This is a genomic window from Collinsella sp. AM31-2AC, assembly GCF_003469285.1.
Taxonomy (GTDB): Bacteria; Actinomycetota; Coriobacteriia; order Coriobacteriales; family Coriobacteriaceae; genus Collinsella; species Collinsella aerofaciens_AT.
Genome location: NZ_QSJB01000003.1, coordinates 1 through 57,506, shown reverse-complemented (window position 1 = coordinate 57,506; position 57,506 = coordinate 1). Strand labels below are relative to the sequence as shown.

General features: G+C 60.0%; 52 protein-coding genes, 1 pseudogene and 1 riboswitch (1 of these 54 running past the window's edge). Of the genes and pseudogenes, 11 read left to right on the top strand and 42 right to left on the bottom strand.

Annotated features, from left to right (window positions below; all coding sequences use genetic code 11):
• Together DW796_RS01965 and DW796_RS10715 are read left to right on the top strand one after the other, a co-directional pair.
• Positions 1-141, top strand: the 3' end of a protein-coding gene (locus DW796_RS01965) for a hypothetical protein (protein ID WP_118094091.1). 213 nt of this gene lie to the left of the window's left edge; the window shows 141 of its 354 coding nt (coding positions 214-354); its start codon lies beyond the left edge, outside the window; the stop codon is at positions 139-141.
• Between the two features lie 196 nt (positions 142-337).
• Positions 338-460: pseudogene (locus DW796_RS10715) on the top strand (helix-turn-helix transcriptional regulator); the annotation flags it as partial.
• A gap of 414 nt (positions 461-874) precedes the next feature.
• On the opposite strand, the gene DW796_RS01955 reads toward DW796_RS10715, so the two are convergent.
• Positions 875-2,197, bottom strand: coding sequence for a serine dehydratase subunit alpha family protein (locus tag DW796_RS01955; RefSeq protein ID WP_118094090.1), 1,323 nt, complete (start codon positions 2,195-2,197; stop codon positions 875-877).
• Between the two features lie 269 nt (positions 2,198-2,466).
• On the opposite strand from DW796_RS01955, the gene rpiB reads away from it, so the two are divergent.
• Positions 2,467-2,934, top strand: a complete 468-nt coding sequence (gene rpiB, locus DW796_RS01950) for a ribose 5-phosphate isomerase B (protein WP_035138007.1) — start codon at positions 2,467-2,469, stop codon at positions 2,932-2,934.
• A gap of 180 nt (positions 2,935-3,114) precedes the next feature.
• Here rpiB and ndk read toward each other — a convergent pair whose 3' ends face one another.
• The 4 genes from ndk to DW796_RS01935 form a co-directional block, all read right to left on the bottom strand.
• Positions 3,115-3,519 carry a nucleoside-diphosphate kinase gene (gene ndk, locus DW796_RS01945; protein ID WP_055251725.1) on the bottom strand — a complete coding sequence of 135 codons (405 nt, stop codon included), beginning with the start codon at positions 3,517-3,519 and terminating at the stop codon, positions 3,115-3,117.
• Between the two features lie 377 nt (positions 3,520-3,896).
• Positions 3,897-5,327: an argininosuccinate lyase gene (gene argH, locus DW796_RS01940; RefSeq protein WP_118094089.1), complete on the bottom strand. Its 1,431-nt coding sequence runs from the start codon at positions 5,325-5,327 to the stop codon at positions 3,897-3,899.
• A 118-nt stretch (positions 5,328-5,445) separates the two neighbouring features.
• Complete coding sequence (locus tag DW796_RS10400) at positions 5,446-5,616, bottom strand: hypothetical protein (protein WP_156058436.1); 171 nt, start codon at positions 5,614-5,616, stop codon at positions 5,446-5,448.
• Between the two features lie 233 nt (positions 5,617-5,849).
• Positions 5,850-7,076, bottom strand: coding sequence for an argininosuccinate synthase (locus DW796_RS01935; protein ID WP_118094088.1), 1,227 nt, complete (start codon positions 7,074-7,076; stop codon positions 5,850-5,852).
• A gap of 554 nt (positions 7,077-7,630) precedes the next feature.
• Here DW796_RS01935 and DW796_RS01930 point away from each other — a divergent pair.
• Positions 7,631-8,458, top strand: coding sequence for a Cof-type HAD-IIB family hydrolase (locus DW796_RS01930; protein WP_117637539.1), 828 nt, complete (start codon positions 7,631-7,633; stop codon positions 8,456-8,458).
• A 343-nt stretch (positions 8,459-8,801) separates the two neighbouring features.
• Here DW796_RS01930 and polA read toward each other — a convergent pair whose 3' ends face one another.
• A complete protein-coding gene (gene polA / locus DW796_RS01925) occupies positions 8,802-11,546 on the bottom strand; it encodes a DNA polymerase I (RefSeq protein WP_118094087.1) in 2,745 nt (914 codons plus the stop codon).
• A 166-nt stretch (positions 11,547-11,712) separates the two neighbouring features.
• Here polA and DW796_RS01920 point away from each other — a divergent pair, with 166 nt between their 5' ends.
• Together DW796_RS01920 and DW796_RS01915 are read left to right on the top strand one after the other, a co-directional pair.
• Positions 11,713-13,110 carry an aminopeptidase gene (locus tag DW796_RS01920; RefSeq protein ID WP_118094086.1) on the top strand — a complete coding sequence of 466 codons (1,398 nt, stop codon included), beginning with the start codon at positions 11,713-11,715 and terminating at the stop codon, positions 13,108-13,110.
• A gap of 103 nt (positions 13,111-13,213) precedes the next feature.
• Positions 13,214-14,023, top strand: coding sequence for a YaaA family protein (locus DW796_RS01915; RefSeq protein WP_117817063.1), 810 nt, complete (start codon positions 13,214-13,216; stop codon positions 14,021-14,023).
• A gap of 40 nt (positions 14,024-14,063) precedes the next feature.
• Here DW796_RS01915 and DW796_RS01910 read toward each other — a convergent pair whose 3' ends face one another.
• Positions 14,064-14,579, bottom strand: a complete 516-nt coding sequence (locus DW796_RS01910; protein ID WP_118065216.1) for a hypothetical protein — start codon at positions 14,577-14,579, stop codon at positions 14,064-14,066.
• Positions 14,580-14,642: 63 nt separating this feature from the next.
• A riboswitch (TPP riboswitch) is annotated at positions 14,643-14,758 on the top strand.
• On the opposite strand from DW796_RS01910, the gene thiC reads away from it, so the two are divergent.
• Positions 14,751-16,085 carry a phosphomethylpyrimidine synthase ThiC gene (gene thiC, locus DW796_RS01905; RefSeq protein WP_118094085.1) on the top strand — a complete coding sequence of 445 codons (1,335 nt, stop codon included), beginning with the start codon at positions 14,751-14,753 and terminating at the stop codon, positions 16,083-16,085. (Overlaps the previous riboswitch by 8 nt.)
• Before the next feature lie 179 nt (positions 16,086-16,264).
• A complete protein-coding gene (gene thiD, locus DW796_RS01900) occupies positions 16,265-17,095 on the top strand; it encodes a bifunctional hydroxymethylpyrimidine kinase/phosphomethylpyrimidine kinase (protein WP_118094084.1) in 831 nt (276 codons plus the stop codon).
• Positions 17,096-17,240: 145 nt separating this feature from the next.
• Here the strand turns inward: thiD and DW796_RS01895 are convergent, their stop codons facing one another.
• The 5 genes from DW796_RS01895 to DW796_RS01875 all read right to left on the bottom strand — a co-directional run bounded on the left by DW796_RS01895 (position 17,241) and on the right by DW796_RS01875 (position 21,057).
• A complete protein-coding gene (locus DW796_RS01895; RefSeq protein WP_118094083.1) occupies positions 17,241-17,852 on the bottom strand; it encodes a pentapeptide repeat-containing protein in 612 nt (203 codons plus the stop codon).
• 79 nt (positions 17,853-17,931) lie between these two features.
• Positions 17,932-18,591 carry an SGNH/GDSL hydrolase family protein gene (locus DW796_RS01890; protein ID WP_117584214.1) on the bottom strand — a complete coding sequence of 220 codons (660 nt, stop codon included), beginning with the start codon at positions 18,589-18,591 and terminating at the stop codon, positions 17,932-17,934.
• Between the two features lie 78 nt (positions 18,592-18,669).
• Entirely contained in the window at positions 18,670-19,803 is a 1,134-nt protein-coding gene (locus DW796_RS01885) for a TIGR02452 family protein (protein ID WP_118094082.1), read from the bottom strand.
• A 137-nt stretch (positions 19,804-19,940) separates the two neighbouring features.
• Entirely contained in the window at positions 19,941-20,636 is a 696-nt protein-coding gene (locus DW796_RS01880; protein ID WP_117794775.1) for a Bax inhibitor-1 family protein, read from the bottom strand.
• Positions 20,637-20,718: 82 nt separating this feature from the next.
• On the bottom strand, positions 20,719-21,057 hold the full coding sequence (locus tag DW796_RS01875) for a hypothetical protein (RefSeq protein ID WP_147351590.1): 339 nt from the start codon (positions 21,055-21,057) through the stop codon (positions 20,719-20,721).
• A 249-nt stretch (positions 21,058-21,306) separates the two neighbouring features.
• On the opposite strand from DW796_RS01875, the gene DW796_RS01870 reads away from it, so the two are divergent.
• The 3 genes from DW796_RS01870 to DW796_RS01860 all read left to right on the top strand — a co-directional run bounded on the left by DW796_RS01870 (position 21,307) and on the right by DW796_RS01860 (position 23,858).
• A complete protein-coding gene (locus DW796_RS01870; RefSeq protein ID WP_117734962.1) occupies positions 21,307-22,356 on the top strand; it encodes an inorganic phosphate transporter in 1,050 nt (349 codons plus the stop codon).
• A 67-nt stretch (positions 22,357-22,423) separates the two neighbouring features.
• Positions 22,424-23,047, top strand: a complete 624-nt coding sequence (locus DW796_RS01865) for a DUF47 domain-containing protein (RefSeq protein WP_117734961.1) — start codon at positions 22,424-22,426, stop codon at positions 23,045-23,047.
• A gap of 217 nt (positions 23,048-23,264) precedes the next feature.
• Positions 23,265-23,858, top strand: a complete 594-nt coding sequence (locus tag DW796_RS01860; RefSeq protein ID WP_338134614.1) for a nitroreductase family protein — start codon at positions 23,265-23,267, stop codon at positions 23,856-23,858.
• A 165-nt stretch (positions 23,859-24,023) separates the two neighbouring features.
• On the opposite strand, the gene DW796_RS01855 is transcribed toward DW796_RS01860, so the two are convergent.
• The 30 genes from DW796_RS01855 to arcA form a co-directional block, all read right to left on the bottom strand.
• Entirely contained in the window at positions 24,024-24,698 is a 675-nt protein-coding gene (locus tag DW796_RS01855) for a DivIVA domain-containing protein (RefSeq protein ID WP_006234242.1), read from the bottom strand.
• Positions 24,699-24,759: 61 nt separating this feature from the next.
• Complete coding sequence (locus DW796_RS01850; RefSeq protein ID WP_227790178.1) at positions 24,760-25,005, bottom strand: YggT family protein; 246 nt, start codon at positions 25,003-25,005, stop codon at positions 24,760-24,762.
• 57 nt (positions 25,006-25,062) lie between these two features.
• On the bottom strand, positions 25,063-25,785 hold the full coding sequence (locus DW796_RS01845; RefSeq protein ID WP_089571591.1) for a cell division protein SepF: 723 nt from the start codon (positions 25,783-25,785) through the stop codon (positions 25,063-25,065).
• Positions 25,786-25,845: 60 nt separating this feature from the next.
• The gene (locus DW796_RS01840) at positions 25,846-26,583 is read right to left on the bottom strand and encodes a YggS family pyridoxal phosphate-dependent enzyme (RefSeq protein WP_117584221.1); all 738 of its coding nucleotides are present in this window, start codon (positions 26,581-26,583) and stop codon (positions 25,846-25,848) included.
• A gap of 119 nt (positions 26,584-26,702) precedes the next feature.
• Entirely contained in the window at positions 26,703-27,560 is an 858-nt protein-coding gene (locus DW796_RS01835) for a PhoU domain-containing protein (protein WP_117584222.1), read from the bottom strand.
• Between the two features lie 92 nt (positions 27,561-27,652).
• Positions 27,653-28,456: a phosphate ABC transporter ATP-binding protein PstB gene (pstB, locus tag DW796_RS01830; RefSeq protein ID WP_089571588.1), complete on the bottom strand. Its 804-nt coding sequence runs from the start codon at positions 28,454-28,456 to the stop codon at positions 27,653-27,655.
• Between the two features lie 12 nt (positions 28,457-28,468).
• Complete coding sequence (gene pstA / locus DW796_RS01825; RefSeq protein ID WP_055251684.1) at positions 28,469-29,374, bottom strand: phosphate ABC transporter permease PstA; 906 nt, start codon at positions 29,372-29,374, stop codon at positions 28,469-28,471.
• Positions 29,375-29,377: 3 nt separating this feature from the next.
• Positions 29,378-30,304: a phosphate ABC transporter permease subunit PstC gene (gene pstC / locus DW796_RS01820; protein WP_117584223.1), complete on the bottom strand. Its 927-nt coding sequence runs from the start codon at positions 30,302-30,304 to the stop codon at positions 29,378-29,380.
• A gap of 1 nt (position 30,305) precedes the next feature.
• On the bottom strand, positions 30,306-31,142 hold the full coding sequence (locus tag DW796_RS01815) for a phosphate ABC transporter substrate-binding protein (RefSeq protein WP_099431531.1): 837 nt from the start codon (positions 31,140-31,142) through the stop codon (positions 30,306-30,308).
• Positions 31,139-31,939: a polyphenol oxidase family protein gene (locus DW796_RS01810; protein WP_117584224.1), complete on the bottom strand. Its 801-nt coding sequence runs from the start codon at positions 31,937-31,939 to the stop codon at positions 31,139-31,141. Before DW796_RS01810 ends, DW796_RS01815 begins: the two co-directional genes overlap by 4 nt.
• 210 nt (positions 31,940-32,149) lie before the next feature.
• A complete protein-coding gene (gene ftsZ, locus DW796_RS01805; protein ID WP_055251674.1) occupies positions 32,150-33,304 on the bottom strand; it encodes a cell division protein FtsZ in 1,155 nt (384 codons plus the stop codon).
• A 199-nt stretch (positions 33,305-33,503) separates the two neighbouring features.
• Positions 33,504-34,292: a cell division protein FtsQ/DivIB gene (locus DW796_RS01800; RefSeq protein WP_231501570.1), complete on the bottom strand. Its 789-nt coding sequence runs from the start codon at positions 34,290-34,292 to the stop codon at positions 33,504-33,506.
• 424 nt (positions 34,293-34,716) lie between these two features.
• Positions 34,717-35,628 carry a UDP-N-acetylmuramate dehydrogenase gene (gene murB, locus DW796_RS01795; RefSeq protein ID WP_118094081.1) on the bottom strand — a complete coding sequence of 304 codons (912 nt, stop codon included), beginning with the start codon at positions 35,626-35,628 and terminating at the stop codon, positions 34,717-34,719.
• Between the two features lie 5 nt (positions 35,629-35,633).
• Positions 35,634-37,052, bottom strand: a complete 1,419-nt coding sequence (gene murC / locus DW796_RS01790; RefSeq protein ID WP_117584226.1) for a UDP-N-acetylmuramate--L-alanine ligase — start codon at positions 37,050-37,052, stop codon at positions 35,634-35,636.
• A gap of 97 nt (positions 37,053-37,149) precedes the next feature.
• Positions 37,150-38,265, bottom strand: coding sequence for an undecaprenyldiphospho-muramoylpentapeptide beta-N-acetylglucosaminyltransferase (gene murG, locus DW796_RS01785; RefSeq protein WP_117584227.1), 1,116 nt, complete (start codon positions 38,263-38,265; stop codon positions 37,150-37,152).
• Positions 38,255-39,748, bottom strand: a complete 1,494-nt coding sequence (gene ftsW / locus DW796_RS01780; protein ID WP_055251664.1) for a putative lipid II flippase FtsW — start codon at positions 39,746-39,748, stop codon at positions 38,255-38,257. The genes murG and ftsW overlap by 11 nt, the downstream gene beginning before the upstream one ends.
• A gap of 36 nt (positions 39,749-39,784) precedes the next feature.
• Complete coding sequence (gene murD / locus DW796_RS01775) at positions 39,785-41,191, bottom strand: UDP-N-acetylmuramoyl-L-alanine--D-glutamate ligase (RefSeq protein ID WP_089571580.1); 1,407 nt, start codon at positions 41,189-41,191, stop codon at positions 39,785-39,787.
• A 9-nt stretch (positions 41,192-41,200) separates the two neighbouring features.
• Complete coding sequence (gene mraY, locus DW796_RS01770) at positions 41,201-42,220, bottom strand: phospho-N-acetylmuramoyl-pentapeptide-transferase (protein WP_006234262.1); 1,020 nt, start codon at positions 42,218-42,220, stop codon at positions 41,201-41,203.
• Positions 42,221-42,223: 3 nt separating this feature from the next.
• Positions 42,224-43,648: a UDP-N-acetylmuramoyl-tripeptide--D-alanyl-D-alanine ligase gene (gene murF, locus DW796_RS01765; protein ID WP_118094080.1), complete on the bottom strand. Its 1,425-nt coding sequence runs from the start codon at positions 43,646-43,648 to the stop codon at positions 42,224-42,226.
• Between the two features lie 128 nt (positions 43,649-43,776).
• Entirely contained in the window at positions 43,777-45,399 is a 1,623-nt protein-coding gene (locus DW796_RS01760) for a penicillin-binding protein 2 (protein WP_117584229.1), read from the bottom strand.
• Positions 45,400-45,659: 260 nt separating this feature from the next.
• Positions 45,660-46,130, bottom strand: a complete 471-nt coding sequence (locus DW796_RS01755) for a hypothetical protein (protein ID WP_117584230.1) — start codon at positions 46,128-46,130, stop codon at positions 45,660-45,662.
• Between the two features lie 90 nt (positions 46,131-46,220).
• Positions 46,221-47,186 carry a 16S rRNA (cytosine(1402)-N(4))-methyltransferase RsmH gene (gene rsmH / locus DW796_RS01750; protein ID WP_117584231.1) on the bottom strand — a complete coding sequence of 322 codons (966 nt, stop codon included), beginning with the start codon at positions 47,184-47,186 and terminating at the stop codon, positions 46,221-46,223.
• Positions 47,187-47,206: 20 nt separating this feature from the next.
• Entirely contained in the window at positions 47,207-47,641 is a 435-nt protein-coding gene (locus DW796_RS01745; protein WP_035137949.1) for a division/cell wall cluster transcriptional repressor MraZ, read from the bottom strand.
• A 462-nt stretch (positions 47,642-48,103) separates the two neighbouring features.
• Positions 48,104-49,045, bottom strand: coding sequence for a site-specific tyrosine recombinase XerD (gene xerD / locus DW796_RS01740; protein ID WP_187362349.1), 942 nt, complete (start codon positions 49,043-49,045; stop codon positions 48,104-48,106).
• A 2-nt stretch (positions 49,046-49,047) separates the two neighbouring features.
• Positions 49,048-50,709: a CTP synthase gene (locus DW796_RS01735; RefSeq protein ID WP_118094078.1), complete on the bottom strand. Its 1,662-nt coding sequence runs from the start codon at positions 50,707-50,709 to the stop codon at positions 49,048-49,050.
• A 178-nt stretch (positions 50,710-50,887) separates the two neighbouring features.
• Positions 50,888-51,226, bottom strand: coding sequence for a hypothetical protein (locus DW796_RS01730; protein ID WP_118094077.1), 339 nt, complete (start codon positions 51,224-51,226; stop codon positions 50,888-50,890).
• Positions 51,227-51,475: 249 nt separating this feature from the next.
• Complete coding sequence (locus tag DW796_RS01725) at positions 51,476-52,957, bottom strand: DUF1846 domain-containing protein (protein ID WP_006234276.1); 1,482 nt, start codon at positions 52,955-52,957, stop codon at positions 51,476-51,478.
• 556 nt (positions 52,958-53,513) lie between these two features.
• Positions 53,514-55,001 (bottom strand): YfcC family protein, encoded by a 1,488-nt coding sequence (locus DW796_RS01720; protein ID WP_369832164.1) that lies wholly within the window; start codon positions 54,999-55,001, stop codon positions 53,514-53,516.
• A gap of 138 nt (positions 55,002-55,139) precedes the next feature.
• Entirely contained in the window at positions 55,140-56,135 is a 996-nt protein-coding gene (gene argF, locus DW796_RS01715; RefSeq protein ID WP_089571573.1) for an ornithine carbamoyltransferase, read from the bottom strand.
• A gap of 105 nt (positions 56,136-56,240) precedes the next feature.
• Entirely contained in the window at positions 56,241-57,482 is a 1,242-nt protein-coding gene (gene arcA, locus DW796_RS01710) for an arginine deiminase (protein WP_099431519.1), read from the bottom strand.
• Positions 57,483-57,506: the final 24 nt, after the last annotated feature.

The following is a 57,506-nucleotide window of genomic DNA, read 5'->3' as shown; positions in this document are numbered from 1 at the left end:
CTCGGAATCGGACCCGCGCTCCTGTTTCCCCTCGCGGTCGAGGGCAGCCAGGACCTTGCGTTCCATGGGGTTGCCTATACCGCAATCGGCTACGCCGCCATGGGCCTGCGCACCTGGACGACTGCTCGACAACATCGCTAAGCCATCGCCCCGCAAGCCTCCACAAGCCAGATCTCCCCGCGGCGATGGCACGCATCGCAGCAACAATCATGCAGGTAAACCCCATGCAAAACAATTTTTGCAGCGCCCGGCAAGCCTTGCCGCATATGATGTACAACAGATTCGATAGCGCACCCGATGTGTTCGCGGGACGCTCCTTCACGACCGGGAGGTGACGATGGACATCAGCAACCAGATAAAGACGAGGCGCGAGGCGATGGGGCTCTCCCAAGAACAGCTCGCCGAGAAACTCTACGTGTCGCGTCAGACGATCTCGAACTGGGAGCGGGACAAGACGTATCCGGACGTCCAGAGCCTGCTCATGCTGAGCATCCTATTCGGCACCTCCATAGACACGCTCGTGAAGGGAGACGTGACCGTTATGGAAGAGGCAGTCGAAAGAGATCGCAAGCGCATGGGAACGCGGATGCTATGGCTGGCCGTGCTGATGCTCGCGTTGCTGGCGGTGGCGTTCGCACTGATACTGTCGCCGGCGTTTAACTGGATGGAGGGCACCTGGGGCGCCGGCGTCGCCGCGGCTGCGGCGTTCCTGCCGGCGATAGCGGCGCTTGTTGTCGCAACCGTCCTCGAGCGCATCAAGCGCGAGAACGACCTGGTGACATACCGCGAGATCCTCGCTGTCCGCAATGCAGACAGGTGCTTTACAGCCACAAGCGCGATAGTTTCAACAACAAGATGCAGTGCCCCAGAGCCCCTAGCAGTCGACGACGGTTTTGCCGATCATGATGTTGAGGATCTCGACGTCGGTGTCCTTCATACCCACACGGCCCACGTAGCCCATGCTGGCAATCGTCTGCTCGACGGTATCCTGGATCAAACCCTCGCCGGCACGGAAGCCACGCCCCCGCATGGCCATGTCATGTCCCAGAATCGCCGCATCGACGGCAGCCGAAATCTTGGCGGCACAACTCGCCTTGGCGCCGTCGCACACGATGCCGCCCACGTTACCGAGCGTATTCGAGACCGTCGCGCCAATCTGCTCGCGCGTGCCACCGCACAGCCAGGTAATCGCAGCGCCGGCGCCGCACGCGGCGCAAATAGCGCCGCAAAACGCCGAAAGCGCACCAATATAGCTCTTGATATGCACGGCGATAAGATCGGACAGCATCACGGCGCGCACCAGACGCTCGTGGTCGCAACGCAGGTACTCGGCATACTCCATGACGGGCAGCGCGCAGGTAATGCCCTGGTTGCCCGAGCCGCACACAATGGCGACCGGCAGCGCGCAGCCGTTCATACGGGCATCGGAGCCGGCGGCCGCACGCGCACGCGCACGGCAGGCGACGTCATCGGCACGAGCGCCCAGCAGCGTACGGCCCACCTCGGCGCCCCAAGCGTGCGCGAGGCCCTCGGCACTGATCGCGCCGTTCAGCTCAATCTGACGCTCGACGGCCGCGCGGGCATCCTCAATGTCGCCGGCCTCGATAAAGTCGATGATGGACTCGATCGACATGGGTGTGTCGGCCTTATCCGCCGCCCGCTCGGCCACCACGCGCTCGGCGCAGGCGGCACACTCCCCCGCCGACTTGCCGCATACCGGAATACCGTCGAGCGTATGGCACGTGACATTGGTGTGGTGATCGGTAATCTCGACGACCGCGGTATGGCCACCAGCCGTCGCAGTCACCTTGATGTAGAGGTTGGGCACACCCTCGACAAGCGACACATCGCAGTAGCCAGCGTCGGCGAGGAGCTCGGCCACACGAGCGCGGTCTTCATCGTTAACGCTCTCGAGCACCTCGAGCGCGCTCTTAGCGTCGCCGCCCACGGCACCCAGCACGGCCGCGGCTTCAATACCGTGCATACCGCCCGAGTTGGGCACGGTCACGCTCTTAACGTTCTTGATAATGTTGCCCGAGCAGGCAACATCCATATGATCGGGTTCGCAACCGAGCGTCTGGCTCGCCAGCGCCGCTGCATAGGCAACGGCAATGGGCTCGGTGCAGCCGAGTGCACAGACAAGCTCGCGGTTCAAAACATCGCAAAATGCGGCATCACGGATGGAATCGGTAGGCATAGGTATCTCCTGCTTGCATAACGGGCTGGACTCTCAAAAAAGTTGGCTCCTTTATTTGATAACAATGCATCAAAAACCGCAACCACGGTTCCGGCGGACGGCGCTCAAGCACAAATTGGCGGCATTATTCATGAGAGGCCGGCCTTGTTGCCTGCTAAAGCGTTTGACCAAAAAACGCCCGAGTGTTTACGCAAAAGTCGCGCTATCATGCAGTCGAACGCGGTAAAACCTTTAGCAATTCCGCCGCACGGACCAGAGAGGAACCACTCATGAAGATTGGTATCGGTAACGACCACGCCGCCGTCGAGCTCAAGAACATCATTTCCGAGCACCTGAAGGAGCGCGGATGCGAGGTCGTGAACTTTGGCACCGACACCTCCGAGAGCTTTGATTACCCCATCGCCGGCTACAAGGTGGGCAAGGCAGTTGCCAACGGCGACGTCGACCTGGGCATCCTGATCTGCGGCACCGGCGTCGGAATCAGCCTGGCCGCCAACAAGGTCGAGGGCGTTCGTGCCGTCGTGTGCTCCGAGCCCTTCAGCGCCAAGCTCTCGCGCATGCACAACAACACCAACGTGCTCGCCTTTGGCGCCCGCGTCGTGGGCTCCGAGCTCGCCAAGATGATCGTCGACGAGTGGCTCGACGCCGAGTTTGAGGGCGGCCGTCACGAGCGTCGCGTTAACCTCCTCAACGAGATCGACCACACGCGCGGCCTTAAGATCGTCGACGAGGCCTAAAGATTCACAAAGCCATACGACGCTAACGCCAGCCCCCGCCCGGAAGAAACATCCGGACGGGGGCTCTTTAGTAGATTTGTGGGGGTTTACCAAAAGTCTACTGGAATAAAAAGGGCGCCGCGGATGAAGTTCCGCGGCGCCCAAGCCACACGCTAACAGCTTTAAGGAGTCAAAGCTGGTTTAGCCAAAAAAGCGCTTGATCTCGATCTCGGCGTTCTCCAGGCAGTCGGAGCCGTGGATCACGTTGGCGTTGACATCGACAGCAAAGTCGCCGCGAATGGTGCCGGGGGCAGCATCAAGCGGGTTGGTGGCGCCCATAAGGGTGCGCATCTTGGAGACAGCGGAGAGGCCGGAAACGACCATCTTGACGACCGGACCGCTCGTCATAAAGTCGCAGAGACCGCCAAAGAAGGGCTTGTCGGCCAGATGGGCGTAGTGCTCCTCGACGGTAGCGCGCTCGAGCGTGGTCATCTCCATGCGCTCGATAACAAGGCCGCTGCGCTCAATGCGAGCAACGATCTCGCCGATCTTGCGATCGCGCACGGCGTCGGGCTTAATCATGATGAAGGTCTTCTCGATAGCCATAAGGTAGCCTTTCAAGTAGGTTCGCGCGTGCCCAAGTCCCATTCCGGCACCCGCCTGGACTGCATCGTAACAGAGTTCTAGCTGCAGTTAAACAAAAAGCCGTTTATTGAAGCGTTATTATTTATTAAAGCGCTCCATATGTGTCACTTCTGTTTCGAAGCCCGACTAGAGTACCATCCGTCCCACTTTCAACTGCAACGAACAGAACGGGCGGTCGATTGTCGCCCGTGAACGCACCCCCTTCACAACCTGCGCAAATGTCCTACAGAAGTTCTCGACAAGCTCCTTCCTTCTCTATAACAAAACGGGTGCCCACCATAGCGGGCACCCGTAAAGGCAAAATATGATGAACACACCAGACAGACGCATCCAATAAGCTAATTAGCTCCGTAGCCCATCTCGACGACCTTGGATAACGAGCCAAACACACCCTCATCGGCCGCGAGCTGCGCCTCGGCGCTTCCCAACTGCACGGCAACGGCAGCAGGGGCGGTACCACCCTCGGTCGTGCGCGCGGCGACAATCGACGGGATGTCGAGTGCCTCGGTAATGTCGCGCTCAAAGAGCGGACTTGCCTCCTGAAACACCTCAAACGGCAGGTCCTCAAGATTGCAGCCGCGCTTCTCACACATCAGGACAAGATGACCCACCACGGCATGTGCCTCGCGGAACGGCAGGCCGCGCTTTGCCAGGTAATCGGCAACATCAGTGGCTGCCAAGTGGCCCACACCACACTCGCGCGCCATGGCATCCTCGTTGACGGTCCAGGTCGAAATCATTCCGGCCATAACGGACAGGCACTGCATGAGCGTGTGAGCGGTATCGAGCGCGCCCTCCTTGTCCTCCTGCAAGTCCTTGTTATAAGCGAGCGGCAGGCCCTTCATGGTCACCAGCAGCTGCACCAGGTTGCCGTACACGCGACCGCTCTTACCGCGGATAAGCTCGGCAAAGTCGGGATTCTTCTTCTGCGGCATGATGGACGAGCCGGTGGAGTAGGAGTCTGAAAGCGTGATAAAGCCAAATTCGGAGCTCGACCACAGCACGATCTCCTCGGAAAGACGCGACAGGTGCATCGCCATGACGGATCCGGCGTAATGCAGATCGAGCAGGAAATCACGGTCGGAAACCGCATCGAGCGAGTTGGGAATCACGCCCGCAAAGCCAAGTTCGGCAGCCGTCATCTGGCGATCGAGCGGATAGCTCGTACCGGCAAGCGCGGCAGCACCCAGCGGGCAGTTGTCGGCGGCATCAAAGGCGGCCTTCAGGCGCGTAAAGTCGCGCGCGAACATCCAGGAATACGCCAGCAGATGATGCGAGAGCAGCACGGGCTGAGCGTGCTGCATATGCGTGTAGCCCGGAAGAATCACCTTGTCGTACTTCTTGGCCGCATCCACCAGCACATGGCGCAGCTCAAGATTGGCCTCCATGAGCTCCTTGGCCAGCGCCTTGACGCCCAGGCGCGTATCGGTCGCCACCTGGTCGTTGCGCGAACGCCCAGTATGCAAGCGTTTGCCAGCCTCGCCGATACGACGCGTCAGCTCGCTTTCGATGGACATATGAATGTCCTCGTCGTTGATATCAAAGGTGAAGTTGCCGGCATCGATATCCTGTTCGATTCCGGTCAGGCCCTCGGCAATCGCCTGCTCGTCCTCGGCGCTGATAATGCCCTGGGCCGCCAGCATCTTGGCATGTGCCTTAGATCCGGCGATATCCTGCTTATAGAGATGTTTGTCAACCGGCAACGACGCGCCAAACTCCTGCGTGACCTCGGCCACGCCTGCCTCAAAACGACCGCCCCAAAGAGCCATGGAACCGTCCCCTTTCATCAAATCCCAAAACAAGCGCCCAAAGCAATGCGCCCTGTCGCTAAAGCGATTTCTCAACCGCTAGTTTTGTATATTCCCCACCATGTGCGAGGCCATATAGCTAATTTGCAAAGAAGTGACGCGCCATGCACTTGGCGCCCAACGTCTCCCTCCGAATGTTGCCCTGCGAACCATCGATCCAGGCCTTTAGGCTCATAGGAACGTCCTCGACCTTTGCAGCATCGAACTCGGGCGCGAGGGCAAGTAAAGCATGCGCGATAGCATTGAACATAATGGATACTCCCCATATATATAGGCGCAGGGCCGTCAAATTGATAGGAGGAGCCCCGCCGGACAACCCCGGCGGGGCTCGGACTCAGCCGCAGACGCGGCATCATATATGCGGGCGGAACGTAGGGGCCACCGATGTTAAGAAGTGTCAGCAAGCATAACGAAAGGTAGGGACCCCATGCGCCCGTTATGTATCACGCGGATGGGCCGCGCGGATACCAAAGGAAGGAGGCGCTAGGCCTGGGCGGCAGCAGAGCTGGGGCCCTGGACCTTAGCCCACGTCTTGAGCGACAGCGTATCGATCTCGATAAAGCCGGCGCTGGCCTTCTCGTCAAACGTAGTGTCGCGGTCGTAGGTAGCCAGACCGTAGTCATACAGGCTAAACGGGCTCTTGCGGCCGACGACATGGCAGTTGCCCTTAAAGAACTTCAGACGGACGGTGCCGGTCACGAACTTCTGGGTGTCGGCCATAAAGGCATCGAGCGCGTTTTTGAGCGGGCTGTACCACTGGCCGTTGTACACGGCGGTGGCCCAATCCTGCTCGAGCTTAATCTTGGTCTTGAGCAGGTCGCCCTCGATGCAGATGTCCTCGAGCGCCTTGTGGGCGGTGATGAGCGTCAGGGCGCCAGGAACCTCGTAGCACTCGCGACTCTTGAGGCCCACCAGACGATCCTCGACCAGGTCGAGACGGCCAAAGCCGTTGTCACCCGAAATCTTGTTGAGGGCGATGACGATCTCGGAGAGTTTCATCTTCTTGCCATCGACGGCGACGGGCTTGCCCGCCTCAAACTCAATCTCGGTGCAGGTCGGGGTGTCCGGCGTGTCCTCGGGGTTCTTGGTCATAACCCAGGCGTCGTCGAGCGGCTCGTTCCAGGGATCCTCCAGGTGACCGCACTCGATGGCGCGACCCCACAGGTTGTCGTCGATGGAATAGGGGTTGTCGTTGGCGCCCTCGGGAACCGGCACGTTGTGGGCGTGAGCATAGGCAACCTCATCGGGACGGCACTTCAGATCCCACTCGCGAACCGGGGCGATAACCTTAAGCTCGGGGTCGAGGGCCTTGACGGCAGCCTCAAAACGAACCTGGTCGTTACCCTTGCCGGTGCAGCCGTGGGCGACGTAGGTCGCGCCAAACTCGTGAGCGACCTCGACAAGCTTCTTGGCGAGCAGCGGGCGAGACAGCGCGGAGAGCAGCGGGTACTTGTTCTCGTACATGGAGTTTGCGGCGATGGCCTTAGTCAGGAACTCATCGGAGAACTCGTCGCGCAGGTCGAGCACCTGGCAATCGAGAACGCCCAGGTCAAGCGCCTTCTGCTTCTTGGCATCCAAGCCGGTCTCCTCCTGGCCCACGTTGCCGCAGACGCAAACGACATCGAGATTCTTCTCGTCCTGGAGCCACTTGACACATACGGATGTATCAAGACCACCGGAATATGCGAGAACGACTTTTTCCTTGCTCATGGCTGTTTCCTTTCGCCCTTGGTAGCTAGTTAGAACATCGGTCAGTTGCAAGTCATTTCGAGGTCAAAAAACCGTGCAATATCAGGTTAAATAGCAAAAAGCAGCACAGCATGCTCTAGAAACATGCGTTTATATCGTGCTAAAACCCAACGACCTCAAAATGACTCTGTTGGGGCATTTCACCCCATACGAACAGAGACGATTGTTATCGTCGTCGGGAAATTGCGCGCTGGCGTCGGATGGCATTATCTGCAGTGGTGATGATCTTTACGAACTGCATCTGCCTCTCCTTTCACCTATCGCCGGGCGCAATTCTAATATCGTAAACGGTACCTTTTCTTCGGTAAGCGGTTGTATTTCCGTCTCCGTTTTCGATGGTCGCTATATTACGCTAAAGTGCCCGCAGCACAAGCGACAAATTCAAATTTCTGAAAAGTTTTTTCATTACTTTGTGAAGCGTGGTGCAAATACGCTCCGTTCCTGCGACAATACGCTCAGTTACTGGTTGATGGTTATAACGTCTGAAACAATTTCGAAACGAAAGGCGCGCTTTTATGCAAACTTACGAATCGGACACCAATATCGGAAGCATTAAGATTCTCGCCGTCGACATGGACAAGACGCTGCTCACCGACAAGCGCGTGTTGCCGCAGGGTCTTGATGAGCGCCTGGACAAGCTCGCCGACGCAGGCATCGTATTCTGCCCCGCCAGCGGACGGCCTGCCCCCAAGCTCGAGGAAATGTTCGAGAGCATTAAGAACCGCCTTGCTTTTTGTCCCGACAACGGAGCCTGCGTCATCTATCGCGGCAGCTATATCTATAAGAGCAACATCGATGTGGCGCTGTATCAGCAGGTGCTCGCCCGTGCCTCGGAGGACCCGCGTGCCGTTCCCGTCTTGTGCTGCTACGACGAGTTCTATGTGCTCGCCCGCGACCATCAGTACCACGACGAGATCAGCGTGTACTACAACACGATCAACTACGTCGATAGCTTTGAGGGCCTTGATATCGAGTCCAACAAGATTTCGATCTTCTTCCCCGCCTACGATGCCGAGCCTGCGTTTCGCGAGAACTACAGCCCCGAGTTCTCGGACAAGCTCTACGTCACCAACGCCGGGCGCGAGTGGATAGACTTTATGAACCTGGGCGTCGACAAGGGGTCGGGCGTCGCGCACCTGTGCGAGCAGCTGGGCATTGATATCGCTGATGCCGCCGCCGTGGGTGATACGTACAACGACATCCCCATGCTGGAGCGCGTCGGGCATAGCTTTATCGTGGATAATGCCGAGGAGCACATGAACGCGCACGCCAAATGGCGCATTCCGAGCAACAACGACGGGGGCGTACTGACGCTCATCGACGCCATCCTGGCGGCTCGGTAGCCGTCCCATCGGGCCTGACCGGGCGGCACGGGATAACTTTTCGCTCGGTCAGGTCCTGCGCAAGACGAAAGCCACATTAAGTGGCTTTCTTTGCGTGCGGAATCTACGAAAAGTTAACCCGTGCCGCCCGGCCAGGCCCTAGGTTTACTTTCCTGCCGCCAAGATGGCGTCTTGAGTGTCTAGATACTTAGCTGAAATGATTTGAGCAGAGGGGAGCTCCTTGTTGGGAGGGGCTCCCCTCTGTTTTGGTTACTGTGGGACAAATTAATCAGTAGTGTTTGTCCCAAATCTTAAGTATGTGGGGGCTTGCGTCTTGGGCGAGCTTGCCTTATGGAGTGCTTCCCTATTTCGCGTCGGCCCAGGTTATGCCGGTACTGGCTTCGGCGATCAACGGTACGCGGAGGTCCACTACGTGCTCCATGACGTCGCGGACCATGGCGGTGAGGCGCTCGACTTCGTCGACGGGGCACTCAAAGTCCAGTTCGTCGTGCACTTGCAGGATCATGTGAGCGGCAAAGCCCTCTTCTTCCAGGCGGCTGCTTACGCGGGCCATTGCGATCTTGATGATGTCGGCCGCGGTTCCCTGCATGGGGTGGTTCATGGCCGTGCGCTCGCCAAAACCGCGGAGCTGCGGATTTTTGGCCTTGAGCTCCGGAATATGACGACGGCGGCCGTACATGGTCTCGGCGTAGCCCGTCTGCTTGGCACGTGCCACCACGTTGTCGAGGAACGTGCGCACGCCCGGATAGGCCTCGTAGTAGCGGTCGATCATGTCGCGCGCCTCGGCCATCGAGATGTGCAGCGACTGCGACAGACCGTAGGCCTGCTGACCGTACACGATGCCAAAGTTCACGGCCTTGGCGCGGCTGCGCAGGTCGGGTGTCACCTCGGACACCGGCACGCCAAACACGCGCGCGGCCGTCTCGGCATGGAAGTCCTCGCCCTCGTTAAAGGCGCGCACCAGGTGCTCATCGCCCGAGAGATGCGCCAGCAGACGCAGCTCGATCTGCGAGTAGTCCACCGCCAAAAAGACGCTTCCCGCGCCTGCCGAAAACGCCGTCTTGACGGTACGGCCCAGCTCCGAGCGCGTCGGGATGTTCTGCAGGTTCGGGTCGCTCGAGGACAGACGCCCCGTTGCCGTGATGGTCTGGTTGTACGTGGTGTGCACGCGGCCGTCACCGCGGCGCAGTGGGCCCAGCGTGTCCAGATAGGTGGACTTGATCTTGGACTTCTCACGCCAATCCAAGATCAGACGCACGATTTCGTGGTCACGGGCAAGGTCGCTCAGCACCTTGGCGTTGGTCGAATAGTAACCGCGCTTGGTCTTTTTGAGGCCCTTGGTCGGAAGCCCCATAACGTCAAACAGCACGTGCGAGAGCTGCATGGGGCTGCCGATGTTAAAGGTCTCGTCACCTGCCAGGTCGCGAATGCTGCGCTCGACCTCGGCAATCTGGGTCGCCAGGCCCTCGGACAGACTATGCAGACGGTCGGGGTCTACAAGCATGCCTGCGCGCTCCATCTTGGCAAGCACCGGCACGAGCGGCATCTCGATGCCGTCGAACACGTTGGCAGCGTTCTCGCGGGCCATGCGGTCGCGCAGCGGTGCGACCAGCGCCAGCATCAAGGCCGCCGTGCGAGCGGCGGGCGCAGGAGCATCCTCGCCGGCACCCTCTGCACCGTGCGCCGCAGGCAGCGCCATCTGCAGATAGGTATCGGCCAGATACGCCTCGTCAAACTCGGAGCGGTCGGAATCCAACAGGTAGGCCGCGACCACGGTGTCGAAGATGCGCGTGGAATCGACTGCCAGCGGATCCATAAGCTCGGGCTCGGAAGAATCGATGGGCGAAAGCTCATGCAGTAGAGCCTTCGTATCCGGGCTCGCCACGCGGCCCTCCATAAACAGGCGCGCAAGCACACCGGCAATCACGCCGTGGGCGAAATTGAAGCCATCGACCACGGCAGTGGTACCGCCGTCGCCCTCCTCAAGCGCAAGCAGTCCCTTGGACGTCGCCAGCCACAGCGTGCGCGTCAGGCCAAAAAGCGCGCCCTCCTCCTTGTCATCGTCCACCACGGCGGCAATCCACTCGCCTGCATCAATCACGCGGGAGACCTCAGCCGCAACGGCACCAAGCGCGCCAGCATCGCCGGCGGCTGCGCGCAAAACGGCGGGAATCTCAAACGTGCTGGCAGCTGCCCCGCCCTCGCCGCCGATCAGCGCCAAGAAACGGTTCTGCATGGCGGTGATACCAAGCGTGCCCAGCGCCGCGGAAACCTCATCGGCGGAAAACGCCGGGAAGGACGTCGCCTCAAAATCGAGCTCAACGGGTGCATCGGTGCGGATGGTCGCCACCTTACGGCTCAGCAGCGCGTCGTCGATGTGTGCGCGCAGGTTTTCTCCCATCTTGCCCTTGACCTCGTCAGCATGCGCGATGACCTCGTCAAGGCTGCCGTACTGCGCGATGAGCGCACTCGCCTTTTTGGGGCCGATGCCCGGTACGCCGGGAATGTTGTCCGACGTATCGCCCTTCAGACCGTAAAAATCGGGCACGAGCGCCGGCGTGATGCCGTGATACAGGTCGTCCACGCTCTCGGGCGTCATGATCGCCACGTCGGACAGGCCCTTGCGAGTCGAGACCACGTTGACGTGCTCGGTCACGAGCTGATACATGTCGCGGTCGCCGGTCACCAGCAGCATGTCGCAGCCGGCCTCCTCGCCCAGGCGCGCCATGGTTCCCAGGATATCGTCGCCTTCCCAGCCCTCGGACTGCAAAATGGGCACGTTGAGCGCGGCGAGCAGCTCCTTGATCATGGGGAACTGCGCGTGCAGGTCGGGGTCCATGGGCGGGCGCTGCGCCTTGTACTGCGGCAGCATCTCCATACGCACGCGCGGCTTGCCCTTGTCAAACGCCACGACAACGCCGTCGGGATTAAAGGCATCGATCATCTTGAGGAACATGTTCAGAAAACCAAAGATCGCGTTGGTGGGGCGACCGTCCGGCGCGTTCATGGTCGGCGGCACGGCGTGGAAGGCGCGATGCATGAGCGAGTTGCCGTCGATGACGGCAAAGGTACGGCGCTTTTCAGACATATTGAATACCTCGCTTTGGGCTGGGCACGGTTTGCTCACACCAGTTTACACGCTCCCCGCCCCGCGGCCACCGCACATCAGGCTTCCCTGCCGCCGCGGGCCCGCGCGTGATACGATGGCTCACGGTACATCAACCAGCACGATCGATCCGAAAGGAGCCTGCGTCATGGAGCGTCCCTGCGCATGGAAAAAGTACACGCCACAGCAGATCGAGGAGCTCGAGGAGCTTTGCCGCGGCTATAAGCAGTTTTTGAGTGAGAACAAGACCGAGCGCCTGTGCGTCAAGGCCGGTATCAAGATGGCCGAGGAGGCGGGCTACGTCAATCTGGAGACCGTGATCGCCGAGGGCCGCGCGCTCAAGGCCGGCGACAAGGTGTACGCCGCCAACCACGGCAAGGACCTCATGCTCGTCAACCTGGGCACCGCCCCGCTCGAGCAGGGCTTTAACATCCTGGGCGCCCACGTGGACTCGCCGCGCCTGGACCTCAAGCAGAACCCCGCCTTCGAGGCCGGCGACATGGCTTATCTCGACACGCACTACTATGGCGGCGTCAAGAGCTACCACTGGGTCGCTTCCCCGCTCGCACTCGTAGGCGTCATCTGCAAAAAGGATGGCACCACCGTCGACATCAACATCGGTGACAAGGCCGACGACCCGGTCTTTACCATCTCCGACCTGCTGATCCACCTCTCGAGCGAGCAGATGGCCAAGCCCGCCAAGGACGCCGTCGACGCCGAGATCCTCGACGTGATCGTGGGCGGCCGTCCCGTCAAGTTTGACGAGGACGACAAGGACGCCCCCAAGGAGCCCGTCAAGCAGATGTTCCTGGATATCCTCAAGGAGCAGTACGACGTCGAGGAGGAGGACTTCCTCTCCGCCGAGATCGAGGTCGTGCCCGCCGGCCCCGCCCGTGACATGGGCCTCGACCGCTCCATGATTCTGGGCTATGGCCACGACGACCGTGTCTGCGCCTATCCGTCCATGCTCGCCCAGATCAACGTCGCCAACGTGGAGCGCACGAGCATCACACTCATCGTCGACAAGGAGGAGATCGGTTCCGTGGGTGCCACCGGCATGACGAGCCGCTTCTTCGAGAACACCGTCGCCGAGATCATGACGCTCGCCGGCGAGGATAGCCCGCTGGCCCTGCGCCGCGCGCTCGCCCGCAGCCGCATGCTCTCCTCCGACGTGTCCGCCGGCTTCGACCCGGGCTACGCCGGCAAGTTCGAAACCAAGAACGCAGCCTTTATGGGTCGCGGCCTGTGCTTTAACAAGTACACGGGCAGCCGCGGCAAGGGCGGCTCTAACGACGCCGACGCCGAGTATGTGGCCCTCATCCGCGACATCATGGACGAGGCCGGCGTGGACTTCCAGACCTGCGAGCTCGGTCGCGTCAACGCGGGCGGCGGCGGCACCATCGCATACATCATGGCTAAGTACGGCATGAACGTCATCGACTCTGGCGTTGCCGTCCTGTCCATGCACGCCCTGTGGGAGGTCGCTAACAAGGCCGATATCTACGAGGCCTATCGCGGCTACAAGGCCTTCATCGAGCGCGCGTAACCAACCCTTCATCAGTTGCGGTGAAATACAGACTAAACTGGCCCATAAACGGCCAAAACAGACCGTATTCCACCGCAACTTCCTTTTTGGCAGAGGAGAGTCCATGCTGCAGGTCGTCATTTCGCCCGCCAAGCAGATGTGCGCGGCCCAAGATGCTTTTGAAGTCCTGGGCATTCCACCCTTTGCGCGCGAGACGGCTCGCCTCCACCGCGCACTGCTAGATATCGAGCGGAATGAAGGCAGCGACAGCCTGCAGGCGCTATGGAACGTGAGTGACAAACTGCTGGGGCCTTGCCTCAACACCCTGCATGAGTTCGGGCCCATCCTGAAAAACGGCGATCTCGACAATCCCGCACTCGCCTGTCACCTCTCCCCTGCCGTCATGTCCTACCACGGCATTCAATACCAGAGCATGGCGCCCGAGGTGATGGATTCCGCGCAGCTCGCATGGCTGCAAAGCCACCTGTGGATCCTCTCTGGCCTCTACGGGTGCGTTCGCCCCTTTCATGCCGTCGAACCGTATCGGCTGGAGATGGGCGCGAAGCTCGCCGTTGACGATGCCCGAGACCTCTATGCGTTTTGGAGCGACAAGCTCGCGCGGGCTATCGCCCCGGCAGGCTCAAACACCACGATCGTCAACCTCGCCAGCGTAGAGTACGCCAAAGCCGTTCTGCCCCATCTCGCGGGCGACGCCACGGTCGTCACGTGCCTCTTTGGCGAAGGCATCCGCAACGGCAAGCCCATCCAGCGCTCGACCGCCAGCAAAAAGGCACGTGGTTCCATGGTGCGCTGGATGGCAGAAAACAAGCTCGAGGATGTAAGCGGGCTCACCGCGTTTGACGTTGGTTATCGTCACTTTCCCGAGCTTTCAAATAAGAACACTTTGGTCTTCCTGAACGAACAGACCTTGTAGGACCACCGCTACTTTTGAATGTGCTGCCTAGGCACGGCGTCTATTCCGCCAAGCCGTCGGCTTTGGCAACTTCGTTTGTCGAGCCATTTTGGTAGGTAATCTTAACGTGCTCTACCTCGGACACCGCAACACCCGATGGGGGCTCCAAGCGCCATTCCGTCAGCGCGATATCCATAGTCGTAGGCACGTCGCCCTGATTCTTGAGCTTCACCGTCAGCGTTTTGAGCGCCGCATCATACGTCACGCGTTCGATTTCTTCGCCCGGAATAGACCCGCCGCTCAACTGCAGCTGCACAAACTCGTCGCGCGGATACCAATAGTCGCCCGGCGCGGCAACGGTATTGCCGCCCGTAACCTTCACTGTCATGATCGGCAGGGCATCGTCGGCCTCGAACTCCCATGCAGCGCCGCCGTGACCGCCAAACGTCCAGATACAAAAGGCAATCACCAGCACGGCAAGCACCGCAAAACCAATCGCGACAAGGCCATGGTGCGCACGGCTTTCCTCGGCCGATACATCCCATTGCGTCTCTCGATATAGATGCTTGTCTTCCATGTTCGCCTCCCCACAGGCACGCTCGTTAGGCCAATCGTACCCATTCGAGCTATACTTGAGCCCATTACATAAACGGGGAGCTTGCAGGACAAGACGGCAGGCTGAGACTGGGCGCGCCCGCCCTGACCCGCAAACCTGATATGGGTAATGCCAACGAAGGGAGCCGTGCCAATGAGCACACAGACCGAGCCCAAGCTCGTCACGCAAATCGACTTCGCCCGCGCCGGGCAGATCACGCCGCAGATGAAGGAAGTCGCCGAGCGCGAGCATCGCGACCCCGAGTACATCCGCGAGCGCGTGGCCGACGGCCGCATCGCCATTCCCGCCAACATCGTGCACATCAAAAAAGGCATGCGCGCCTTTGGCGTCGGCGAGGGCCTGTCTACTAAGGTCAACGTCAACCTGGGCATCTCGGGCGATAAAGCCGATGCCGCCGAGGAATGGAAGAAGGTCAAGATCGCCGAGGACTTTGGCGCCGACGCCATCATGGACCTTTCCAACTCGGGCAAGACGCGCCAGTTCCGCCAGCAGCTCATCGACGAGACGCCGCTCATGGTGGGCACCGTCCCCATGTACGACGCCATCGGCTACATGGAAAAGCCGCTGGTCAAGCTTACCAAGGATGACCTGTTCGAGGTCGTGCGCGCGCACGCCGAGGACGGCGTGGACTTTATGACCATCCACTGCGGCATCAACAAGTCGGTCACCAAGACCTTTAAGGAGACCGGCCGCTTGATGAACATCGTGAGCCGCGGCGGCTCGCTGCTGTTTGGCTGGATGGAGGTCACCGGCAACGAAAACCCCTTCTACGAGTACTTTGACGAGCTGCTCGAGATCTGCCACGAGTACGACGTGACGATTTCGCTCGGCGACTCCTGCCGCCCGGGCTGCCTCTACGACTCCAACGACGCCACCGAGACCGCTGAGATGATCGAGCTGGGCAAGCTGTGCAAGCGCGCTTGGGCTGCCGGCGTCCAGGTCATGGTCGAGGGTCCGGGTCACATGGCGCTCGACGAGATCGCCGCCAACATGAAACTGCAGAAGCGCCTGTGCCACAATGCCCCGTTCTATGTGCTCGGGCCGCTGGTGACCGATATCGGCGTGGGTTACGACCACATCACCGCTGCCATCGGCGGCGCCATCTCCGCCAGCTCCGGTGCCGACTTCCTGTGCTACGTGACGCCGGCCGAGCACCTGTGCCTGCCCAACGCCCAGGACGTGCTCGATGGCCTCATGGCCACCAAGATCGCCGCACACGCCGCCGACATCGCCAAGAAGGTACCCCACGCCCGCGACATGGACGACAAGATGGGCCAGGCACGCCGCAAGCTCGACTGGGACTCCATGTGGAAGTGCGCGCTCGACCCGGTCACCGGCAAGAAGCGCTACGAGGAATCCCCCGCCGCCACCGAGGGCACTTGCACCATGTGTGGCAAGATGTGCGCCGTCCGCACCGTCAACAAGGTGTTCGAGGGTACGACGATCGATCTCGGCATGGAGGACTAACTCGTCACCGGAGCCACAATCGCTAACATGGTGTTCGTCAATTGTTGACGTGTGAACATTTGCTTACATTTGCGTAAAGATTGCATCGCCCGCCCGGGTTCGACATAGAAGTCGGCCCGGGCATCTTTATAATGCTGGCTTAAAGACCCATTTGATTCCGACCGAACAAGGGAGCAAACATGGATCGCAGTAAGGTACCTGCCGTCCTGTCCATCGCAGGATCCGATTCCAGCGGTGGCGCCGGCATTCAGGCCGACATCAAGACCATCACGGCGCACCGCCTGTATGCCGAGACGGCCATCACCGCCATCACCGCACAAAACACGCTCGGTGTCACCGCCGTGCAGAATATCTCCCCTGATATCGTCGCTGCGCAGATCGACGCCGTATTTGACGATATCCGCCCCAGCGCCGTCAAGATCGGCATGGTTTCCTCTGCCGAGATTATCGAGGTTATCGCCGACCGCCTGAGCGCCTGGAACGCGACAAACGTGGTCGTCGACCCCGTCATGGTAGCCACCTCGGGCGCACGGCTGATTGCCGAAGATGCCGCCGAGGCGCTCACCCGCCGCCTGTTCCCACTAGCAACCGTCATCACGCCCAATATTCCCGAGGCCATGGCCTTGCTCGACTACGAGGTCGACTCCGAACGCACACAGCAAAATGCTGCCATGCTCCTCACCCGCCGCTTTGGTTGCGCATCCCTCGTTAAGGGTGGGCATCTTGTCAACGAGGCCAACGATGTATTGGCCGAACCCGCGCCACTCGATAACGAAGGCAACCATATGGGCGATCCGCTCACCACGTGGTTCCGCCACAAGCGCATCGAAACCGGCAACACGCATGGCACCGGCTGCACGCTTTCATCCGCCATCGCCTGCGCATTGGCGCAGGGCATGGATCTTGCCGACGCCGTCAACGCCGGCAAGGCATACCTGACAGGCGCTCTGGCCGCCGGCCTGAACATGGGCAAAGGCTCCGGCCCCGTCAACCACATGTGGCAGTACTAAATAGCCAGTAACCTGCCAAAAAGAGACAGGCTACCTTGCACCAAAAACCGTCGCAACATTCGATGAAAATCGTGCAAACGCAAAAAATCATTAAATGTTGCGACGGTTTGATTTTAGATAGCGGTCGAGCAAAGGACCAGAGCGCCTATTCGTCGGCGAGTTGAATTCCCAACAAACCCGAGAGTGCCAGCGCCTGCTCGGCATTGACCGTCAAGCCACGCAACTCATGGTAATCGCCCGAAACAACGGGCGCTGCAAATGTACAGCGCGACACATCAACGCCGGAAAGCGACGTCTTGAACACATCAACACGCGTCAGGTCACAGCCATCCAGGCGTATCTGACCCAGCTTGGCACCCTGAAACGCAGCCTCTCTCAGACGTGTATCGCATGCTGTCATAGGGCCAATGCGTCCCTCCGAAAGGTTCGCATAGCTCAAATCGCACGATCCAAACGACACGCTCGACAGGCGCGCCTTGAGCAAGTTGAGCCCCGGTGCCGAGCAGTCAACGAAGTCACAGCGGCTGAGCCAGCAGCCTTCCATGTTGCAGCGGATAAAGCGGCAACCGCGAAACACCACGTCGCGAAACGTCGAGCCGTTCCAGTCAACGCTATCGAACTCGCAAGATCGGAACACAACGCCATCGAAGGTCGCGCCGTTCGCCACGTCGTAGGCAAGATCCAAATCCTCAAAAGCGGTATTGGAGACGAGCTCATCGCCCTCGGCAAAGAGGTCGATGAGCTCGTCCATGCCCATATGGCAGCCAATCCGTTCGTTTACCCGGGCAAAACCACCGCAAAGGTGCCTGTCCCCTTTGCGGTGGCTTGGGGTCGCGCTACTCACCGAGCATCTCTTGGAGCTTGGCTGCCACGGCATGTCCCAAGCTCTCGTGGCTTTCGGGCATCATATGCAGATAGTCGATATCGCCCGGCTCGGCAAACTCGGCGGCATTCAAAAAGTCGCAGCCAAACTGCTCGGCCACGTGCGCATAGTACTCGCCAAAATGTTCAGATGCCTCGACGGAACGCTCGTCAAAATCGGTCATATATACATCGGCGATCTGCGGCTTGATCTTGATAGGAGCCATCAGCAGGATGCGCGGGCAAGGCGCAGCGTCGGTCCACGGAAACGCGCGGACGGCGCGAATCAGCGCCATGGCGCCACGGGCGATATCGGAAGCTGTCACGTTAAAGACCGTCTTACAGTCGTTGGTGCCCAGCATGATCACAATGGCGTCCAGCGGCTTATGGGCCTCGAGCAGCATCGGAAGCGCGCGAATGCCGTTGAGGTTAGTGTCCAGATGGCACATGTCGTCGCGTACCGTCGTGCGGCCGTTGAGGCCTTCTTCAATTACATGCCAGCCCTCGCCTAAGTCACGTTGGACCACGCCACACCAGCGCACATCCTGCGCATAGCGCACCGCGGTACCGTCGCGCATGCCCGCCGGATCGTAACCATAGGTGTTGCTGTCACCAAAGCACAGAACGTTTTTCATCGTAAGCTCCCCACTCAATAAAAAGCCGACAGGAGCAGCCTCTCCCGTCGGCTCGGTATATCGCATCACGAGCACCGTTTACAGGTACTTGCGCCAGTCGTCGTCATCCTCGTCATCCTCGGCAGCGGCCTGAGCCTGCTCGGCGGCACGGGCGGCTGCGGCGCGGGCGGCAACCTGAGCATAGGACTCCTCGTTTCGCTCGGGGAAGTTTGCCAGCACGTGCTCGAATTTGGCGAAGTCCTCGTCCCAGCGCGTAGAGGGCACGGCAAAGAAGACCTGCTTGACCTTGAAGTCGCCCGATGCGAGCTCCTTGCGGAAGAGCTCGGCCACGGCCTCGGCATCAAAGCCGTTGTTGTCGCAGCCCCATGCGCCCAGCACGAGCTTCTCGCGACCCAACTCGTCGCAGATGGCGAGCACAAAGCGAATGCGGTCGCGCAGGGCATCCAGCAGAGCATCATCGCTCACGCGATACTCCTGGCGGGCGCGCTTAACGTTGGGCGCGGCGGCCACGATCACGTCGGCGTATGCATGCACGTGGTTGCGGTCGAAGCGCACCGCAGGCACCACTAGGGCACGGTTACGATAGAGCTCGCAGTTGATGTTGCGGCGACGGTTCTCGCCGTACCACTTACGCTGCCTATCGAGAACGTTGTACAGATACGAATCGGCGCACAGCGTGGCCTCCTGGCCCAGATAACCCTGAATATATCCACCGCCCGGATTGGTAAACGAGGCAAAGGCGAGCACGGCCATGTCGCAGAACTGCGCATAGCCGCGACCGTTATCGAGGATTGCCTGCGTGGCGGAGGCATCAAGCACAGTGACCTCGGGCAGGACCGGAGCGGGCTCCTCAGCAGGCGCGGACTCAGCTTCGGCGATTTCCTCGGCAGGCTCCTCGACGGGCTCGGGCGCCGCCTCGGTCTCGGGCGCTGCCTCGACCTCGGCAGTCTCCGCGTTCTCGACGTCCTCGGCGACCTGCTCTTCGGGGGCCACAGCACTCTGAACCTTGGCCTTCATCGCCGCGACAAAGCCGGCAGGCATACCGTCAAACTCGCGCACGCCGGCAAGCGAGCGCTCGATATCCTTGGCACACGCCTCGGACACAGTTGCCACGTGACGCTCGGCGGCCTTGGCACGGGCCTCGCGCTTGGGGTTGGGCTGCCCTGCGCGGCCGGTCCTGCGGTTACGGTTCCTGTTGTCGACGTCTGCCATAAGTGGTCACCTTTCCTGTCGCTGCCGTTATCGGCTTTTCCCATCCATGATACCCCGCCGCGTACAAAAAAGACGGCCCCGAAGGACCGCCTTTCGCATTGATTTACGCGCGCGGCAAGCACCGCTGCAACTCGCCGCTAGTCGCGACGACCAAGGATATTCAGGATGCGCAGGAACACGTTGATGATATCCACGAACAGGTTGGACGCCATGAGCACGGCGTTGGGCAGCGTGGGCGGCACCGTCGTGGCCACATAGGTGTCATAGCCAATAAAACCGGCGAACACCACGATTACGATCAGGTCGGTAATAGACTGCGAAACACCCATAAACATCAGCACGATCTCGACCAGGATCGTGGCAAGCAGAACGCCAAAACCGATGCCGTACACGCGCTGGAAGAACTTGGGGAAGGTCACGCCCAGCGCGCCAAAGACAAAGGTGATGGCGGCGGTGGCGATAAAGGCGGTGTTGATGGTGGGCAGGTCGTAGTTGGCAAGGCCAAACGACGCGGTCAGGCCAAAGGTGCTCGCAAAGATCACGTAACCCGTGAGCGACAGGCCCACAGACTGCTTGCCCGCGGCAGCCGACATCATGACAATGCCGACGATGGTCAAAATAAACGAGCCAAAGACCAGCGGCAAAGCGGCGCCGCTCATCATCATGCGGGCAAACGCCATGGTGCTCGTAAAGTAGGCGCCGGCACCCATGGCGCAAAAGCCCAAAAAGATCAGGGCGGACATGACAAGGTTGTACGCACGCGGCGACATCTCCTTGGCACGGCTTGCACCGGTCTCGATGGGGCCGTTCTGATAGCCCTGGATATCATTCATGCTTTCGTCCTTTCAGATAGCGCCGCGACAGCAGCGCCTTAAGCGACAAGATTTCTGCCATTGTACCCAAATGCCACACGTTTTACCTGCGGCGCCCACCCTCGAGCGTGCAGTCAAACGCCCAGACCCACCAACGCATCACGTGGGTCTGCAAGCCGTCCGGCCGTTCGCGCGCCTGGTCCTCCAGATACAACTCGGTCGCATGACCGCCAAAACGAACCTTATAGGTTGCCGTACGAATGCCGTGAACCGTCAGGCCAAACCCAGTGGTCGAGACAATCTCGTCAATCGTAAAGCAGCGACCGTCAACCCAGCAGACGGTGACCGGCACGACTTGTCCGCCCGCGAGGATGCGAGCCACGACGTCCACATACTGCTTGTGCACGCGCCGAGTTTTGCCATCTGTCTGTCGATATTCCATGCCCCTATTATCGAACGCATGTTTGCATATTGTAAAGCGAACAGGCTGTGGTTTTGGCGTGTCGGACCGCATGCGCACGTCCGCACGACGTGTTAGCAAAAAGAACACCGGAGGTCAACAGGGCTGATATTTAATTTTAGTACCCAAAAATTCACTTCTCCCATCAGAACTCGGTAAAGAAACCCGCAGGAGGTGATACGATTTATCATGTTTTTGTAACGTTTCTGCAAACTTCGAGAAAGCCCATATATGGACGTAACGTTCTCAACCTTCCTCGGCCAACTTGTGTCGAACCCAGTCCTTGCCGTCACCGTGATTCTCGCGCTCGGCGCCATCTTCGTCAACGGATGGACCGACGCGCCCAACGCCATCGCGACCTGCGTCACTACGCGTTGCATGCCCGCCCGCGCTGCCATTCTCATGAGCGCCGCATTCAACTTCCTCGGCGTGCTCATCATGACGCACTTTAACGCGAGCGTCGCCAACACCATCTCACATATCGTCGACTTTGGCGGAAATAGCACCATGGCGCTCGCGTGCCTGTGCGCGGCGCTGTTCTCCATCGTCGTCTACGGCGCCACAGCGTCGCGTTTTGGCATCCCCACCTCGCAAAGCCACAGCCTTATCGCCGGCCTGACCGGTGCCGCTATCGCCCTCGGCGGCGCGAGCAGCGTCAACGTCCACGAGTGGATGAAGGTCATCTACGGCCTGGCGCTCTCCATCGGCCTGGGCTTTGTCATGGGTTGGGTCCTGTGCAAGCTCGTCTCGATTCTTTTTGCCGCCGCCAACAGGCGACGTGCCAACGTCTTCTTTAAATACGCTCAGATCGCGAGTGCCGCGGCCATGAGCTTCATGCACGGCGCGCAGGATGGACAGAAGTTCATCGGCGTGCTCTTTTTAGGCGTGGCCTTCGCCAACGGCCAGACGAGCGTCGGCGATGCCGGCATCCCCATCTGGATTATGCTGCTGTGCTCGGCCACTATGGGTATCGGCACCAGCGTGGGCGGCGAGCGCATCATCAAGTCCGTCGGCCAGAGCATGGTTAAGCTCGAGAAGTATCAGGGTTTCTCTGCCGACCTCGCGGGCGCCGCGAACCTGCTACTTGCCACCCTTACCGGCATCCCCGTGTCATCCACGCACATCAAAACCTGCGCCATCATGGGCGTCGGCGCCGTCAAGCGCCTCTCAGCCATCAACTTCGGCGTCGTCAAGGACATGATGTTCACCTGGTTCTTCACCTTCCCCGCTTGCGGACTCATCAGCTTTTTCATGGCCAAGCTGTTCATGATGTTCCTCTAGTCAAACCGAGTGTCCATCCGGACCGCAACACTTCGCCTACCCGTCTTCGCCTCGAAAGGACCCACCCATGGCAAAGAAACCCAATTCGTTCTACTTTGACAACTACGTCGCCTGCGCCGACCTCGCCGTCCAGGCCGCCGAGCTGCTTACCCAGATTTTTGAGAACTTCGATCCCGCGAAGATTCACGATATGCTCGAGGAGATGCATGCCATTGAGCATGCGGCAGACAAGAAGCACCACGAGCTTGAAGACGCCCTGCTCACCGCCTTTATCACCCCGCTCGAGCGCGAGGATCTGAATCTGATGAGCTGCTCACTCGACACCGTGCTCGACCGCATCGAGGGCGTCGTGCAGCGCGTCTACTTCACCAACATTCAGAGCATCCATCCCGACGCCATCGTCATCGCCCACAAGGTGACCGACGCTTGCCGCGCCATGAAGGACCTGATGGTCGAGCTGCCCAACTACCGCAAGTCCAAAACGCTGCGCGAACTGGTCATCCAGATCAACACCATCGAATCCGAGGCCGACGAGCTCTACATCAACGCCATGCGCAACCTGCACGTTAACGGCAAGGACCCGCTCGAGGTCATCGCCTGGCGTGACGTATATGCCTTCCTGGAGTACTGCGCCGACTGCTGTGAGAATGTGGCCGATGTCGTGGATTCGATCGTCATGAAGAACAGTTAATTGGGGGTACGTGTCCCGGCGGCGAAGGGCCGGCCACGGTTTGCTTTCTCACTCCGGCTGCTTTGCAGAGTCGTTCGAAAGTAAACCGTGGCCGGCCCTTCGCCTTACGTACCACCATTGGGAACTTTGGCTGATACTTTGAAAGCGATGGGGCTTTTGTTAGCAGGGCCTTTGGGCCCGGTTGGGAACTTTGGGACCGCCTCAAACGTTTGGCTGGATGGTGCTTTGGGTACCCTTTATTTTGCTTTGGATCGATTCGTTGACTTTGGAGGGCTTGGTTATGGGTTATTTGGATTTGGCTCGTGGTCGGTATTCTTGTCGTTCTTTTGAGGATCGGGCTGTGGAGCAGTCGGTGGTGGATGCTGTTGTTGAGGCTGGGCGGATTGCTCCTTCTGCTTGTAATAATCATCCTTCTCGTGTGATGGTGTTGGATACGCCTGAGCTGTTGGAGAAAGCCGCTGCCTGTCAGCCTCGGTTTGCTCGTGATGGGTCTATCTTTGGGGCTCCGCTTGTCTTCCTCATTTGCAGCGTTACCGATGATGCTTGGGTGCGCCCGTATGATCAGATGAATTCCAGTGAAATCGATACGTCCATCGTGTGTGATCAGATGATGATGGAGGCCACCGAGCAGGGCCTGGGAACGTGCTGGGTGTGCCATTTTAAGCCCGAGGTGGCCCGTGAGCAGTTCGACCTGCCCGAGGGTGTCTATCCCTATCATATGCTCGTCTGTGGCTATCCTGCCGACCATATCGCCGACCCCGAGCATCGAGAGGCTCGCACCATTCCCCTCTCCGACTTCCTCCTCAAGTAGATTTTTGGGACATGCCTTAAAATCTACCTTCTACCACGCGCCCTTCGCCGAGTTCTGCGCCACCGCATCCAGAGCTCGGCGTTTTGTTTTCCAACCCGCATGCATCCAAAAAAGGAGCCCACTAATGCGAGCTCCTCTTACGGACACTAGATTGTAGTTCTGGTGCTAGTCCAGGTCGTCGGCGGCAAAGTTGTCGATCGGGGCGAAGGGATCGGCCACGGGGACAACCGGGTCAGCGACGGGCAGCGGCTCAGCGGGAACAGTCACCGCAGGAGAAGCGGCAGAACCGACCGGCGTGGAGGCCATGAGGTCGGCCGGGAAGGAGTTCTGGGCATCGTCCATGAAGTGCTGGATGAGCTTGAGGTACTCGGCCTTGAACTCCTCGCGGGAAGCCTTGAGACGATCGATTTCCTCGAGCTCGGCCTGCTTCTCGGTCAGAGCCTGGCGGATAACCTCGCGGGCCTTAGCGTCAGCCTCGTTGCGGATACGCTCAGCGTTCTCGTTGGCATCGTTGACGATGGTCTCAGCGGTCTGCTGGGCAGCGATCAGGGCAGCGGAAATCTGGCGCTCCTGAGCGGAGAAGTCAGGGGCGGGAGCAGCCACGGGGGCGGCAGGAACGGCTTGGGCGGTGGCATCCTGAGCCTGGGCAAGCTGAGCCTGCGCATCGGCAAGCTGCTGCTCGGTAGCAGTCAGGCGACCCTTAAGGTCGACGATCTTAGCGAGCATAGCGTCAACCTCGGAGGACAGCGTCTCCAAGAAGACGTCGACCTCGGCGGGATCGTAGCCACGCTTGGCCTCAGAGAAAGTCTGAGCCTGGATGTCTGCAGGGGTAATAGCCATAACAAGTCTCCTTTTTCATCGCCTCGGCGCTACACGCCCGACGTAAGTTACTAAGTCAGTTCTATACGAGTATACCTATAAGAAGCTGCAGAACCAGCCTCTGCACCAACTGCAACGCAATAATCGCAACGACCGGCGAAAAATCGATACCGCCCATCGGCGGGATGAAACGACGGAACAGGTTGAGCCACGGACCGCACACGCTATCGAGCACCGCAGCAATATCCTGAAGCAAACCACCCTGCTTCATGGGAATCCACGTCATAAAGCAGTAGACGACAATGAGCGTGGAATAGAAGTTGAACAGCGTGTTGACCAGCTGGACGATAGTGTAGATGTTGATGGGAATCTCCTCGTCTTGTCTTTACTTAAGGTAGCCGTCGGCACGAAGCTTCTTGAGATCGGAATCTTTGACCTCGCAACCGGCGGGCAGCACCATGAACACGCGGTCGCCCACCTCCTTGACCGTGGCGCCCAGACCGCAGGCAAAGCCGTAAGAGAAGTCCAAGACGCGCTTGGCAACTTCGGTGCGTACGCCCACAAAAATCAGTGCGACAGGCTGCTTGGTGCGAACGCGGCGCACCACGGTCTCCACGTCGTCATAGCTCTCGGGGCGCAGGACATAGGCCGGCAGCTGCGGCGTGGCGTTGATGATATTGCTCGCATAGGCCGAGGCATCGCTCGGTGCAGGCGCGGGTGCAGCGGCGGCACGGGCGCGGGTGTTCTCGGCGTAGCTCGACGGCGTGTCATAGGCACCAGGACGATAACCGCTCGCAACGCTGTCCTGCGAGCGCGAAGGCGGGTTATACGTCGTGGCATGGCGGGAGTCATCGCCGACCAGCTGACCGGAGCGCGTATACACGGCAACCGACTCAGCTTCACCGCGGCGCGTCTGACCAAGCAGGCCGTTGCTCGGCTCGTCTTGGGTGTAGAAGCCCTCGCCCGAAGCACCGCCGTAGCCGTTGCCCTGATAACTATCGTCATAGCCGTCATCGTAGCCGTAGTCGTCGTCCTGGCCATAACCCTGGTCGTAACCCTGCTGGCCGCCCAGGTGCATCTTATTTTTAATCTCGTCAAGGAAGCCCATGGTTGTGTCCTCTCGCGGTTTAGTGCAGGCGCCCCGATAATCAGTGCGCACTTCAGAGCCTTATTTTACTGCAAACTCCGGGCTAAATACTACCCTGCCCAGGCGAACGAGCGTAGAGCCCTCCTCAAGGGCAGGCTCAAAGTCCTCGCTCATGCCGCAGGAAAGCTCAGGCAGGTTCAAATCGGGATGCGCCGCCTCCAGCTCATCCCTCAGCTCACGAAGCCCCGCAAAGGTGCGGCGTGCCACATCCTTATTCCCCCGGGGCGCCATAGTCATAAGCCCCTGCACGCAAATTCCCTCAAGTTCCGCAAGCTCACCCGCGGCGGCGCGAATCTCATCGGGCGAAAAGCCTCCCTTCGACTCCTCACCACTCACATTGACCTCAATGAGCACACGCTGGGGGCCGGCGAGCTCGCCTGCCTCAATCTTGCGGACAGCACGGCTCGAGATCGCCTGCGCCAGATGCAGCGAACCCACCGAGTGAATCAGCTCGGCTGAGCCCAGCACCGCATTGATCTTATTGGTCTGCAGGTTGCCGATCATATCGAAGCGCACCTCGGGCAGCTCCGGATGCTCCGCCAGACCCGTGAGCTTGCGAACCAGCTCCTGCGGGCGGTTCTCGGCAAAATGGCGATACCCCGCCTGGATGGCGGCAACGGTCTCATCGACACCAACGGTCTTGGACACGGCAATGAGGCTCGCGGCGTCGTGGGGACGGCCTGCGCGATCGAGCGCCGCATAAAAACGTTCCAGAATCTGCTCGCGGCGAGCGCGCATCAAGTCCAAATAGTTATCCATTGCCAATCGCCTCCGCTGACGGCCAAACAAGTAGTCCCATGCTAACGCAAGAGCGCGGCCCCGCATGTGCAAGGCCGCGCTCACTTAGGTATTTACAATCTTTCGACGAACGGGATTACTTACTCCTCGTCGTCCTCGTCATCGTCCTCGTCCTCAAGATGATCGAGCAGGTAGCGAAGTCCCTCGCTGACCTCGTTAACGGGCACCTTGGCAACGTAGCGCGCATCGACGGCGGGCCTCATGATGACGCCCTCGCCCGAAGGCACGCGCATGCTCTCGAGCTCGTCCTCGTCCGTGCGGGCGATATCGCCGGCATTCATGCGCTGACCAGTCAGCAGGAAGGTCAGGCGGCAGGCGGCATCGATGGAAATCGAGGCGATGCGATCGAGGTAGCGCGAAACCATGATGGCGCGGCGCAGGTCGTCATAGTTGCTGTCGTCGTCCATAAAGTCGCCCGTATCCATACGGTTAAAGGTGCGGAAGAACTTCTCGTAGGCGGCGTGCACTGGCTCGTCCTCGACGGCCAAGTTGCAGATGATGGACATGTCGTTGGTGACGAGCGCAGAAAGCGAAGAGCCCAGCACCTGGTAGACGGCCTCAGCCTCGGCCTCGACCGTGCCGACAAGCTCCTTGGGCAGCGAGATGTCGGCCTTGATCATATGACGCGTGGCACGGCAGATCTGACGGACCTTATCGGTCATGCGTTGCAGGTTAAAGTCGACGTAGATGATCGTCTGAAGCAGGCGGAAGTCGGAGGCGACCGGTGACTGCGTGGCAATCAGGTTGTAGCAGACGGCCTCCAGGTTGGCGCAGCGTGCGTCAATCGAAAGCGTGCGCTTCTTGGTCTTGGTGGCGAGCTTGCGGTCGTCGGTCACATAGGCCTTAACGGCATCGTGGAGGGCCAGATCGACGGCCTCGTAGATGCTCAGCATCTCGTGGCGGGCCTCGATGAGCTGACGGGAAAACAGTTTACGCATGGTTCACTCCAATCAGTTGGGTGCGGTCATGCCGCCCGCACAGTGAATACGCACCGGACCAGGTCCGATCGGCTTGGGACTAGTCGCACCGATCAGCCAAAGCGGCCGGTGATATAGTCTTCCGTCCGCGAGTCCACCGGGCTGGTGAAGATCGCGTCGGTTTGACCATACTCGATGAGCGTGGCAGGCTCACCGGCAACTTCCTGCAAGAAGAATGCGGTGTAGTCGCTGATACGAGCTGCCTGCTGCATTGAATGCGTGACGATGATGATCGTCATCTCGGGCGCCAGCTCGGCCATCAAATCCTCGACCTTAGAGACGGACGTGGGGTCGATGGCGGAGCAGGGCTCGTCCATCAGGAGGACATCGGGTTGCACCGCAAGCACGCGCGCGATGCACAGACGCTGCTGCTGACCGCCCGAGAGCGCCAAACCATCCTTGTTGAGCTGATTGGATACCTCTTTCCAGAGGTTGGCGCGCTTGAGCGATTCTTCCACGATGTCATCGAGGTCGCTTTTGCTAGTCACGCCCTGCAGACGAGGGCCAAAGGCGACATTCTCGTAGATGGATTTGGGAAACGGGTTGGGCTGCTGAAAAATCATGCCCACGCGGCGACGGAGGTCGACCGGGTCGACGCCCTCGGCATAGATATCGTTGCCGTCGAGCGTCATGGTGCCCTCGACGCGCGTACCCTCGATCAGGTCATTCATGCGGTTGATGCAGCGCAAAAACGTCGACTTGCCGCAGCCCGAAGGGCCAATGAAGGAGGTGATGGCGTTTTTGGCGATGTTGAGGTCGAGCCCCGTCAGCGCATGAAAGTCACCGTACCAAAAGTTGAAATCCTTGGCCGTAATGGCCGCTTGCTCCAGCGTGGGAGCGGACTGATAAACGGACATGGGACTCCTTAACTAGCGACGCTTGCGCGACAGGAAGCGCGCAAACAGGTTGAAGGCCAGAATGATCACCATCAGCAAGAGCGCGGTGCCGTAGGCTGCGTTCATGTTGATGCCGTCGTTGGCAAGCAGGTACAGGTGAACGGTCATGGGGCGGCCGGAATCGAGCGGCGAGATAGGTAGATTGATGGCCTGGCCCATGGTGTAGAGCACCACGGCGGTCTCGCCAATGGCACGGCCGATGGCAAGGACAATGCCCGTGGCAATACGGCCAAAGGCAGAAGGAAGCACGATCTTGGAGACAACCTGCCACTTGGTGGCGCCCAGGCCATACGCGCCCCAACGGATATAGCGCGGAACGGCGCGAATGGCCTCTTCGGTGGTGCGCATGACGATGGGAAGCATCAAGAGCGCAAGCGCCAGAGCGGCCGAGACCATCGAAAGGCCCAGACCCATAGCCTCGACAAACAAGGCGTAGCCAAACAGGCCCATAACGATGGAGGGCACCGAGGCCAAAGCGTCAGCAGCGTAGCGAATGAGCTCGACGATCTTGCCCTGCTTGGCGTACTCGGCCAGATAGACGGCTGCCAGCACAGCGATCGGCGTGCAGATAAGCATGGCGAGCGCCGTCACATAGACGGTCGAGACGATCGTGGGCCAAATACCGCCCTCGGCGTTGACGCCCTGGGGCCAACCGAAGATAAAGTCGAGCGAGATATGCGGCAGGCCGTTAATGACCACATAGGCAATGATAGCGACCAGCACCAGCGTGGTGATGTAGGCAGCCGCGCGGAATACGCCGAGCATGATCTTGTTGGACAGGTCCTTGTTGATGCGACCCTTCTTGCCGTGGGAAAGGGCACGCTTGATGCGCTCGCGCGACGAGGTCGTATCGACCGTCGTGTCAACGGAATCGGACATAGCCTACCCCCTCTTCTTCTTGGAAACCAGGCGGACGATGCCCACCAGCGTGGCGGAAATGATAAACAGGACCACGCCCATGCCGAACAGCGCCGAGCGATGCAGACCCGAGGAATAGCTCATGTCGAGCGCAATCTGGCTCGTGAGCGTCGAGATGGGGCTCGCAATGCTGTCGGGAATAACCGGGGCGTTACCCACGACCATGAGCACGGCCATGGTCTCGCCGATGGCACGGCCCATACCCAGCACGATGGCATCCACGATACCCAGCTTGGCGGCAGGTAACACGACCTTATAGATAGTCTGCCACTTGGTGGCGCCCATGGCATACGATGCCTCGCGAATGCCCATGGGAATGGAATTGAGAGCATCGATGGTAAGCGTCGTGATGGTGGGCACGATCATAATGGCGAGCACGAACCACGCCGTCAGCGCGCCAAAACCAAGACCGCCGGTCAGTTGTGCGATAAACGGGCGGATGATGATCATGCCAAAGAAGCCATAGATGATAGAAGGGATGCCGGCCAACAGGTCAACGGCAGGGCTGATGAGCTTGCGCACGCGCTTGCTGGCGATCTCGACCAGATACACGGCCGTGCCCACGCCTAGGGGCACACCCATGGCGAGTGCACCGACGGTCACCAGACCCGAGCCGGCAAGCAGCGACACGATGCCGTAGTGACCCTCAGAGGGCGCCCACGTAAAGCTAAAGAAGTCCGCCAGACCGATGTCGGTAAAGACGGGCAGCGCCGAGTACGTGGTAAAGACAAAAATCAGGATGACGGTAACGACCGCCAAGAACGCGCAGGCAAAGAAGATCCACTGCAGCGCCTTCTCCTTGATATAGGTACTGCGCGATACGAGCGCCAGCTCGCGCTTCTTGGGCGTCTGAACATTCCGCTCAGTCTGGGAGTTTTCCTGTGCTTCCATGCTACTCACTCCCCTTCTCGTCGTTGGTGACGGGGATAAAGCCCGCCTCGCGAATCTGCTTGTCCATCTTTTCGGACGTCACATAGTCGATGTAATCCTGCGCCTGCTGCGAAGGCGCACCCTTCACAAAGAAGTAAAGGTCGCGTGAGATGGGATAGCCGCCGCTCGCGACCGTCTTCTCGGACGCCTCAACATGATTGACCGAGACGGCCTTGACCGAGGTCTTGGCGTTGAGGCTATCGACAAAGCCCAGCGAAATGTAGCCAATGGCACCGCGCGAACGAGATACCACGTCGCGCACCTGGCCCGTGCCCGAAAGAACGGCGGAGCGGCGATCGAACGGGGTGCCGTCCATCACGATGGTGCGGAATGCTTCACGCGTGCCAGACGCCTCGTCTCGGTTGATGACCTGAATCTTCAGGTCCTCGCCACCGACCTCTTTCCAATTAGTAATCTTGCCGGCATAGATATCGCGGAGCTGCTCGGTCGAGAGGTTATCGACCGGGTTATCGTCGTTCACGATGACCGCGATACCGTCGTGGGCAATGACGATGGGAGTCAGGCCCAGATCCTGTTCGTCGGCATTGAGTCCACGGGAGGAGCTGGCGATATCGGCCGTGCCAGCGCTGACGGCTTCGATGCCAGCGGAAGAGCCCAAACCGGAAACGAGCACGTCGATGCCGGTCTCCTCCTTAAAGCCCTCTGCCGCAATCTCGGCGATAGGAAGGCAGGTCGTGGAGCCGGCCACGGTAATGGAAGAGGTAGAAGATCCCGAAGAACAGGCGCACAGCGTAAGCGTAAGCACAGCGGCGCTCAGGACCGATACGATCTTTCTCATAGCATCACGCCGATCGCAGCATGGCGCCCACAGGTGCCGTCCTCGTTACGGTAGGAATAAAAGCGGTCGTTCTGACGCACAGTCGAAAGCTGGGTATCCACGATATTATCCGCGTCCACACCGATATCTACCAACGCCTCACGAATGGCGGCAGATAGATCGAGCATGCGAGAAGCGCCCGCATCGATGCACGAAAACTCGGCGGCAAAGCGGTCCATGAGTTCCTGGGATACCTCATATTCGTCAGCCAAGATATGGGGGCCGATATAGGCGGAAACGTCGCTCGCATCGCAGCCGGCAGCATCGCAAAGCGCCTGGCACGCCTTGGCAGAAATACGTGCAATCGTGCCCTTCCAACCGGAGTGCACCACGGCAAATCCGCCAGGGGCCACCAGCACCACGGGAACGCAGTCGGCAAAGCAGAGCAGCACGGGCACGTCATGAGCCGTACAGACGATGGCATCGCAGCCCTCGGCAATCTGCTCGCGAACAGCCTCAAGATCGTCGGCACCGTTCGAAGTCACCGTAACGATATGGTCACCATGTACCTGATTGGGCACGAGCAGATTATGCTCACACTCAGTGGCGCCCATAGCTTCGAGCGCTCGACGACGATTTTCTTGAACAGCAAAGGGGTCATCGCCTACATGCGAGCCCAGGTTGAGCGAGGAGTACGCATCTTCAGAAACGCCACCGGTGCGCTCGGTAAAGGCAAAGCGGACATCGGATGTCGCGCCCTCCACCAACGTAACTCCATCATGGTCGACACGCGAAACGTTGTCCGCACGTGCTGCCATACTAAAGCCTCCTAATAACACAAGTACCGCGGCGTCGCCGCGCAGTCCGCGTTTATACGGCTGTCATACTTCCTTAAAAGGATACCCGCAGCGGTAGGGACCAAACGTAAAGGGAACGTAAGGAGATTGGAGGCTTTCGTTTACAAACGAGAAACAAAACGGGGTGCATCCAAATGGACACACCCCGTGCAGGTCGTTGAGAAAAACGAACTAGAAGCTACCGCGCTTCAGGAAGTCGGGAAGCTCGAACTGGTCGTTGCCAAAGTTGGGCAGCTCGGTACCACCGACGTTGCGGGTCGGAGCTGCCTGAGCCGGGCTGGCAGCCGGGGCGGTGCGCTGCGGCTCAGCGGAGGCAGCGGCCTTGCTCTGAGACTGCTGAGCAGCAAAGAGCTCATCCTGACGGTTGACGTTGGAGTCGGAGAAGCCCGTAGCGATGACGGTGATACGCACCTGATCGCCCAGGGACTCGTCGACAACGGTACCGAAGATGATGTTGGCCTCGGGGTCGACGGCGTTGGCGACAACGTCGGCGGCGTCGCTGATCTCCTGGATGCCCAGGTCCTTGGAACCGGCGATGGAGAGCAGCACGCGCGTGGCACCATCGATGGAGCTCTCGAGCAGCGGGCTGGAGATGGCCTGCTGGGCAGCGTCGACGGCACGAGTATCCCCAGAAGAGGTACCGATACCCATCATGGCGGTACCGGCCTGCTTCATGATGGTCTTAACATCGGCGAAGTCCAGGTTAATGATACCGGGGACGGTGATGAGGTCGGTGATGCCCTGGGTGCCCTGGGAAAGGACGCCATCGGCAATCGCGAAGGCCTCGAGCATGGTGGTCTTCTTCTCGGCGATGTCGAGCAGCTTATCGTTAGGAATGACGATCATGGTGTCGACGCAATCGGAGAGGGTCTTGATGCCCTCCTCGGCGCTCTTCTTACGCTTGCGGCCCTCGAAGGTGAAGGGCTTGGTCACGACGGCGACGGTCAGTGCGCCGACCTCGTTCATCGCGATATCGGCAACGATGGGAGCAGCGCCGGTACCGGTGCCGCCGCCCTCGCCGCAGGTGATAAACACCATGTCGGCGCCAGCGAGCGCCTCGGCGATGTCGTCGCGGGACTCATCGGCAGCCTTGCGGCCAACCTCGGGATTGGCGCCGGCGCCCAGGCCGCGGGTAAGGTCGGTGCCGATGTGCACCTTGATATCGGCATCAGAGATCGCGAGTGCCTGAGCATCGGTGTTGATGGCAACAAACTCGACGCCGCGGATGCCCTCTTCGATCATTCGATTGACCGCGTTGGTACCGCCGCCGCCGACGCCGACCACCTTAATGACGGCAAGGTAGTTGTTGATCTCTGTCTCGTGCATGTCGGTCCTCCGAACAAAGGTTATAGCCATAGCATGGGTCGACCCCTGCGCACATTAACCTTCAGGTTGAAAGTAAATGCAAAGGTAAACCGTATTATGTTTGCACATTATGAACGTATCAGTCAAATAATTGACCGTGAAAACCAAACAAACCAGATAAACGGCGTGGTATGGCCCCTCAACAAAGCATCAACCAGCGCTACGAGGTCGGAGCATTCCTAAATGTGTAGTTGCCCGGAGAGCGCACATTGATATACGTTACGCCCTCTACCTGCGAAAGCAACTTGGTGACTACGCGTTCCTTCTTGGCGATATCGTCCGAATCGCCCAGCGACACCTCAATGCCGTTATTGAGGTTTGCCGAGATGGCTTCGACCGAAGGCGTGGAAATATCCTTGACTTGTCCCAAGAACTCGCTCGAAAAACCACGCACATAATCCAGGCCGGCCTTAACGGCTTTGGAGTTCACCGCCTGGCCGGAAACCGGAGCGACATCCGCCGAGACATCAGTCAATAACACCGCGCCATAATGCTTGGCGAGCGCCAGCGCGGCATCGATTCCGGTCAAGGTATTTGAGCCCTGCCCTGTCGTGATGACGTTGCCCTGGTCGTCCACTTCGACCGACGTCGACAGCGGGGCGATCCAGGTGTCATCGTCTCCGATAGCCCAGGCAAGGTCGTCGGAGCTGATATACGCAATGGCGATAACTTTACGCTCCGTCGGCGTGATGATAAGCGTATGGGGAAACTGGCGCTGGACATCCACGCCCGAAACCCACGGGTTCTGCTTGAGATCCTCGGTAATCTGGTCGGGATCGACGTTAAAAAGCGACGTTCCCTCGGGCAAGTCGATCAGCTGGATAGCATCGTGCTTCGTCACATGCTCGCTGCCTTGAATCTGAATATCAGTGGCAGTAAACAGTCCAGAGTTGATCACCACGATGGCAACGACGACGAGCACGGCCAAGACGGCCAGAACGCCGCCCACGATTTTGCCTTTGCCTGTAACGACAGAAGCGGCATCTGATGTTTTATTTGCCATCGCTCCAAGTGAAGATAACGGGTTGAAACCTTTTTTACTCGAAGGCTTCTTGGCGGTAGCCGGCACCGATGTCAGCGAGCGCGGTTTCGATGCGCCCAGCGTGAGACCTGGACGCGCCGCTTTAGTTCCCGTCGAGGGCTTGGGAGCTGCCATGGGACGGGCAGGCTTGGCGCCCATAACAGGCTTTGACGTCACCGAGGGACGCGAGGACTTTTTTGCGGCCGGACGATTACCGAGCTGCGAGCCGACGACCGGACGACTGGTCTGTCGAGCATGCCTGACAGACTTAGAGTGCGCGACGGTATTGCGTTGAGGTTTGGCAGGCGCGCCGGAACGCCCTCCGGCGCGGCGGAAGGTGGGTTTCGATGCTCTAGAAGCCGAGGAATTTAACTTCCGGTCTGAGCTCGATGCCATACGCCTCCCTCACCTTTCCGTGCACATGTCTGATAACCGCGGCAACGTCATCGGCCGTGGCAGTTCCGTTATTAACGATAAAATTAGCGTGAACGGGCGAAACTTCCGCGCCGCCAATCGAAAAACCCTTTAATCCACAATCCTCGATAAGCTTGCCCACACTCGCATCGGGCGGGTTGCGAAAGACAGACCCGCAGGATGCGCGACCCATGGGCTGCGTACGCTTGCGCCTTGTAAGGTACCGCTCCATGCGCTCGCGAATGTCGGCCTTGGGCGCCGGTTTAAGCTTGAGCACGCACTCGAGGATGATCTCATTGCGGGGAAGGCTACATTCGCGGTAGCCCCAAGTGATCTCGGACCCCGCATAATGCTTGATACCGGATGCCGGGTCAAACGTTACGACATCCTCAACCAGCGAGCCAATCCACTCGGTCCGCGTGCCGGCATTCATAGATATCGCACCGCCGACCGAACCAGGAATGCCAACGGCAAACTCAAGGCCCGAGAGGCTACGCGACAGGGCATCGTTGACCAGGCGCGCAAACATCACGCCCGCACCGACCGTCAGCGTACAACCGTCATCGGCAACAACCGTGCGCTGGAACTCACGTCCGAGCGAAATGACGGCACCGCGATAACCGCCATCGGCAACCAGCAGATTGGAGCCCTTGCCGATGATGACCCACGGCACCTGCTCGCGATCGAGCACCGCCACGGCGCGGCGGAGGGCATGATAGCTATGGCACGTCACAAAGAGGTCGGCCTTGCCGCCGATACGATAGCTCGTATGACGCGCAAGGCGCTCGTCCTCGATCACATCCGTGTCGATCATGCCCGAGAGCGCCATGACGGCGTTAAACAGACCCATTAGACTTAAGCGTCTTTCTTGGCAGTCAGATACTCAATGAACTCGGGACCGACGGTCGTAACGTCGCCGGCACCCATGGTGAGCAGCAGGTCGCCCTCGCCCACCATCTGCTCGAGCTCCTGATTGAGCTCAAGACGGCTGGAGCAGTACACGACCTCCTTGCCAGGATGCTTGGCGCGCACGGTATCGGCGAGCATCTTAGAGGTGACACCCGGAATGGGCATCTCGCCAGCCGAGAACACATCAATCAGCAGCAGTTTATCGGCATTGGCAAATGCATCGGCAAAGTCCTCGCACAGGGCCTGCAGGCGCGAATAGCGGTGCGGCTGGAACACGACGTCGACGTGCTTGTAACCCAGCGACGAAGCGGCAGCAAGCGTCGCCTTGATCTCGGTGGGGTGATGGCCGTAATCATCGACCACGGTGATGCCATTGATATCGCCCACGTGGGTAAAGCGACGGCGGACGCCCTCAAAGCTCGAGAGCGCCTTGGCGGCGGCGTCGATGTCAAGGCCCAGGACATGGGCGACGGTGAGCACCGCCGTGGCGTTGAGCATGTTGTGGCGACCGGGATTGCTCTTGATCTCCACAGCGCGCTCAGTGCCGTCCTCAAAGCGAACGATAAAGTCACTCTGGATGCCCTTGACATCCGGGTGCATGCAGACGATGTCGTTGCTCTCGGCAAAGCCGTAGGAAAGCACGTGACGGCCCGTCGACTTGGCGAGCTCGACCAGATGCGGGTCCTCACCGCAGACGATGACGGTGCCGTCCTCGCCCACCAGGCTCATGAATTTGGCGAAAGTTGCCTCGATCTCCTCGATACCCGAGTAGTGATCGAGGTGGTCGGCCTCGACGTTGGTCACAATGACTACGTTGGGGTTCAGGAACAGGAAGGAGCTGTCGGACTCGTCGGCCTCGGCGACAAAGTAGTCGCCCGAGCCGTTCTTGCCGTTCGTGTCATAGCCCTCGACGATGCCACCGATCAGGAAGCTCGGATCCAGACCCATGCGGTCGAGCATGGTGGCACACATCGAAGACGTGGTGGTCTTGCCATGCGTGCCGGCAACAGCGACGGTGGTGTAGCCGTGACCCAAAGCAGAGAGCATCTTGGCACGGGGCCACACGGGAATACCAAGCTCGCGAGCGCGCACGAGTTCAGGGTTGGACTCCGGAATAGCGGTGGAGACAACAACCACGTCGGGCTTGACCTCGTCGATCGTGGCGGCCTCATGGCCCACATGCACCTTCACACCAGCGCGGGTAAGCTGGCGGATATAACGTGACGTCTTAAGGTCGGAGCCGGTAACGGCATAACCGCGCTCGTGCAGAACGAGGGCGATGCCGCTCATGCCGGCGCCGCCGATACCGATAAAGTGGGCGCTCTTAAACTCGGGCGCGGAGGTTGCAGTCTGGGAATCAGCCATGTGCTCGTGTACTCCTTGCGTAAACACTGCCTGTAACCCGTTAACTGTACCGCACCTACCGCATCAGCGCGAGGGCGACCGAAGATATCCCGTCTAACTAACGCAAACCCTCTACTGCATCCGCCAGAAGAGCGGCGGCTCTATCCTGAGCCAGACCACGCGCCGCCTGACGCATGGCGTCGCGCGCCGCCGCGTCATCGACCAGGTGCAGCAGCTCATCGGCAAAGGCAGAACCGTCGATATCGGCATCGGCGCAGAGCACGCCGGCCCCGGCGTCGACCAGATAACGGGCATTGGTGGTTTGGTGGTCGGCCGTCGCATGCGGGTACGGCACGAGCACCGAAGGCACGGCGAGCGCAGCGATCTCGGCCACGCTCGATGCTCCCGAACGCGATAGCACCAAATCGGCAGCAGCCAGCATGTCGCCCATGTTGTCGATGTAAGGCTGGACGCGGTAACGCTTCGCCTCCTCGAGCGTCAGCGCCAAAGCGCGCTCGGTCTCCTCAAAGCCGTCGGCACCCGTCGAATGCAACACATAGAGGTTCTTGCGCGAAAGCAGCTCGTTTTTGAGCGAAGCCACGCGCTCGTTGAGGTGCTGGGCGCCGAGTGAACCGCCAAAGACGAGCAGCAGCGTAGCGTCCTCGGGAACGCCAAGTGCCTTGCGGCCGCGAGCGCGATCGCCCTCGATCACCGAGCGACGTACGGGGTTGCCGGTCATGAGCACGTGGTCAGGGTCACCTTCGCGCTCAAAGACCGAGCGCGCTGCCGGCACCGAGATGCACACGCGAGCGGCGTGGGAGTTCATCATCTTGTTGGCCAGGCCCGGAACAGAGTTCTGCTCATGTAGCAGATACGGAACGCCTGCGCCCTTGCACCACCCCAGCAGCGGAACCTCGACATAGGCACCAAAACCGATGGCAGCATCGGGCTTGCCGACCTTTGAGAAATGACTGGCGAGCGCACGCTTGGCCTTGTTGACACGCCACAGCGAGGTCAGCGCCGTCCAGGGACGGGAGCGGTCGAAGCCCGTGACCGTAATGGGCACAAAATCAAACCCAGCCTCGGGGACCAGACGACCCTCGAGCTTGCGCGACTGGCCCACGAACACAACGTGGTGGCCACGGTCATGCAGCTCCTCGGCCAAAGCGAGCGCGGGGTTAATGTGTCCTGCCGTGCCGCCGGCTGCAATAGCAACGGTCATCTTATCGGTCATGGTAGTCCCTTCGTACACGCGGTCCCTGGTCGTCGGTGCGCAAACGCGCCGACGGGTCCGAGTTCAAATCGATTCGATTATATCCGCCGCCCGCGCTGCGAGGGCTGGGGCGCTGCGGACGACCTTGCGGCGCCGTTCGCTGACGCGGACGGGCTGCCGGCTCGGTCGCAGAGCCATCCAGAACGGTAAAGCCGTTACGCGAAGATCGCTCGCCGCGTACGTGGGGCACGCCGGCGGTACTCTCATCCATAACGGCAAAGCTCTCGCGGCGACGGTCGTACTCATCGCGACGGGCGCTCTCGTACGAAACGCGCAGGATCAGACCGGCAAGCATAAGCGACACAATAATCGACGAACCGCCGTAGCTAATAAACGGCAACGGTTTGCCCGTCATGGGAAACACGTTGAGGATGCCCAGCGCATTGATCAAAAACTGCACCGCGAGAATGACCGCGGAGCCAGACGCCATGAGCGCGCCCCGACGATCGGTCGCCTGCTCGGCAATGCGAAACGCCGAGTAGATCAGCATCGCAAACACCAAGAAGAACAGCACGGTTCCGACAAAACCGACTTCCTCGCCAATGATGGCCAGGATGTAGTCATTGTGCGCCTCGGGCAGATACGAGTACTTCATGGTTGAGTTGCCGATGCCACGGCCGAACAGACCGCCCGAGGCAAAGGCCATGATGGCAAGCGTGGCCTGATAGCCGTCACCATACTCGTCGGCCCAAGGGTTCAAGGCAACCTGAATACGCACCATACGGTACGGCTCTGCAACAAGCGCAATCACGATCACGAGAATGCCGAAGATTATCACGCCGATGATAAATTTGGGGTCGAGACCCGCAAACAACGCCATGCACATGAGGGTCAGCAGGATGATCAGGACGGTACCGAAATCGGGCTGGATAAAGATCAGAAAGAGCGGAATGCCCAGGTAGATGCCCATCTTGCGAAGGAATTCGTTGATGTTGCCACCGGGCGAAAAAAAGCGATCAAGCATGATGGCCGAATACGCAATGGCAAATGGCTTTAAAAACTCGGAAGGCTGGAACTGAATGCCGGCGATGTTGAGCCAGCGCGTGGCGCCACGGCTGCCGCTGCCCACCAAGAACACCAGAAACAGTAGCCCTATCATGCCTATGAGGAAGATCCTGAGCACATCCTCCCCAAACCAGCTGTCCGGCAAAACGCGCACGATGGCAATCAGCGCCAGAACACCGACCACGGCAAACGCAGCCTGTCGACCCAGAAAAAACGTCGCTGAGCCATTCTCGTGCAGCGCCTCGACCGAAGACGCCGAGTACACCATCAGCAGGCCAAAACACACCAAGATAAACAGACAGGCCATGAATATCAGACGGGGGCGCATGATGCGGGCGGGAACGCCGGCAATATAGCGTTCGCTAAACGACTGCCCGCCGCGACCGGAACGCGGTGTGCTACGCCGCGAGGAAGCACGGTCCGAGTCGGGCCTCCTCATACCTTGTCGGGGGCTCTCCTCTCTCACCGGCAACCCCTATTCCATTTGCGATTTCGCTGCAGCGGCAAGCTGGGCCACATAGTCCTTAAACACGCGGCCGCGCTCCTCATAGCCCGAGAACTCATCGAACGAAGAGCAGGCAGGAGAAAGTAAGATCACGTCGCCACGGCTCGACAGCGAACGAGCAACGTCCACGGCATCGCGTAGGTCATCCGCCTGGGCGATATCCACATCGCCATCGACATCGGCCTCGTCCATAGCGGCGGTGAAGCGCTCGCGCGCATCGCCAAAGCAGACGACCGAGCGCACGTTATCCATAACAACGCGCGCGAAGTCCGTGAGCGGCGTGCCCTTATCGTGGCCGCCGAGCAGCAAGATCACGTCGTCATCGGGAAATGCCGTCAGCGCCTTCTCGACCGCGTCGGTGTTGGTCGCCTTGGAATCGTTGACGTAGCGCACACCGTCAATCTCGCCGCACGGCTCCACGCGATGCTCGAGCGGCTGGAACGAGGCCAGACCGCGGCGGACACCATCGACATCGGCACCGACGGCCAGAGCAGCCGTGGCGGCACATAAGGCATTGATGACATTGTGATGGCCCGAGATCTTGAGCTCGGACGTGGCGACAAGCTGAGTCTCGACGCCCTTTAGGCGCACGACCATTTTGCCGTCGCGCACAAAGGCGGCATCTGCACCCTCGGGCTCGTCAAAAGCGACCTTGCAGATGCGGCGACCCGGCGTATAGATGTACTCATCGAACTCGTGAATGCCGGCGTCTTCGACGTCGACAACCACCAGATCGTCATCGACCATATTGTCAAACAGCTTGATCTTGGCAAGCGCATAGTTCTTATGGCTCTTATGCCAGCCCAAGTGGTCGGGAGTGATGTTGAGCAGCACCGCCACGCGAGGGTGGAGCTCGGTGGTCGTAGCAATCTGATAGCTCGAGAGCTCAGCCACAAACCACTCGTTGTGGGCTCGTCCGTCAATCTCGTTGACCGGCGGCTCGCCGATGTTGCCGACGGCTACGCTGGCCTCGCCGGCAGCCTTGAGCAGATAATCAGTCAGCGACGTGGTGGTCGTCTTGCCGTTGGTGCCCGTGATGGCAATCCAGTTATCGGGCGACAGGCGATAGGCAAACTCGGGCTCACCCATAATCTGGGCGGCATGCTCGCGCCCGGCCTTAAAGAAGCCCGAGAACTCCGAGATGCCCGGGCACGTCACGCATACGTCATAGGCGCCCTCGACCTGTTCGGTCCCATAGACAAACGACGCGCCAGCAGCCTCGAGCGCACGCGTGGCGTCATTGGGCTCAGAGGTGCCGCCGCCATACACGGTAACGGCGCTTACGCGCTCTGGATGTGCCAGCGCCCAGCGGGCGACATCGAGACCGGATTTGCCCTGACCCAAAACGAGCAGGCTAAAGACATCAGCAAGAGGCATGAAAGACCACTATCCCAACTGGAAGAACAGAGCAAGGCCAACGGCACCAAAGGCCGCAGCGATAATCCAAAAACGGATGACGACCTTGGTCTCGGCCCAGCCCTTCTTTTCGAAATGATGATGGATGGGCGCCATAAGGAAGACGCGCTTGTGCGTAAAGTGGAAGTAGACAACCTGAATCATGACCGACAGAGTCTCAACGATAAACAGGCCGCCGATGATGAGGGAGACGACCTCGGTGTTAGTCATGATGGACGTACAGGCAAACGCGGCGCCCAGAGCAAGCGAGCCGGTATCGCCCATAAAGATGCTCGCCGGATAGCAGTTGAACCACAGAAAGCCCAAGCAGGCACCGGCACACGCGGTGCAGAAGATGGACAGGTTCACGTCTCCGTGCAAAAACGCCATGGCAGCCATGGCGAGCATGGCAATCATGGAGGTGCCGCCAGCAAGACCGTCAAGGCCATCGGTCAGGTTCACGGCATTGGAAAGACCAGCGATCATCAGCCAGCAAAAGACAATATAGAGCCACGGGAACGAAAGGCCGCAGATGGTGGTCGAAAGCACGCCAAGGTCGATCGTCAGGCCGCCGGGAAAACGAATCTCGGGGGCGACGCCGCACCAGTTGACGGCAAGCACCGTAAAGGTGACACAGATAATGGTTAGGCCGATCATCTTGGCATGCGGCGTCAGACCGAGCGAGCGCCCATGCGTAACGGAGGTCAGATCGTCGATCAGGCCCAGCACGCCGGTCGCCAGCGTGGCGAGCAGCACGAGCACGAGCTCGGTGGTGAGCTTGCCCATCAGCAGGCAGGTCAGCGAGATCGCGACGAGGATGACAACGCCACCCATGGTGGGCGTTCCCTGCTTAACCAAATGACGCTTGGGGCCGTCGGCACGAACCTGCTGGCCGATACCCTCGACCTTGAGCAGCTTAATCCACCACGGCATGAGCAGCAGCGCAATGGCTGCGGCGATGCCAAGCCCCAAAAAAGCCTGATACGTTGGATACGAGGGATTGCCGAACATGGGCTAGCACACACCTTCCACAAAGCGGTCGAGCTCAACAAAGCGGGAACCCTTGACCAGTACAACATCATGTTTTTCAAGCGCGCCGCCCATGCGGTCGAGCACCTGCTGATAATCGGAGAACACCTGGATGCGGTCCTCGTCCATGCCCATCATGCGCGCGGCATCGGCCATAAGCTGGGCCAGCTCACCACCCACGCACGCCAGCATGTCGAGCTTCTTGGCGGCGGCATAGGCGCCCACGAGCTCATGCATGCGAGGAGCCTCATCGCCCATCTCGCCCATCTCGCCCAGGATCGCCATGCGAGACCCCGTGCACGAAAGCGAGCACAGCAGATCGAGGCCGGCTGCCATCGATTCGGCGCTGGCGTTATAGGAATCGTCGATGATGCGTGCACCGCTCTTGGCGCGCTTGATCTCCTGGCGGTGCCCGGTGATCGTAAGACCCCTAAAGGCAGCATCGATCTGCTCGGGCGTCACGCCCAGGCGATAGGCAACCGCGGCGGCCTTAACGGCATTAGGAACGGACTGCACGCCGGGGATGGCAAGCATGGTATCGATTGTCTCGCCCCGACCAAAATCGAGCGTAAAGACCGGACGGCCCTCGTCATCAACGCGAACGTCGCGGGCGCGGACCTCATCATCGTCAGAGACACCGGCCAGCATCACGTCGATACCAGCAGGCTGGGCGAACGTATCGCGAATGAACGGCGTAAAATCGTCCTCGCCGCCCAAAACCAGCAGCGGCAAATAGTCGCCGGCGGCGCACATGCCCTGGACAATCTCGGCCTTAGCGCGGGCGATGTTCTCGCGGCTGCCCAAAATGCCGATATGAGAGGTGCCGATCTTGCTCACGATGGCAAGGTTGGGATTGGCGGACTGGGACAGGCGCTCGATCTCGTGGAAATGATTCATGCCCATCTCGAGCACCAGGACCTCGGTATCGGCCGGAGCGGAAAGCACCGTGAGCGGCATGCCGATCAGGTTATTGAAATTGCCCTTGGTGGCCCAGACACGATAGCGCTTGGCGAGCACAGCGGCGAGAACGTCCTTGGTCGTCGTCTTGCCGATGGAACCGGTAATGCCAACGACCAGGCAGCCAAGCTCCAGGCGATACGCGTGCGCCAAACGCAGCAGAAACTCCTCGGGATCATCGGTCAGCAAGATGGCACAGCCCTTGTCCTGCGCCAGCGAGACCAGCTCGGCCTCGGGCTCACGCGTCATCACGACGGCGCCGGCACCCGACTGGACGGCACGGGAAGCAAAATCATTGCCGTCGACGTTTTCACCGGGAAAGGCGACGAAAATCGTCCCTTCCTCGACCTGGCGCGAGTCGATAACGCACCCGCGGCATACCCGATCGACTTCTCCCGTCACGGTTCGGGCCCCTGTTGCGGCCGCGAGGTTGTTGACGGCGATCTCTATCATTGCAGCTCCCCTGTAAACCTAAATAATGCTATCGGCGTATTGTATCCCAGCGCCGCGCATGCGTGGTGCAGGGCATGTGAACACCCCTCATATGGGACAACAAACCACGCCCCAAAGATTGTAACCCCCTACTTCGTGTGTGGGATACCCAGCACGTCGAGCGCGTTGGCCATAATGGACTGGAACGGCACCGCAGCGGCATCTGAGCCGCTCGGCGTTCCGTCGAGCGTGATATAGCACAGCACCTTGGGCGATTGTGCCGGTGCAAAGCCCATAAAGGACGACATGTAGTTCTCCTTGAGGTAGCCGCCGTTCTCGTCGGCACGTTCGGCCGTACCGGTCTTACCCGCCACGTCATAGCCGTCAACCGCGCCGCCAACGCCCGTTCCCTCCGACACGACCGTCTGCATGCACGATGTCACCTGGGATGCGGCGTCCTCCGAAATCGCGCGCTCGCCTTCGCCCCAGTCCTTCTCGTCGCCTTTGCTGGACTTATAGAAGTGCGGGGTCATCATCACGCCGCCGTTGGCGATGCCGCCCACGGCACGTGCGATCTCAATCGGCGAGACAGACAGCGCCTGTCCAAAGCTCATCGAGCCCAGCGTGGCGCCGTCATACTGGTCACGCTCCTTGACGATGCCCAGGCTCTCGCCCGGAAAATCGACACCAGAGCTGTGACCGATGCCCCACTTGTCCACATAGGCGGCAAAGTCGTCGGCACCGATCTTGCGCCCCACCAGGACAAATCCCACGTTGGACGAACGGCGCATCATCTCGCGCACATCCATGGTCATGGCGTAGTCGCGCTTGTCGGCATCGGTGACGGTATCGTCGCCCACCTTGATGCTCGCCGGCACCTCAAACGACGTACTCGACCGCACGACACCCAAGTCGAAGCCGGCGCCCGCCACGAGCGTCTTAAAGACCGAGCCGGGCTCGTAGGCGTCGGTGACCAGGCGCAGGTTCATATCCTCGGTCTTGGCGTTTTCCAAATTGGTCTGGTCGTAGGTCGGATACGAGCAGGCTGCCAAGATCTCGCCTGTCGTAGGATCGGTGACCAGCGCCGAGCCGTTCTTGGCCTTTGTCTTCTCGACAGCCTCTGCCAGGGCATCCTCGGCCGCACGCTGGATATTGACGTCGAGCGTCGTCACGAGATCAACGCCGTCGACCGCAGCCACCTTTTTATAGGCACCGCCCGCGATATAGCTGCCGTCCCTCGCGCGCTCGCGTACGAGAGAACCGTTCGTGCCGGTTAGAAGCTTGTTGTATTGCTTTTCGAGACCAGTCAAGCCGTCGTTGTCTACATTCACTACACCCAGCACCTGCGATGCCAGATTGCCGTATGGATATACGCGCTTCATGGCCTGCTCAAAAAGCACGCCGGGCAGGTTCTTCTTCTCCAGCGCCACAGCATCGTCTTCGTCCACCTGGCGCTTGATATACACCCAGGTTCCATCGGACTCAACGAGCTTGCGGCAGGTCTTTTTATCGATTCCAGTTGCCTTGACCAGCGCCGACACCGTCTTGTCAACATCCTCGACAAGCTGCGGGTTCACAGCGATGTTGCGACATTCGACCGACGACGCCAGCACGTTACCGTTGCGGTCGTAGATGGTGCCACGTTTGGCATAGAGGGTCTGCGCAAGCAGGCGACGCGCATCGGCACGCTCGCGCAGTTTATCGGCTTCGACAATTTGATAGTCGGCAAGGCGAAAGACGCCCAAGCCCAAGCCAAGCCCAATGAATCCCATGACGGCTTTGCGGCGAGGCAGCGGCGTGCCTGTGAGCCATTCGGTCGACGAACTCTTGCGCGACCTAGTGTTATGCACTTGAGGGCCGCCCGAGCCGCGAAGTCGCGACGCCGGGTCGTTGCCACGGGACTGCCCGGCGTTGTAAGATTGCCGACCCGTTCCTTGATAACCAGAACGTCCCCGCGACGAGGGACGTCCAGAACCGCGGCCCCCATCGGAACCGCGGCGATAGTCATTTGTCATACTCAGCTACCGTCTTGCTACTGAGCGGTCGCGGTCGCGTTGGCGCCCGCGGCTGCATCCTGCGAAAAGTCAAGTGTAACGCTCTCGCTGGGCTCCACCATGCCATAAGCGCCCGCAAGGTCGCGAATGCGCGTGTCGGCGCCATAGACCGAATGCATGACCTCCAGGTCGGAGCTCTCATCGGTCGCCTTTTCGAGCGTGTTGGTAAGCTCGGCGTTGCTGTTGAGCACCTGGGCCGTAACGCCGGCGAGCGCCACGCGGGCGACGCCGATCGTCATGAAGATAGCCGCAATGATGCAAAACGTTTTAAGAACGCTCATGAATACCGGGCTTACCGCCTGGTTTGCCTGACGGCCCGCGCCCGTGTAGACATCAAAGCGCGGCGTGCGCTGCTCACGGGGAGCAACGGGGGCCTGCGGCGTCTCACGATAGGCGGGCATGGCGTTCATATCATAGGCGAGTGCTGCGTTTGAAGTGTTGTAGCCCATGATATGCCGCCTCCCATCCCGAGTACGTTGGTAGTGTGTTTAAGCTTCGTTTATGGTGCGAGCGGGAGGTCCAATATCGCGCGGTCGCGCCTACAGACGCTGCGCCACGCGGATTTTGGCTGATCTCGCCCGAGGGTTGCGCTCAACCTCATCAGGCTGGGCAACCAGGGGTTTGCGGGTGATGACCTTGAGTATCGGCACGTTGCCGCACACGCACACCGGAATCTCCGGCGGACACGTGCACCCCTGGCTCATCTCCTTAAAGTGGTTCTTTACGATACGGTCCTCGAGCGAGTGATACGAAATGACGCAGATACGTCCGCCCGGGTTGAGCCACCTGGTGGCGGCATCAAGCCCTCGTTCGAGCACATCGAGCTCGTGATTGACCTCGATGCGAATGGCCTGGAAACTTTTCTTGGCCGGGTGTCCACCATGCCGACGAGCGGCAGCTGGGATACCCGCCTTGATGATCTCGACAAATTGGCCGGTGGTTTCGATCGGTTCTTGCTCGCGGCGGCGCACGATCTCGCGCGCGATCTGCGAGGCGAACTTCTCTTCGCCGTAGACGCGTAGAATCCGGGCGAGGTCGTGTTCGTTATAGGTGTTGATGACCTCAGCTGCGTTTAAGGTGTTATTGCCCGGATCCATCCGCATGTCCAATGGGGCGTCCTCGTTATACGAAAAGCCCCTGCCAGGGATATCGAGTTGCGGTGACGAAACGCCCAAATCGAACAGGAAGCCATCGACCCCGGGCACCTCGGCCGAGCAAAGCAGCTCGTCCAAGTCGCCGAAGTTGCCCTTCAGCAGCTGGTGCGGTACGCCGGGAACCTCGCGGTCCAGACGGGCGCCAGCGGCCTCGAGGGCCATGTCGTCCTGATCGACGCCGAGCAAAAGGCCGGTCTCCCCCACCTGCGCGGCCATCTTTACCGAATGGCCGGCACCGCCAAGGGTGCAGTCGCAGACGACGGAGCCGCTCTTGAGCTGCAGCGACTCAAGCACTTCGCCGAGCATGACAGGTTCATGCCGATATTCTTGTGTCAAGATCCCACGCTCCATCCGTTACTCGTGCCTTGCCCTTACGAGAAGAAGAGGTCCAGCAGGGCCTCGTCATCATCGTCCTCATCGGCCGTAGCGCGGTCCCAAACCTCAAGGTGGTCGTAGTTGCCCACAACCGTGACCTCGCGGTCGAGGTTCGCCTGCTTGCGGAGAGACTCAGAAAGACCGATACGACCCGCGCTGTCCACATCCATCGACGTGGTGCGCTTGTTGATCGCCCTCATGAGCTTCTGGTCGTTGATGTCACGCGGGTTAAAACCCTCGTGGCCCTCACGACCCGCGAAGAGTCCTTCGACCCACTTATCGAAGGCCTCGGCAGAGAACACGTACAGAGCATCGACATCCAGGGCTTTAAACACGCGAACGTGCTCTCCAAGCTCCTCACGAAGGGGTGCAGGCAGGGACAGACGACCTTTTGCATCGAGATTGCGCTCGTATGCACCCGTCATTCCCATGTGCGCCCTCCCCTCGGTTACTCAGATGGCACGTACGCGGGGAACCACCCCGCCTGTCGACGTCATTAATAATATGGGGAACTGCCCCATTTTTCAACACCTTTCCCCACCCCTTCCCCCACCCCGCCCCACCACTCCACCCACCATATATTGCAAAACACCCCCAATCATATGTTCGAAAACACAATATGTTGTGTTTACAGCAACGGCGGGATGCCACCTGTGGCACCCCGCCTTTCAACCTCAACCTTCAAGTTGACCTTGAGGCGATTTTTGCGTCCCTTTACGTGCCGTTCACATCGCCCCCAAACTCCCCCACCCAAGGCACATGCGGCCCACCACCGCGACGACAAGTGGCAAAAAATGGGACGGGCCCCAGATTGCCCATGCGCGCGCAAAAGCACGCCGCGGCAATCTGGGGCCCGTCCCCAAATACCTATAGATATGCAGGCCAGCGATGTGTTAACGATGTGCCAGCGGGTGCGCCGCCAGATAGACCTCGGTCAGTTGCGTACGATCGACATGCGTGTAGACCTGCGTGGTCGATATATCGGCATGTCCCAAGATCTCCTGCAGCACACGCAGGTCGGCACCGCCCGCGAGCATGTGGGTGGCAAAGGAGTGGCGCAAGGTATGGGGATGGAGCCCCACCAGCCCCACCTGACGCCCATACCGCTCGCATATCGCATGCACGGCCTGGCGCGACAGGCGACGTCCGTTCTTATTTAAAAAGACCGCCGAGGTCTCGGTTCCGCGGGCATGGGCCGCCAAGCGAGAACGTCCCTCAGTTACATAGAGCGTCAGAGCTCGCGCCGCGCTTCCCACCAGTGGGGACAGGCGTTCCTTTGAGCCCTTACCGCGAACGAGCACAAAGCCATCGTCAATATGGATATCGCCCACATCGAGCCCAACCAGCTCACTCACACGCAAACCGCATCCGTAGAGCACTTCCAAGATGGCATGGTCGCGCAGTCCCATCTCGCCCTCGGGAAAGTCTTGATCGAGCAGTGCCGAGACATCCTCCACCGATAGATAGTCCGGCAAACGCTCAGCCTTTTTAGGAAGGCGCAACGCCGCTGTCGGGTTTTGGGCCACGGCCCCATCGCGCACCAAAAAGGCATGCAGGCCCTTCACGGCCGCAAGCGCACGCTCCACCGAGGCGTCGGAATAGCCTCCGTCGCGGCGATCGGCGACAAAGCCCTCCACGATCTGACGGGTCACCTCTTCAAAAGACACAATACCCGCCCGCTCCAGATAGGCGCAGTACGTCGTCATGTCACGACGGTAGGCCGCAATCGTGTTGCGCGCCAAGCCCCGCTCGACCGCGAGGTAATCGAGATACTCCCCTGCCGCCACGGCGAGCGACGAGGGAGTAGCTTCGGTATGTTCCTTATTCGCCGGCACCCTTAGTCCGTAGCGAGGTTCATGGGCGTCACCTGCAGGCGATCGACACCCTCGTGCTGACCGATCGAGGCACGCACGAACTCTCGGAACAGCGGCTGCGGGTTGGTCGGACGGCTCTTGAACTCGGGGTGAGCCTGGGTTGCCACATACCAAGGATGCACGTCGCGCGGCAGCTCGACCATCTCGACCAGACGCTCGTCGGGCGAAAGACCCGAGATAACTAAACCGGCGTCCTCGAGCTGGTCGCGGAAAGCATTGTTGAACTCAAAGCGATGACGGTGACGCTCGTAGACGAGTTCCTCCCCATACGCCTCGCGAGCGAGGGTGTCGGCGGCGAGCTTGCACGGATAGGCGCCCAGGCGCATGGTGCCGCCCTTCTCGGTCACGTCCTCCTGCGAGCTCATCAGATCGATGACACTATACGGACCATCCGGATCGAACTCGGAAGAGCTGGCGCCGGCAAGGCCGACGACGTTGCGGGCAAATTCGCACACGGCCACCTGCATACCCAGGCAAATGCCCAGATACGGAATTTTGTGCTCGCGGGCGAACTCGGCCGCGAGGATCTTGCCCTCCAGGGCGCGCTTGCCAAAGCCGCCGGGGACCAGGATGCCCGAGGCGTCACCCAGGACCTCGGAGACGTTCTGCTCGTCGAGGCTCTCGCCATCGACCAGCTGCACGTCAACGTGGCGATCGTAGAACACACCCGCGTGGTGCAGGGCCTCGATAACCGACAGGTAGGCATCGGGCAGCTGCGTATACTTGCCCACGACGGCGATCTTCACCTTGTCGGCGTGCTGGTTGGCATGGTTCTGCTTGCGCAGGAACTCGTTCCACTCACTCATGTCGCGCTCACGCGGATCGAGACCCAGACGCTCGCAAATGCGCAGGTCAAAGTCCTGCTCGGCGAGTAGCTGCGGAACATCGTAGATGCTCGCGCAGTCCTCGTTGGTAAAGACACAGTCGGTGTCGACGTCGCAGAAGCTTGCGATCTTGCCGCGGATGGCGTCGTCGATATGGTGGTCGGAACGCAGAACGATAATATCGGGCTGGATACCAAAGCTGCGGAGCTCCTTGACGGAGTGCTGCGTCGGCTTGGTCTTGACCTCGTGGGCGGCGGCGATATAGGGAACGAGCGACACGTGGATGTAGCAGACGTTCTCGGGGCCGGCCTCCTTGCGATACTGGCGAATGGCCTCGACAAACGGCTGCGACTCGATGTCGCCGATGGTGCCGCCCAACTCAGTGATGACCACGTCGGAGCCGGTCTGCTCCTCAATACGACGGAACTTATCCTTAATGGCGTTCGTGACGTGCGGAATCACCTGCACGGTGCCGCCCAAAAAGTCACCGCGACGTTCACGGGCGATCAGGCTCTTATAGATGGCACCAGTCGTAAAGTTGGAATCGCGGGTCAGATTCTCGTCAATAAAGCGCTCGTAGTGGCCCAGGTCCAGATCGGACTCGTAGCCGTCCTCGGTCACAAAGACCTCGCCATGCTGGAACGGGCTCATGGTGCCGGGGTCGACGTTCAGATACGGGTCGGCCTTTTGCATCGTTACCTTGTAGCCGCGCGACTTGAGCAGACGGCCCAGCGAGGCCGCGGTAATACCCTTGCCCAGAGACGAAACCACGCCGCCGGTCACGAACACATGCTTGGTCATATTGAGTTACCTGCGCTTCCCGTAGAAGTTGTCCATACACATCTTACGGGTCTTCATTGTAATACTCGCGACGCGCGCCGCACGCAATTTTTCTTACGCGCAATCGCATTTCTCCATCTCGAAACAAAACGCCGTCCGGTTGCCCAGGCGGCGTCGTTTTCACTATGAATGCATGCTGTTATCGATCGGCGACTTCGTCCTTGATCAAGTCCTGCACGAGCATACCGGCACGGATGCCCTCTAGATACCACTCGCCACGCTCCGTGAGACAAATACCATTTGCGAGCTGGCCGCCGTCGTCGCTGTAGCGCGAGACGACCTCAATGATGTCTTCGGATTCCAAGCGCTCAATTGCCGCGCGGGCGCGATACGGAGAAACCCCCACACGCTCGGCAAGCGTCTTGCGCGAAAAGCCATAAAATCCGCCGTTGTCTTCGGATTGCTGGGCGATCTCCATCAGCACCTGCACCTCGACACGCTTCATATCGTTGACACTCGCACGACCCTTGCCAGCCATGGCAGCCTCCTCAAACCGAGCACGGGCATCACTTGCACCGTGCGCGACCGGCACACCCCATGATGGCCGGCAACATCCATCATGCGGCATCCCCGCAAAAGGATGAAACAATTAGGGTTATTGTATACCGTCCAAATCGCTTATAGGCAGGTAAACGGGCTAATTTTAGGTTAAACGGTAGCTTTGTTGATAAAAGGGGCGCACCGAATGCATACCCGATGCGCCCCTTTCAGACCAATTTATCCCGGCTTAGCGGTGGAAGAAACCGCGGCGCTCGAACTTGGGCTCGCAGCACACGTTGATGCCCAGCTTGCGCAACACCGTCTCGTCCGTCGGCGAGATGATCACGCTAAAGAAGGCATCGCAGCCGCGCAGCTGCTCCAGGCCCGAAAGGACGCGGGCCGCCGTCTCGCTCGTTGCCGAGGTGATCGAGAGCGCCATAAGCGTCTCGTCGGTGTGCAGGCGCGGGTTCTTGCTACCCAGGAAATGCGTCTTGAGCTTGCTAATAGGCTCAATCGCCTCATCGCTAATGACCTCGAGCTCAAGGTCGACGCCCGAGACATGCTTGAGGGCATTCATGATGAGCGAACTCGCGGCGCCCAGGCGCGTGGAAGTCTTGCCGGTCACCACGGAGCCGTCGGGCATGACCATGGCACCCACGGGACCACCCGTCAGCTGCTCCCTGGTGAGGGCCGCCGAGCGCGCCGGTGAGTAGTTCTTATCGATGCCGGCTTTCTTCATAATAATCTTGAGACGGTCGACTTGCTCATCGCCCACGCCGGTACGGCGCACATTTTCGACCGCGGTAAAGTAGCGGCGGACGATCTCCATCTTGGAAGCGTCGCGGCAGGCATCGTCATCGGTGATGGCAAAGCCGACCATATTGACGCCCATGTCCGTAGGGCTCTGGTAGGGGCTCTTGCCCAGGATCTTTTCCATCAGGGCACGAACTACCGGGAAGGCCTCGACGTCGCGGTTGTAGTTGACCGTGGTCTTGTTGTAGGCCTCAAGGTGGAACGAATCGATGATATTGGCGTCGTCGAGGTCAGCCGTGGCGGCCTCGTAGGCAATATTGACCGGATGCGTCAGAGGAAGATTCCAGACCGGGAAGGTCTCGAATTTGGCATAGCCGGCGGCGGTACCGTGCTTATGCTCGTGATACAGCTGCGAGAGGCAAGTGGCGAGCTTGCCCGAGCCAGGGCCGGGCGCCGTCACGACGACGAGCGGACGGGTGGTCTCGACAAACTCGTTCTTGCCATAGCCGTCGTCGGACACGATCAGGTCGACGTCGTGCGGATAGCCCTCGATGGGATAGTGGAGCTTGGCGGGAATGCCGAGCGCGTTCAGGCGGTTGCGGAACACATCGGCAGCGGGCTGGCCGGCGTACTGGGTGATGACCACAGCCGCGACGGCAAAGCCGTTGCCGCGGAACAGGTCGACCAGGCGCAAAACGTCCTCGTCATAGGTAATGCCCAGGTCACCGCGAGCCTTGTTCTTCTCGATGTGGTTCGCGTTAATGGCGATGATGACCTCGACGTCGTCGGCTATACTCTTGAGCATGCGAAACTTGCTGTCCGGCTCAAAACCCGGCAGCACGCGGCTCGCGTGATAGTCGTCAAACAGCTTGCCGCCAAACTCCAAATACAGCTTGCCGCCAAACTGCGAGATGCGCTCCTTAATATGAGCGGCTTGCAGCTCGATATACTTCGCGTTGTCGAAACCCTGGCGCATATATGGCTCCCGTCCCGTTTCGTAAATTAAGTTCCTACGCGATTATAACGGAGCCTGCCCTCCCCGATGCCCAGGCCATCAACAGGCACCAACCAAACACGCCCACCGCAACCGCCGGGGACCCGGGGTGGCTCATTTGGAACGGGAAACAAGGCACTCAGCACCAACAATGAAAACGTCGCAGGTTAAGCATAAGCCAGCGAAAGCCCGCCAGAGTAGGCAAAGCGCCCCTGCACCAACAATGGAAAGCGCCGCAGGCAGAGGACGGACAGCGAGCGCCGTCCAGAACGTACAAGTTGGCATGAAAAAGGCAAGGCATAGACCTTTTGGTCATGCCTTGCCTTTTGAATGACAAATTGTCGTTCTGGACGGCGCGCAGCGTCGACTGGTTGCGCGGTTCGTAGAACCGCGCAACATAAGAGCGCCCCCTCCCGCGCACGGAACGGGAGGGGGCCAAAGGTAGGAGTCTACCGGTGGGGTTACCCCACCGGACAGACGATGACCAGGTGATCCTTTACAGGATCGTCATGGTTTCCGTGGGGTACCCGTTGGGTACTTAGAGCATCACGCAAGCGATGGTCAGGATGACGGCGCAGACGACGGAGAGAGCGACGATGAGCTTAAGAGCAAACTTGAGCCAGGTCGTCCACTCGATCTTGGCCAGGGCAAGACCGCCCATGATGGCGCCAGAGGTCGGGGTGAACAGGTTCACGACACCGATGGCGGCGGAGAAGATCATGACCATGACCTCGGGCGAGAAGCCGAGCTTAACAGCCAGCGGTCCCATGATGGGCATGGAGACAGTAGCCATACCGGAGGTCGAGGGGATCAGGAAGGACAGGCCGAAGTAGACCAGGAAGCTCATGGGAGCGAAGATCACGCCGGACAGGCCAGCCAGAGCATTGGCGGCAGCGTCGAGGACGTAGACGTCGAGGCCGGTGCTAGCCATGAGGACGGAGATACCACGGGCGAGAGCGATGACGAGGACAACGGACATCATGTCGGCAGCGCCGGTGATGAAGGTGTTGACGATTTGCTTCTCGGAGAGGCCACCGATGATACCGATCAGGATAGCCATGAGGAAGAACCAAGTGGAAGCCTCGTCGAAGTACCACTGGCCAATGGGCAGGCCGGTGATCAGGGCAGACCAGCCCTGAACGATGGCGTTACCGTCGGCGTCATAGACAGCGCCAGCATCGAAGAAGTTGGCGACGCCCTCGTTGAGGTCGGCCAGCGGGATGAAGCCGACGATCATGACGACGAAGGTGAAGGCAAAGGCGATCAGAACACCCTTCTGACGACCGGTGAGCTTGACCTCCTTGTTAACCTCGGAAGCAGCCTTGCCGTGAGCCTCTTCGGCGTCCTTGAGCTCCTGCATCGAAAGGATGGTGGAACCCTTGTCAGCCTTGACCTTCTTGGCATAGCTCATGACGAAGAAGATGGACATGGCAGTGGTAACAATCCACAGGACGGCACCGAGGCCGATGATGATGGACTGGTTGACCTCAATGCCAACGCCGGTCAGAGCGTCGACGGCAGCGCCGACGGCGAACGGGTTAACCGTGGAGCCCAGGCAGCCGCAGCCAGCGCCGAGCAGGACGGTGGCAGCACCGACCATAGGGTCGAAGCCAGCGGCCATCATGGTAGCGGCAAGCAGGGCGTAGAAGGGAACGGTCTCCTCGCACATACCATAGGTGGTACCACCGAGGGAGAAGATGAGCATCAGCACGGGAATGAGCATGATCTCATTGCCCTTAAGCTTCTGCACCAGAACGGCAATGCCGTTGTCCAGGGCGCCGGTCTCGGTCATCATGCCGAGGAAGCCGCCGAGGATCATAACGAAGAGGCAGACGGGCAGAGCGTCAGCGAAGCCCTTGACCGGGGCGGTGCAGAAATCGCTCAGGCGGGCAGCGGTAACCTCGCCACCGGACGTACCGGAGACGATAACGGTAACAACCGCGACGATTGCCAGCAGAGCAAGAAGAATGGTGAACGATGAAGGCATACCGCGCTTTTTCTTAGCGGTCTCAGTCATAGTTCTCATCCCCCCTTCATAAATCATTTACTGATCTCGCCCGAAGCGGCTCTTCCGTGCCGTGCATGTCGCTCAGTGCGAGATTTTTACCAGACAAAAGCGCTCGGGGTGCGCAGCAATGCACCCCGAGCGAGATGCTAGAAGCTCTTACTTGAGCGTAGCGTACATAACAGCCTTGATGGTGTGCATGCGGTTCTCGGCCTCGTCGAAGACCTTGGAAGCGGGGCTCTCGAAGACCTCGTCGGTGACCTCCTGCTCGGTGATGCCGAACTGCTCGCACTTCTCGGCGCCAATGGTGGTGTTGGTGTCGTGGAAGCTGGGCAGGCAGTGCAGGAAGATGGCACCCGGGTTGGCCATAGCCATGACCTCGGAGGTGACACGATACGGGGTGAGCTGAGCGATGCGCTCGGCCCAAACCTCGTCGGGCTCGCCCATGGAGACCCACACGTCGGTGTAGAGAACGTCGGCACCGGCGACGCCGTCCTTGACGTCGGTGGTCAGCTTGATGGTGCAGCCGTTGGCCTCGGCGATGGGCTTGCAGGCCTCGATGACGTCATCGGCGGGCATGCACTCCTCGGGGCCGCAGGCCACAAAGTTCATGCCGAGCTTGGAGCAGACGACCATGAGGGAGCGAGCAACGTTGTTCTTGCAGTCGCCCATGAAGACGAGGGTCTTGCCCTTGATGTCGTAGTTGAAGTTCTCCTGGACGGTCAGGATGTCGGCGAGCATCTGGGTGGGATGCCACTCAGTGGTCAGGCCGTTCCACACGGGCACGCCGGACTTAGCAGCGAGCTCCTCGACGTCGTCCTGGGCAAAGCCACGGAACTCAATGCCGTCATACATGCGGCCGAGAACGCGGGCGGTATCCTCGATGGACTCCTTCTTGCCCATCTGCGACGAGCCCGGATCGAGGTAGGTGACGCCCATGCCCAGATCCATGCCGCCGACCTCGAAGGCGCAGCGGGTACGAGTGGAGGTCTTCTGGAAGAGCAGAACGATGTTCTTGCCCTCGAGATAGCGGTGCGGAACGCCAGCGCGCTTCATGTCCTTGAAGTTCTTGGAGAGCTTGAGCAGGTACTCGATCTCCTCGGTGGTGAGGTCGAGGAGCTTGAGGAAGCTACGGCCGGAGAGGTTAACACCCATGGTTCGTTTCCTTTCGAAGAAATGAATTACGTAAGTATTAGTGTTGCCCGTTTAACGGGCGAAGCCGGTGCGGTTGTAGGGGGACCGCACCGGAAACGGAAAGACTTAGAGGTCCTCGCGCCAGAAGGGCATGCTCATGCAGCGCGGGCCGCCGCGGCCGCGGGAGAGCTCGGCGGAGGGCACGACGAGAAGGTCCAGGCCCTCCTTGTACAGCACGTCGTTGGTGACGGTGTTGCGGGCGTAGACGCAGATCTTGCCGGGCTCGACGCACAGGGTGTTGGAGCCGTCGTTCCACTGCTCGCGGGAGGCCGCGATCGGGTCGCCGCCGCCGCAGGGGATCAGCTTGACCTGGTCGACGCCGGTGGCGTCCTCCAGGACGTGCTCGAGGGTGTCCTCGATCAGGCGGATGTTCACGTCGCCCGGGTTCTTGCCGGCGGTCAGCTCGTAGACGCGCAGGGTGCCCATGATGGCGGGGTGGATCGTGAACTTATCGACGTCGATCTGGGTGAAGACCGTGTCGAGGTGCATGAAGGCGCGCGAGACGGGGATGTCGAAGGCCAGGATGCGCTCGACCTTGGAGTCGGAGTTCCAGAAGATGTTCTGGGCCATGACGTCGATGGCGGCTGCCTGGGTGCGCTGGGAGATGCCGACGGCGAGGGTCTTCTCGTTGATGTTCAGCACGTCGCCGCCCTCGGTGTGGAACTGGCAGTCGCGGCGGAAGTACAGGGAGACGTCCTTGTAGTCGGGGTGGTACTTGAAGACGTACTTGCCGTACAGGGTCTCGCGGTTGCGGGTGACCGAGTACATGCGGTTGAGGTTGACGCCCTCGCCGACGACCGCGAACGGGTCGCGGGTGAAGTAGAGGTTGGGCATCGGGTCGATGATCAGGTCGGACTCGGACTCGGAGTTGACCAGGGAGTCGAGGGTCGTGGACGCCGTGAGGGGCATGTCGATCTCGGCCTTGGTCATGCCGGCCATGGTCTTCTTGACGAACTCGAGGTTGTCCTCGATGGAGTCCAGCTTCTCGCGGACGATCTGCGGCATGTGCTGGCCGCGGATGCCTGCCTCGGCGATGTACTGGTCGGTGAACTCGGCGCGGGCGCCGGGGACCTGGTCGAACACCTCTGCGACGAGGTTCTCGAGGTAGAGCACCTCCACGCCCTGGTCCCTCAGGATCTGGGCGAAGGTGTCGTGCTCCTGCTGCGCGACCTCAAGGAACGGGACGTCGTCGAACAGGAGTCGCTCGAGCTCGTCGGGCGGCAGGTTGAGGAGCTCGTCGCCGGGACGGTGCAGGCAGACCTTCCTGAGCTTGCCGATCTCGGAAGGCACGTGCAGACCTTTCGTCATGGCCTCCTACCTTTCTTTCGGGCC

Bases quoted from the DNA above. Each gene is read 5' to 3' on its own strand.
- DW796_RS01915 (WP_117817063.1), top strand. From the start codon at position 13,214: ATGCTGCAGGTCGTCATTTCGCCCGCCAAGCAGATGTGCGCGGCCCAA.
- DW796_RS01870 (WP_117734962.1), top strand. From the start codon at position 21,307: ATGGACGTAACGTTCTCAACCTTCCTCGGCCAACTTGTGTCGAACCCA.
- DW796_RS10400 (WP_156058436.1), bottom strand. From the start codon at position 5,616: ATGTTCAATGCTATCGCGCATGCTTTACTTGCCCTCGCGCCCGAGTTC.
- murC (WP_117584226.1), bottom strand. From the start codon at position 37,052: ATGGCTGATTCCCAGACTGCAACCTCCGCGCCCGAGTTTAAGAGCGCC.
- DW796_RS01755 (WP_117584230.1), bottom strand. From the start codon at position 46,130: ATGGGCTACAACACTTCAAACGCAGCACTCGCCTATGATATGAACGCC.
- ndk (WP_055251725.1), bottom strand. From the start codon at position 3,519: ATGGCTATCGAGAAGACCTTCATCATGATTAAGCCCGACGCCGTGCGC.
- DW796_RS01720 (WP_369832164.1), bottom strand. From the start codon at position 55,001: ATGAGAACTATGACTGAGACCGCTAAGAAAAAGCGCGGTATGCCTTCA.
- DW796_RS01910 (WP_118065216.1), bottom strand. From the start codon at position 14,579: ATGGAAGACAAGCATCTATATCGAGAGACGCAATGGGATGTATCGGCC.
- DW796_RS01745 (WP_035137949.1), bottom strand. From the start codon at position 47,641: ATGGGAATGACGGGTGCATACGAGCGCAATCTCGATGCAAAAGGTCGT.
- argF (WP_089571573.1), bottom strand. From the start codon at position 56,135: ATGGGTGTTAACCTCTCCGGCCGTAGCTTCCTCAAGCTCCTCGACCTC.
- murG (WP_117584227.1), bottom strand. From the start codon at position 38,265: ATGACCGATAAGATGACCGTTGCTATTGCAGCCGGCGGCACGGCAGGA.
- murF (WP_118094080.1), bottom strand. From the start codon at position 43,648: ATGATAGAGATCGCCGTCAACAACCTCGCGGCCGCAACAGGGGCCCGA.
- thiD (WP_118094084.1), top strand. From the start codon at position 16,265: ATGGATCGCAGTAAGGTACCTGCCGTCCTGTCCATCGCAGGATCCGAT.
- DW796_RS01865 (WP_117734961.1), top strand. From the start codon at position 22,424: ATGGCAAAGAAACCCAATTCGTTCTACTTTGACAACTACGTCGCCTGC.
- pstA (WP_055251684.1), bottom strand. From the start codon at position 29,374: ATGTCCGATTCCGTTGACACGACGGTCGATACGACCTCGTCGCGCGAG.
- DW796_RS01860 (WP_338134614.1), top strand. From the start codon at position 23,265: ATGGTGCTTTGGGTACCCTTTATTTTGCTTTGGATCGATTCGTTGACT.
- DW796_RS01815 (WP_099431531.1), bottom strand. From the start codon at position 31,142: ATGAGAAAGATCGTATCGGTCCTGAGCGCCGCTGTGCTTACGCTTACG.
- thiC (WP_118094085.1), top strand. From the start codon at position 14,751: ATGAGCACACAGACCGAGCCCAAGCTCGTCACGCAAATCGACTTCGCC.
- argH (WP_118094089.1), bottom strand. From the start codon at position 5,327: ATGGCTCTTTGGGGCGGTCGTTTTGAGGCAGGCGTGGCCGAGGTCACG.
- DW796_RS01885 (WP_118094082.1), bottom strand. From the start codon at position 19,803: ATGGCAGACGTCGACAACAGGAACCGTAACCGCAGGACCGGCCGCGCA.
- murD (WP_089571580.1), bottom strand. From the start codon at position 41,191: ATGCCTCTTGCTGATGTCTTTAGCCTGCTCGTTTTGGGTCAGGGCAAA.
- DW796_RS01855 (WP_006234242.1), bottom strand. From the start codon at position 24,698: ATGGCTATTACCCCTGCAGACATCCAGGCTCAGACTTTCTCTGAGGCC.
- DW796_RS01890 (WP_117584214.1), bottom strand. From the start codon at position 18,591: ATGAAAAACGTTCTGTGCTTTGGTGACAGCAACACCTATGGTTACGAT.
- pstC (WP_117584223.1), bottom strand. From the start codon at position 30,304: ATGGAAGCACAGGAAAACTCCCAGACTGAGCGGAATGTTCAGACGCCC.
- DW796_RS01955 (WP_118094090.1), bottom strand. From the start codon at position 2,197: ATGCCTACCGATTCCATCCGTGATGCCGCATTTTGCGATGTTTTGAAC.
- mraY (WP_006234262.1), bottom strand. From the start codon at position 42,220: ATGTTCGGCAATCCCTCGTATCCAACGTATCAGGCTTTTTTGGGGCTT.
- DW796_RS01930 (WP_117637539.1), top strand. From the start codon at position 7,631: ATGCAAACTTACGAATCGGACACCAATATCGGAAGCATTAAGATTCTC.
- DW796_RS01875 (WP_147351590.1), bottom strand. From the start codon at position 21,057: ATGGAATATCGACAGACAGATGGCAAAACTCGGCGCGTGCACAAGCAG.
- murB (WP_118094081.1), bottom strand. From the start codon at position 35,628: ATGGGTCTGTTTAACGCCGTCATGGCGCTCTCGGGCATGATCGACACG.
- DW796_RS01810 (WP_117584224.1), bottom strand. From the start codon at position 31,939: ATGGCAGCACGTGCGGACAACGTTTCGCGTGTCGACCATGATGGAGTT.
- rpiB (WP_035138007.1), top strand. From the start codon at position 2,467: ATGAAGATTGGTATCGGTAACGACCACGCCGCCGTCGAGCTCAAGAAC.
- rsmH (WP_117584231.1), bottom strand. From the start codon at position 47,186: ATGGAGCGTGGGATCTTGACACAAGAATATCGGCATGAACCTGTCATG.
- DW796_RS01845 (WP_089571591.1), bottom strand. From the start codon at position 25,785: ATGGGCTTCCTTGACGAGATTAAAAATAAGATGCACCTGGGCGGCCAG.
- DW796_RS01895 (WP_118094083.1), bottom strand. From the start codon at position 17,852: ATGGGCATGGACGAGCTCATCGACCTCTTTGCCGAGGGCGATGAGCTC.
- DW796_RS01735 (WP_118094078.1), bottom strand. From the start codon at position 50,709: ATGACCAAGCATGTGTTCGTGACCGGCGGCGTGGTTTCGTCTCTGGGC.
- DW796_RS01935 (WP_118094088.1), bottom strand. From the start codon at position 7,076: ATGAGCAAGGAAAAAGTCGTTCTCGCATATTCCGGTGGTCTTGATACA.
- DW796_RS01840 (WP_117584221.1), bottom strand. From the start codon at position 26,583: ATGGATAACTATTTGGACTTGATGCGCGCTCGCCGCGAGCAGATTCTG.
- DW796_RS01760 (WP_117584229.1), bottom strand. From the start codon at position 45,399: ATGGGATTCATTGGGCTTGGCTTGGGCTTGGGCGTCTTTCGCCTTGCC.
- DW796_RS01835 (WP_117584222.1), bottom strand. From the start codon at position 27,560: ATGCGTAAACTGTTTTCCCGTCAGCTCATCGAGGCCCGCCACGAGATG.
- arcA (WP_099431519.1), bottom strand. From the start codon at position 57,482: ATGACGAAAGGTCTGCACGTGCCTTCCGAGATCGGCAAGCTCAGGAAG.
- DW796_RS01725 (WP_006234276.1), bottom strand. From the start codon at position 52,957: ATGCGCCAGGGTTTCGACAACGCGAAGTATATCGAGCTGCAAGCCGCT.
- polA (WP_118094087.1), bottom strand. From the start codon at position 11,546: ATGTCTGAAAAGCGCCGTACCTTTGCCGTCATCGACGGCAACTCGCTC.
- DW796_RS01920 (WP_118094086.1), top strand. From the start codon at position 11,713: ATGGAGCGTCCCTGCGCATGGAAAAAGTACACGCCACAGCAGATCGAG.
- pstB (WP_089571588.1), bottom strand. From the start codon at position 28,456: ATGTCCGTTTATCAGTCCGCTCCCACGCTGGAGCAAGCGGCCATTACG.
- DW796_RS01730 (WP_118094077.1), bottom strand. From the start codon at position 51,226: ATGGCTGGCAAGGGTCGTGCGAGTGTCAACGATATGAAGCGTGTCGAG.
- DW796_RS01880 (WP_117794775.1), bottom strand. From the start codon at position 20,636: ATGAATGATATCCAGGGCTATCAGAACGGCCCCATCGAGACCGGTGCA.
- ftsZ (WP_055251674.1), bottom strand. From the start codon at position 33,304: ATGCACGAGACAGAGATCAACAACTACCTTGCCGTCATTAAGGTGGTC.
- ftsW (WP_055251664.1), bottom strand. From the start codon at position 39,748: ATGAGGAGGCCCGACTCGGACCGTGCTTCCTCGCGGCGTAGCACACCG.